Origin of the sequence: Pandoraea morbifera, from assembly GCF_902459575.1 — a bacterium.
Lineage (GTDB): Bacteria > Pseudomonadota > Gammaproteobacteria > Burkholderiales > Burkholderiaceae > Pandoraea > Pandoraea morbifera.
Genome location: NZ_CABPSD010000017.1, coordinates 1 through 57,411 on the forward strand (window position 1 = coordinate 1; position 57,411 = coordinate 57,411).

Genomic DNA, 57,411 nt, shown 5'->3' on the forward strand with positions numbered 1-57,411 from the left:
CGAGCCGGAGCCGGCCCCGCAACCGATCCGCATGAGGAGGCGTGGCGGTCACGTCGGAGCGTCTTCATGCGAATCGGTCAAACAGAACAACAAGAATCCCGGCATTCGCCACCATCCGCAGGCAATCGGAATCCCTTGGAGGAACGACATGAGTTATCAGGCCCCGATCAAGGACATGCAGTTCGTCATGAACGAACTGGCGGACCTGACGAGCATCTCGAAGCTGCCCGGTTATGAAGACGCTTCGCCCGAACTCGCGCAAGCCGTGCTCGAAGAGGCGGCGCGCTTCAATCAGGAAGTGCTCGCGCCGCTGAACGTCATCGGCGACCAGCAGCCGAGCACGTGGAAGGACGGCGTGGTCACGACCACGCCCGGCTTCAAGGACGCCTTCCGTCAGTTCTCCGAAGCGGGATGGCAAGGCGTGGCGCATCCGCAGGCATTTGGAGGCCAGGGCTTGCCCAAGCTCGTGGCCACGCCATGCACCGAGATGCTCAACGCCGCGAACCTGTCGTTCGCACTATGCCCGCTCCTGACCGACGGCGCGGTCGAAGCGCTGCTCACTGCGGGCAGCGATGCGCAGCGCGCGCTCTACGTCCCGAAGCTGCTCTCGGGCGAGTGGACCGGCACGATGAACCTCACGGAGCCGCAAGCCGGGTCCGATCTCGCGCTGGTGCGCACGCGCGCCGAACGCGAAGCCGATGGCAGCTATCGCCTCTTCGGCACGAAGATCTTCATCACGTTCGGCGAGCATGACATGGCCGAGAACATCGTCCACCTCGTGCTGGCGCGTACGCCGGATGCGCCGCCGGGCGTGAAGGGCATCTCGCTGTTCATCGTGCCGAAGTTCCATGTCGACGCCGAGGGCAAGCTCGGTGCGCGTAACGACGTTCACTGCGTGTCCATCGAACACAAGCTCGGTATCAAGGCGAGCCCGACCGCCGTCCTGCAGTTCGGCGACAACGGTGGCGCGACAGGCTACCTCGTTGGCGAAGAGAATCGCGGCCTCGAGTACATGTTCATCATGATGAACGCCGCGCGCTTCGCCGTCGGCATGCAGGGCGTGGCGGTTGCCGAGCGCGCATATCAACATGCCGTGGCCTACGCCCGCGATCGTCTGCAAAGCCGCCCGGTGGACGGCACTTCGCGCGAGGCAGTGGCGATCATTCACCACCCCGACGTCAAGCGCATGCTGATGACGATGCGCGCGCTCACTGAAGGCGCGCGCGCGCTGGCCTACGTGGCGGCCGCGCAGGCCGACATCGGGCATCACGCGGCCGACGCGCAAGCACGCCAACGCGCGCAGGCGGTCTACGAATTCCTCGTGCCGATCGTGAAGGGCTGGAGCACCGAGATGTCGCTGGAGGTCACGAGCCTTGGTGTGCAGGTGCACGGCGGCATGGGTTTCATCGAAGAGACCGGTGCGGCGCAGTATTATCGCGACGCACGCATCCTGCCGATCTACGAAGGCACGACGGCGATTCAGGCAAACGATCTCATTGGTCGCAAGACCTTGCGCGATCGTGGCGCGGTGGCGAATGCGCTGTGCGAGCAGATCATGGCGACCGAGAACGCGTTGCGTGCGGCGGGCGGTGTGGGAGCGGCGGTGGCTGAACGCCTTGCCAAGGGACGCGAAGCGCTGTCGATGGTGGTGGACTACGTACTCGCCAATACGCAGGACAACCCCAATGCGGTATTCGCCGGCAGCGTGCCGTATCTGAAACTCGCAGGGATCGTGCTGGGCGGCTGGCAGATGGGCCGTTCGTTGCTCGCCGCGCAGAAACTGCGAGATCAGGACCCGTCGTTCTACGACGCGAAGATCGGGACCTCGCGCTTCTTCGCGGATCACATTCTCACGCAGGCGCCGGGTCTGGCGCAGTCGATCACGCAAGGGGCGGATTCGGCACTGTCGCTCGACGAAGCGCAGTTCTGATGGATGGCAGGGCCGGCGCCTGGCCGGCCTGAGTGCCTCCGACGCCACGAGGATGGCCTTCGCGATGCCGAAAAAAAACGGCACTGCGTACGCAGTGCCGTGTATTGGGTCCCCGCCTCAGCCGCTAAGCCGGCATCCTGAACCGTGAGGTTCAAGGTGGTCGCGGTTAGTAGCGCTTTGGGTTCATCAGACAGAGTGACGCTCACGCCAGCACTACAAACTTCCGCAACCTGCAACAGATCATTGGTTCAAGGAATCTATGACTTTCGCGAACCAGGCAGGGAAAACTAACCTTTCGAATCGAGCGACGGTGGATGTCTTTCAGCTTTGATACTGATCGATCACTGCACTCAGTCGTTCGTTCATGCGTTGCATTCTACTCTGAATTTCTTCGGCGGGGAATGCTTGTCCGGCAGCAATACTTTTCTCCAGTGCAAGCAATTCGGATGCCAGGCTCAACGCTGCCATGACGGCAATGCGGTCGGTACCGCGCACGCTGCTTTGTGCCCGAACCTTGCTCATTTCGGCATCCACGCGCGACACCGAGGCCAGCAGATCGGCTTCGTGTTCCGGCGGGCAGGCGAGCCGGTAGGACTGTTCCAGAATATTGACTTCGAGCTGCTTGATCGTCATGCGTTTTCTCCACCGGGGGTGCCGAGCAGATCCATCTGACCTTCAGCGGGGTTTTGCGTCGGGAGCTTTTCCAGGATGGCATTCAGGCGAACCTGTGCCTCGTCGATCTTCGCGGCGAGCTGATCGCGCTGCAAACGCAGGGCGTCACGCTCGGCGCGCAATTGCTCGAGGGCCGTGCGCGTGTCCTCGCATTCGACGCGCGCGCGATCGAGTTCGGCGAGCAGTGCCTGGTTGTGTTGATGGAAACGTTGGCTGATCACAACCAACTGTTCAATTTTGTCGGTGAGATTGTCGAGATCGGTGAGCATCGGGCTGCGTCCTCTTGATTGCCCTACATTCTAACGGAATCGGCGGCCAATGCCCGACGATCGAGCATTGACGCTCGTTCGAATGGCCCCTACACTTGCGGCACTTCGGTGCTCGCGCACGCCCCCCCGGCATGCGCAGTTAAACGGGAAACAGGGAGCCGCGTCCCCACACGGGCTGGCCAACCTGTGCTGCCCCCGCAACGGTAAGTCATTCTTTCGGCCCGAAAGGTTTCCGAAAACGCGCCTCGCCTATATCGCCACTGTGAGCTACCCGCTCGCGGGAAGGCCGGTCAGGCGCCATGATGACCAGCCCGGATACCGGCCGCAGTGAGTGGGGAAAAGCGCGCCGTCCGGCCTTGCCGTGGCGGCCTTCGTCGTTTTCATGTATCGATGCCCGGCATCCGTGACGTGTCACCGGCGCTCCCCTTGCGCCGGCGGCCCGCGGGGGAACGGGTCTAGGCAATAAGAAAACTACGGAAGTCACACCCGATCATGCGCACCCACGTTCGCGCGATGGCGCCGCACGCGCCTGCACTGGCGCGTCTCGCGCCGGCACCCGCCGTCCTCTCCATGCTGTCCCGACTGACCCCGCGATCAACCCTGTGCAAGCCCTCTCGGTTTCACGCCCCGAGTCGTTTCGCCCTTGCCGCCGCCCTGCTGGCGACCGGCGCGGCGGCGCAGGCGCAATCGACCGCCTCGTCCGCCTCGTCAGACGCCACACTCAACACCACCGTCGTGACCGCGTCGCGCAGCGAGCAGAAGCTCGCGGATACACTGGCCTCCACCTCGGTCATCACGCGCGCCCAGATCGAGGCCAGCCAGGCGCAGGACCTGCCTTCGTTGCTGCGCGGTCAGGCGGGCGTCGAAATCGTCCAGAACGGCGGCTTCGGCACGTCGGCAAGCCTCTTCATGCGTGGCGCGGCCTCGAACGCCTCGCTGGTGCTCATCGATGGCGTGCCGGTGAATTCGGCCACGACCGGCACGACCAACATCGCCCAGATTCCTGTGTCGCAAATCGATCATATCGAGATCGTGCGTGGCAATGTCTCGGCGCTGTACGGTTCGCAAGCGGTGGGCGGCGTGATCCAGATCTTCACGCGCCAGGGGCATGGCGGCCCGCCCAGGATGCACGCCGAAGTCGGCTACGGCACGAATAACACCACGCAGGCCAACGCCGGCATCGCGGGGTCGTTCGAAGATGGCAAGACGCGCTTCTCGCTGGACGTCTCGCGCTTTCACACCAATGGCATTTCCGCGCAGGACCCGCGTTTCCTCCCGAAAGCCAACCCGAACCGCAACGGCGACGACAATACGAGCGTGAGTGCGTCGCTCTCGCGCAAGCTCGGCGACACGTGGGAGATCGGCGCACGACTGTTCCAGAGCGACGGCAGCAGCAGCTACGACAACGCCTTCGGCAGGCCCACCGACCTGAACGACACCGATGCCCGCGTGCGCCAGCTCTCCGCGTACGCGAAGGGCAACGTCACCGACAAGTGGAACACGCGCCTGAGCGTCACGCAGGGCGACGACTACAGCTACAACTACCTGAACGGCAAAGGCAACGGCAACTTCCACACGTCGACCCACCAGATCGACTGGGCCAACGAATATGTCTTCATGCCGGACCAGAAGCTGATCGGCGGCTACACGCGCCAGGAGCAGACGGTCGACAGCAGCACGGTCTACAACCGCAACAACCGCCACCTCGACTCCTTCTACGTGGGCTACGAAGGCGTCTTCGCGCAGAAGCACGAGGTGCAGGCCACCGTGCGTCGCGACATCTACTCCGATTTCGGCGGCGCGAACAGTTACTGGGTCGGCTACGGCTATCGCCTCACGCCGCAGTGGAAGCTGATGGCCAACGCATCGGACGGCTTCCGCGCACCGACCTTCAACGAACTGTTCTACCCCGGCTTCGGCAATCCGAACCTGCAACCCGAGCGCTCCATCTCGAAGGAACTCGCCGTGCAGTTCTACGATGAGCGTTTCGGCCTGGCCAAGCTGGCCCTGTTTCGCACCAACTACACGAACCTGATCCAGTCGCTCACCGTATCGCCCTACACGGCGGCGAACGTGGCGAACGCCCGCGTCGAGGGCCTGGAGCTGACCTATCAGGGCAAGATCCAGTGGACGGGCACGGACGTACGGGCCTCCTTCACCCGGCAGAACCCGACGGATCTCGATGCCAACAAGGTGCTCGCGCGCCGCGCGAAGCAATTCGCCTCGGTCGGTGTGACGCAGAAGTTCCTCGGCAAGTATTCGGTCGGTGGCGATGTGTTCTACAGCGGCGAGCGTTACGATACGGGCGGTCAGCATCTCGGCGCTTACACGCTCGTGAACTTGCAGGCACGCTACGATATCGACAAATCCTGGTACGTCTCGGCGCATCTGGACAACGTCTTCAACAAGAACTACCAGACGGTCTATGGCTACAACACCCTCGGACGCGCAATCTACGTCTCGCTCGGCTGGAAGCAGTTCTGACGATGCCCTGACGGGCATTGCACGGTGCGGCACGCCATGACGCTGCGCCGCGCCCTCGCCATCTGGACGGGACTGGCAGCGCTTGCACTGACCATCCTGGTGGCGTCGCTCATGCTGGGGAGCGTGCCGGTCTCACTGCGCGCGCTCGGCACGCTCGCGCTCGGGCACGACGCCGGCCTCGCGGGCGACGTGGTGTGGCGCCTGCGCCTGCCGCGTGCGCTGGCGGCCTTCGCATGCGGCGGCCTGCTCGCGGTGGCGGGCACGCTGATGCAAACCTTACTGCGCAATCCGCTGGCCGATCCTTACGTGCTGGGCATCTCCGGCGGCGCGGGCGTTGCCGCGCTGGGCGCACTCGCGCTCACGCTCCCGTTCTTCTGGGTGCAGACGAGCGCCTTCCTCGGTGCGCTCGCCGCCATCGTCCTCGTGATGGCGCTCTCCCATCGCAGCTTTCTTCGTCCCGGCGATCAGGACACCAGCACCCGGCTGCTGCTTACCGGCGTGATGATGGCCGCCGGGTTCGGTGCACTCGCCACGCTCATTCTCACGCTCGCGCCCGACGCCAGCCTGCGCGGCATGCTGTTCTGGCTTACCGGCGATCTGAACGGTGTCGATCGCGCTGCGTTGCCGCTCGTCACCCTCGGCGCGACGCTGCTCATCGTGTGCCCGGTCGCGCATCGCCTGAACGTGCTGCTGCGCGGCGAAGCCGTTGCGCAGGCCGTCGGTGTGGCGGTCGGCCCGCTGCGCGCGCGTGTGTACCTGGCGGCGTCGCTGGCCACGGCGGTTTCCGTGACGACGGGCGGCAGCATCGGCTTCGTCGGCCTGGTCGTGCCGCATATCCTGCGGCAGCGCTTCGGCAACGATCAGCGCATGCTGCTCCCGGCGGCGGCGCTCGCGGGCGGCACGCTTCTCATGCTGGCGGACCTCATCGCCCGTACGGTGCTTGCGCCGACGCAGTTGCCCGTGGGCGTCATCACCGCGATGATCGGCGTGCCGGTATTCCTCTGGCTGCTCTCGCGCAGGGTGATCCGATGAGCGCCCCGTTGCTGCAAACCCACGCCCTGACGCTGCGCGCCGGTCAGCGCCCGCTCGTCGACTGGCTCGATCTGGTGGTCGCCCCTGGCGAGTGCTGGTGTCTGGCCGGCCCCAACGGCGCGGGCAAGACGACGCTGCTTGGCACGCTCGCGGGGCTGCGCGAACTCGACGCCCGGGCCCAGCGCAACGCGTCGATCCAGGCCGGCGGCCGCGTGGAGATAGGCGGCAGGTCGCTGGCGCAATGGCGACCGGCGGCGCTGGCCAAGGTTCGGGCGCTCATGCCACAGCACACCCGGGACGCGTTCGGCGCGAGCGCGCTGGAAGTGGTCCTCGCGGGGCGTCATCCGCATCTCGTACAGGGGCGCTGGGGCGCCTGGGAGTCGGACGCCGACGTCGATGCAGCCATGGCGGCGCTCGCCCAGGTCGGCATGACGGGTTTCGCCGCGCGTGACGTGACCACGCTCTCCGGCGGGGAGCGGCAGCGCGTGTCGCTTGCGGCGGTATTGGCGCAGGCCACGCCGCTGCTGCTGCTCGATGAACCCGTCTCGCACCTCGATCTGCATCATCAGATCGATGCGCTGACGTGTCTGGCCAATCACGCCGCGCGAGACGACGCCGCGGTCGTCTTCTCGTGTCACGATCTGAACCTCGCGCGCCGCTTCGCCACGCATGCACTGCTGCTCGACGGCCGAGGCGGGTGGCGTGCCGGCGTCGTGCGCGAGGTGCTCAGCGCCGAGCATTGCAGCGATGCATTCGGGTATCCGCTGCGTCTCATTCGCGACGGCGACGACGAGGCGCTGATTCCTGTACGCCGATCATGAGCGTTGCGGCCCGAAGGTTGATCCGTATCGCTATCCGTACCTCGAAGCGCGCGGCGTTCGCTGGCGCCCGGGGCATGCTTTCACCCCGCACGCGGACGATCCGCGCCGCGTGCCCGCATTTTGAAAGGTTTCGTGCATGACGCAAGAACCGATTTCCCGTGAACCGGATTCGACGGGCCCGACCGACGACGACGGACGCAATACCCGCCATCGCGAACGCATGGTGCGAAAGAAGGCGGTGATCGACGACAAGATCGCCAAGGCACAGCGCGACTGCGGTGTGATCGTCGTCACCACCGGCAACGGCAAGGGCAAGTCGAGCTCGGGCTTTGGCATGGTGATGCGCGCCATGGGGCACGGCATGAAGACGGGCGTCGTGCAGTTCATCAAGGGCGCGATTCCCACGGGCGAAGAGAAATTCCTTCGCCGCTTTCCCGAGGCCTGCGAGTTCCACGTGATGGGCGAGGGCTACACTTGGGACACGCAGGACCGCGAACGCGACATCGCCAAGGCGCAGGCCGCCTGGGCGCAGGCGCGGCGCATGTTGCGCGACCCCGCAATCGGGCTCGTGCTGTTCGACGAGCTGAACATCGCGCTCAAGCTCGGCTATCTCGACGTGGACACCGTGATCGCCGATCTGAAGGCGCGTCCCGAAATGCAGCATGTCGTGATCACCGGTCGCGGCGCACCGCAGGCGCTCATCGACGCCGCCCACACGGTGACTGACATGACGCCGGTCAAGCACGCGTTTGCGGAAGGGATTCGCGCGCAGCCCGGCGTCGAAATGTAATCGTTGTCCTAACGTATCAGGAAGTTTCTCCGTATGACCGCTTTCAGCCCGTTGCTCTCCGAACTGTTCGACATTGCCGCGCCGTCGGCGGCGATGGACGCTCGCCTGCGGCACGCCATCGACATCAAGACCAAACCGCCCGGTAGTCTCGGCGCCCTGGAGCGGGTGGCGCTGCAGGTCGGCCGCATTCAGCAGAGCGACGCGCCCGTGCTAACGCGTCCGGCCATGCTCGTGTTCGCGGGCGACCACGGCATCGTCGCGGCGGGCGTCAGTCCTTATCCCCAGGCGGTGACCGCGCAGATGGTGCTCAACTTCCTGCGTGGCGGGGCCGCCATCAACGTGTTCTGTCGCGCGCAGGGCATCGAACTGGAAGTGGTGAACGCCGGCGTGGCTGCCGATTTTCCGGCACACGCGTCGCTCGTCGACATTCCGGTGGCGCGCGCAACGCGCAACTTCCTCGACGCGCCGGCCATGACGCGCGAACAACTCGAGACCGCGCTTGCCGCGGGAGCGGCCCGCGTCGTCGCGCACGCGTCGCGCGGTACGCGGATGATCGGCTTCGGCGAGATGGGGATCGGCAATACGTCGTCGGCGGCATGCCTGATGCAACGGCTGACCGGTCTTCCACTCGCAGCGTGCGTTGGGCGCGGCACGGGCGTGGACGAGGCGGGGCTCGTGCGCAAGACGTCCGTGCTCGAGCGCGCGCTCGCGGCGCATCCCTCGTCCGACCCGACCCCGGACCCGCTCGACACGCTCGCCACGTTCGGCGGTTTCGAGATCGCCATGATGACCGGCGCCTATCTCGCCGCGGCCAAGCTCGGGCTGGTGATCGTGGTCGACGGCTTCATCAGCACGTCGGCGTTGCTGGTCGCCGCACGCGTGTCGCCGGCCGTACTCGATTATTGCGTCTTCGCACACGCCTCGGACGAGACCGGCCACCGTGCCATGCTCGACGCGCTCGGCGCGCAGCCCCTGTTGCAACTGGGCCTGCGCCTGGGCGAGGGGACGGGCGCGGCGCTGGCCATGCCGGTCATCCAAGCCGCCGCCGCATTCCTGCGCGAGATGGCCACGTTCGAGGGCGCGGGCGTCAGCGACCGGGAGGCCGGCGCGTCATGACGCCTTTGCCGTCCGATCCGCGGCACGACCACGAGCACGGTCGGCGCAGCGACGACGGCGCCCCGCCGCCGGCCCTGACGGCTGCGGCGGCTTCGCCGCACGTGGACGTGCCTGGTAGCGGCGAAGTGTCGTTCGGCGGACTCAAGGGACAGTGCCGGCTGTTTCTCACCGCATTGGGTTTCTTCACCCGCGTGCCGATTCCACGGTGGGTCGGCTATTCGCCCGAGCAACTGAACGCCGCGACGCGCTATTTCCCGCTCGTGGGGGTGTTTGTCGGCGCGCTCGTCGCGGGGCTTACGGTGGCGATGGGGGCACTGTGGTCGCCGCATCTGGCGATCGCGATGGGACTTGCCGTGAGCGTTCTGCTCACCGGAGCCTTTCATGAAGACGGCCTCGCCGATGCCGTCGACGCCTTCGGCGGCGCCTTCACGCGCGAGCGAGTGCTGGACATCATGCACGACTCGCGCATCGGCACCTATGGCGCGGTGGCGCTCTGGCTCGCGCTGGCGATCAAATGGCAGGCGCTCGTCGACATTCAGGCGGCCGCCGGATGGGGCGGCTTCGCCGTCGTATCGATCGGTGCGCATGCCGCAAGTCGCAGCATGGCGATCAGCTTGCTGCGCTCGCTCGATTACGTGCGTGCGCAGGGCAAGGCCAAGCCGATAGCGCAGCGCCTGAGTCTTGGCGCACTGACGTTCGGCGTGATGTGCAGCGCGCCGTGGTGGATCTGGCCGGATTGGCGCGCCGGCGTGAGCGGCGCCGCAGTGCTGGTGGCACTGCGTACCGGTATTGTCCGCTATTTGCGTCGCCGCCTCGGTGGCTACACCGGCGACACGCTCGGTTTCGCGCAACAGCTCGGCGAGCTGGCCCTGTACCTGACGGTGTGCGCATGGATCTGATTCTGATGCGGCATCCGCCGCCGGATGTGCCGCCAGCGCGGTGCTATGGCCGCACCGATCTCGCGCTCGATCGCACGCGCTTCGACGCCACGCTCGCCTCGATGCGCTCGCGGCTCGCGGTGCTGCTCGGCGCTCGCATGCCCGTGGCCTTGCACAGCAGTCCGCTGCAACGCGCGCGGCACGCCGCCGATGCGCTCGCGCTGACGTTCGGATTGCCCGTGCGCGAAGACGCGCGTCTGGCCGAAATGAATTTCGGGGCCTGGGAAATGCAGCCCTGGGACGACATCTCCCGGCACGATCTCGACGCATGGGCGCGCGACGTTGCCGGATTCAGACCGCCCGGCGGCGAGTCGGCGCGCGACGTCGCCTTGCGCATGGATGCCTGGATGCGGACGCTTCGTGACGCGGCATGCGCGCACGACGATGTCCACGTGGTCGTGGCGCATGCGGGGCCGATCCGGCTGCATGCGGCCACGCTGCTGCGTTTGCCGACGACCGCATGTCTGTCGTGGACGCTCGATTTCGGCGGTCTGTGCCAGCTTCGACTGGCCGACGATGGCCAGGCGCGACTGGTGCGCTGGAACGGGTAACCCGGCGTACCCGCGTCGCACGTGCCCCTGGTCGGTGGCTACTTCGCCGATGGCGTGCGGCGTGCGCGAGCGATGTCGAGGTCTTCGCACATCGCCCGTGCGCCGTCGAGAATGCGCGGGCCCGGGCGATTGATGAGGTCGCCGTCGATGCCGAACAGATTGTCGTGGGCGACGGCGGGCAACTGCGGCCATTTGCGCCAGTTGTCGAGCGTGGCGAGGGGCTTGTCCGACGCGGTGGCGCCCGGCGTGGCGGTGAACATCGCCTCGGGCTGCTTCGCGAGCACGGCCTCGACCGACACGCGAGGGACGAGCGGCGCCTCATCGGCGAAGATGTTCACGCCGCCGCACAGCCGGATGACGTCGCTCACCATGTGCGTGCCATTGAGCGTCATGAGCGGTTGCGTCCACACCTGATAGAACACCGACACCGGCGCGCGGGACGCGTACTGCTTGCGCAGCGCCTCGTAGCGCGTGCGGAACGCATCCGCTGACGCCCGCGCCTTCGCGGGCGTTCCCATCAACGTGCCCAGCGTTTCGATGGCCGCGGGCAGATCGGTCAGATGCTTGGGTTCGGAATAGAACACCGGTAGCTTGAGTTGGCGCAGGGCTTCGACCTGGCGTTGCGAGTTGCCGTGCATCCACACCACGATCAGATCGGGCTTGAGCGCGAGGATGCGCTCGAGATCGAGCGCGCTGTTGTCGCCCACGCGCGGCAGGCGGCGGGCGGCCTCCGGAAAATCGGAATACTTCACGACGCCCACGACCTTGTCACCGGCCCCGGCCGCAAAGAGCAATTCGGTTGCGTGCGGCGAGAGACTCACCACGCGCCGGGCCGGCGCGGGCAGTGTGACCGTGGCGCCCGAGTCGTCCTTGACCGTTACGGCGGCGTGCGCGATGGAAGACGCGACAAGGAGGGCAAGACCGGTGGCCGCCACGGCGGCCCGCTTCAGGAGGGCCAACGTTGCGCGCCGAGGCGTGTGAGAGGCGAGCGGGGCAGAATGATCGAGTGACATCGGAGCAGGGGCGGACAACGGGGTGGCCGCCGCAGAGGGCAGGGAGTCCGCCGGCGCAAGTTCGCCGCGCCGGCCGGTCCGCCATTTTCAATGCGTTGGGGCGTTCCGGCAAGGGCGGCGCGCACGCGCGCGGCGATCTCCCGGCGAACCGATGCCACGCCAATGCTGTCGAACTCCGCGTGACGTATTGGGCGGGGCCGCACGCGCGAATGACGCGTTACCGGATTTGAGCGCGATGGCCCCGACAGGAACAGGAAATCGGCCTCGTCGACGACGACGGGCAATGCAATAAGGAGTGGAATTCGTGAAGCGAAATTTCGGAAGGATGGGCTGGAAGAGCGCGTTGACGCTCGTATTGGCGACGATGCTCGGTGCGTGCGCCGCGCCTGGCGGCCCGGATGGCGCCAATGCATCCGCCGGATCGAGCAAGGTGAAGGCCTACGGTGTGATCGACGGCGGGGTGACCGTGGTCAAATGAGGCGCCGCTGATGCAGGCACAGGCGTGAGTGCGAACGCAAACGACCGCGCCCCCTGTCTCCGAAGAGGACAGGGGGCGCGGTCGTCAAACCGGTTTCGAAGGATGTCAGCGCGTTACTGGAGCCAAGCGTCGAAACCGGGCGGCTCGGCGCACTGCATTACGGCACGGCGGCCGTAACAGTGACGCACCGAGCCTTGCCTGGCGTTAGTTCGACGCCGGTGCCGGTGCGGCCGCGCCTGCGTCGGACGCCGGAGCGCTCATGGCGCCGCCCGCATCGCTGGCCGGTGCAGCCGTGGCCGGTGCCGTCGCCGACGTGTCGGCGGCCGGTGCGGCCGATTGGTCTTCCTTCTTCGAGCAACCTGCCGTCACGACGGCAGCGGTCAGGAGCGTAGCAAGCAACAGAGGCAGTTTTTTCATTTGGTCGTCCTTTTATCTTGGGAAAGCCCTTGCGAAAGAACCTTCAGTCTAACGGCGCCCATGGGCGATGACTGTGTGCATTTGTTGCAGAAATGCTTCAATTTGTAACGAAACGGGCCGTTATGCACGCCGCCCAATCGCATGTAAACCACCTGAACGACGGTTGCGCGGCGAGGCGCCCGATGCAAAGCATAACGAGGAATTTGGATGCCCGCGTCCCAACGCAGTTCCCCAAATGCTTGCGCGAACCGATCAGGCGCGCGGGATCGAGGCGAGCGCCGCGCCCAGTCGCTGCCACGCGGACTCGCTGTCAGGCAGGCCAACGCGCAGGCTCGGCAAGGTGCGCGTGCCGCCGTCGCCGAGCGTGACGGTACGGGGGTCGAACAGGCGTGTCCAGATACCTTGCCCGGCCAGTTGCGCGTGCCACCGGGGCGCCAGTGCATGTGCGCTCCAGACGAACAACGGCGTGCCCAGCGCGGGCCATTCCTGCGCCCGCAACAAGCCCAGCAGCCGCTCTCCGTCGCGCAGCAAACGCTCGCGCGCCGCTGCCTGCCAGGCCGTGTCGCGCAAGGCGGTTCGGACAGCGAACCTTGCCGGTCCGCTGACCGTCCACGCGCCCAGCCGCTCGCCGAGCCGCTTCACCAGGGATTCGGGGCAGAGTGCGAACCCGGCACGAATGCCCGCCAACCCAAAGAACTTTCCCACGGAACGCAGTACCACCAGGCCGTCGCGACCCACATGCGGCGCCATCGACATGGACGGCGACACGTCGGCGAAAGCCTCGTCCACGATGAGCAGGCCGCCGCGACGCGCCAACGTACCTTGCCACCGTGAGAGGGTCTCGGGCGCCACGCACCGCGTTGTTGGATTATCGGGATTTACCCAAACCAGATAGTCGACGTCGGGCAATCCGGCTTCCGGGCCGAGCCACGGCACACAAATATGGCCGGCCATTGCAAAGGCTGGCGCGTACTCGCTGTAGGTCAGGGTGGCGATCGCCACGCGGCCTGGACGCAGCAGGGCGGGCAGCGCCCGGATCGCCGCTTGCGATCCGGCACAGGGCACGACGTTGCCGGCGGGCACCCCGTAATAGCGCGCCGCGACGTCGAGCAGATCGTCGAAGGCGTCCGGCAGGTCGCGCCAGACGCTGGGCGGCGGCATCGGGACGGGATATCCGATCGGGTTGATGCCGGTCGACAGATCGAGCCAGTCTTCACGAGGACGTCGATACCGGGCTACGGCTTCGCCGAGATTCCCGCCGTGGCGGGGGGTGTGTGAGGCAAGGCGTGTGTCGAATTCGTTGGCTGCCATGAATGCAAATGGAGTCGCCGCGCGCTCACACCAGGCTCACGGGCATGGTGTCGGCCTGCGATGCGGCGAAGAGGGCGAGTGCGCCGCTCACGAGCAGCCACATCCACATCGAGCGCGAGATGAGGCGCCAGGCGGCCTTGATATGTTGCGCGGAAGGCGCCATGCCGCAGCCCAGCGCCGGGCGCGTTTCCCATTCGCCGTGATAGCGCGCCGGGCCGCCGAGTTGCACGCCCAGGCTCCCGGCGCCGGCGGCCATCACCGGTCCGGCGTTCGGGCTCGACCAGGCGCCGGCCTGCGTGCGCCAACAGGTGATGGCGCGCGACATGTCGCCGAAGATTGCGTAGCTTGCGGCCGTCAGACGGGCGGGAATCCAGTTCAGCACATCGTCGATGCGCGCGGCGGGGCGTCCGAAGTAGACGAACTGGTCGGTGCGATAGCCCCACATGGCGTCCAGCGTGTTCGCCAACCGGAACAGCACCACGCCCGGGGCTCCCGCGATCGCGAACCAGAAGAGCGCACCGAAGATGGCGTCGTTGCCGTTCTCGAGCGTCGATTCGACAGCAGCGCGAGCGAGGTCGGACGCACTGGCGTCTTCGGTGTCGCGCGAGACGATGCGCGCCGTGAGGGCGCGCGCCTGCGCGAGGTCGCCGTCGCGTAGCGCGCGGGCGATGGGCATCACGTGCTCGCGCAGGCTGCGCGCACCCAGCGCGGCGTACAGCGCCAGCGCTTGCCACAGCACGCCGCCCCAGCCGGGCAGGAACGTGAGTGCCCAGGCGATCAGCACGGGCAGCACGAGCATGAGCGACCAGGCCCACAGTCCGCGCGTCATGGCGCTCAGGGGTTTGTCACGGGTGTCGGGGTCGTTGAGCCATGCCTGCACGCCGTTGGCAACACGGCCAAAGCCCACGAGCGGATGCCATCGGCGCGGCTCGCCAAGCCAGGCATCGAGCAACACGCCGATCAGTGCGGCGAGCCAGAGCGATTCGGGAGCGAGGCCGGTGAGCATCGTCGATCATCCTTTGACGGCCATGGGCAGGCCGGCGACGATAAAACGCACTTGCGGGGCCAGCGCGGCCACGCGTTGGTTCAGACGTCCGAGTTCGTCGACGTAGCGCCGCGTGAGCGATCCCATCGGGATCACGCCGAGTCCGATTTCGTTGCTGACGACGACGATCTTGCCGGGCAGGGACGCGAGCGTGCGCGCGAGCGAGTCGAGCGTCTCGCGCCATTGCGCGTCGCTGGCCGGACCGTCGGGATGATCGTCGGGCGGGCAGAGCCAGCCGGCAAGCCACAATGGCAGGCAATCGACGAGTACGCATTGTCCGTCGCAGGCCACGTCGCGCAGGGCGCCCGCCAGATCGCGGCCGACTTCGCGTGTGCGCCAGTGCGAGGGACGGCTGGCGCGGTGATGGGCGATACGCGCGCGCATCTCGGGCTCGTCGCTGGCGGCGGCGGTCGCGAGATAGGTGACCGGCAGGCCGCTTTGTCCGGCCAGGCGCTCGGCATACGCGCTCTTGCCGGAGCGCGCACCGCCCAGCACGAAAGTCAGGTCGAGGGCACTCATGGGCGATATTGTACGAGCGCCCGATGCGATAATTCGCGCCATGAGTGAAATCCCTGTCAATTTCCGCGCGCCTGCCGGCGGGCGCCGGGGCACCCTGATGATTCAGGGCACGTCGTCGGACGCGGGCAAGAGCACCCTGGTGGCCGGGCTGTGCCGCCTGCTGCATCGCGAGGGCGTGCGCGTCGCGCCGTTCAAGCCGCAGAACATGGCGCTCAACAGCGCGGTGACGGCCGACGGCGGCGAGATCGGACGCGCCCAGGCGCTTCAGGCGCAGGCTGCCGGCGTGGCGCCGCACACCGACTTCAATCCCGTGCTGCTCAAGCCGAGCAGCGATCGCGGCGCGCAGGTGATCATCGGCGGCAAGGTCGTGGCCGATCTCGATGCCCGCGCCTATCAGGCGTACAAGCCACGCGCCATGGCGGCCGTGCTCGCCGCCTACGAGCGCCTGCGGCACGGCTACGACGCCGTGCTCGTCGAAGGCGCGGGAAGCCCGGCCGAAGTGAACCTGCGCGCCCGCGACATCGCCAACATGGGTTTCGCCGAAGCCGTCGACGCGCCCGTGCTGCTCGTGGCCGACATCGACCGCGGCGGCGTGTTCGCCCAACTGGTCGGCACGCTGGCCTGTCTTTCGGACAGCGAGCGCGCACGTATCCGAGGGTTCGTCATCAATCGGTTTCGCGGCGATCCGTCGCTGCTCGCGAGCGGTCTGGAATGGGTGGAAGCCCGCACGGGCATTCCGGTACTCGGCGTGCTGCCCTATCTTCACGGGCTGCATCTGGACGGGGAGGACATGCTGCCGGGCGAGCGTCACGCGGCCCCGAGCGGCGAGACGCGTCTTCGCGTGGCGGTGCCGGCCTTGCCCCGAATCAGCAATCACACCGATTTCGACGCCTTGCGGGCGCACCCGCAGGTCGACTTTCGCTACGTCGGCGCCGGCGAGCCCTGGCCGGCGAGCGATCTCGTGATCCTGCCGGGTAGCAAGCACGTGCGTGCGGATCTCGCGTGGTTGCGCGCCCAGGGCTGGGCGCCGGCGATCGCGCGTCATCTGCGCTACGGCGGCAAGGTGCTCGGCATTTGCGGCGGATTGCAAATGCTGGGCGCGTGGATTCACGATCCGCTCGGTCTCGAGGGCGAGGCAGGCTCGACGGCGGGGCTTGGCTGGCTCGAGATCGAGACGACGATGGCGGCGACCAAGCAACTGCGCGTCGTGAACGGGCGGCTGAGCGAAGGAAATGCGCCGGTCAGCGGTTACGAGATCCACATGGGCGTCACCCATGGGGCGGCGCTCGAGCGGCCCGCCCTCTGGCTCACGAGGGAAGGGGGCGACGGCACCGACGCCACGGTGGTTGCCGACGGGGCGCGCTCGGCGGACGATCAGGTCATGGGTACGTACGTGCATGGCTTGTTCGATACACCGCAGGCGCTCGCGGCGATGCTCGCGTGGGCGGGCGCGAGCGACGCGGCGACGCTGGATTACAACGCGTTGCGAGAGGCGTCCCTGGAGCGGCTGGCCGATTCGCTGGCGACGCATCTGGACCTGACGCGCGTGTGGGGCTGCCTGCGCTGAGCGCCCCGCCGGACGTCGGAGCGATCCGAGCCGAGGCGGCTGACGGGCCGCCACCGAGCCGCCATCGAACGGCCCTGGAGCCGTTGTAAGATGTGCGGAAAATCGACCTCGGGGAGCGTGTGATGCCGGTGATCGTGGTGGCGAATCCAAAGGGGGGCGTGGGCAAGAGCACGCTCGCAACGAATCTGGCCGGGTATCTGGCGGCGCAGGGCCATGCCGTGATGCTCGGCGACACCGACCGGCAGCAATCCTCCCGGGCCTGGCTGGGGTTGCGTCCGAGCGTGGTGCGTCCGATCGCCGCGTGGGAGGTCGATCACAACGACGTCGCCCGTCCGCCCAAGGGCACGACCCATGCCGTGCTCGATACGCCGGCCGGTCTGCACGGCAAGCGCCTCGACGCGATCCTCAAGCTGGCCGATCACGTGCTGGTGCCGTTGCAGCCGTCGATCTTCGACATTCTGGCCACGCGTGACTTTCTGCAGAAGCTCGCGCAAGAAAAGCGCGTGCGCGAGGGGGGCGTACGCATCGGCGTGGTGGGCATGCGCGTCGATGCGCGCACGCGCGCGGCCGATGAACTGGCGCGCTATTGCGACGAGGCCGGGCTGCCGGTGCTCGGCATGTTGCGCAACACCCAGAACTACGTGCAGCTTGCCGCACACGGGCTCACGCTGTGGGACGTGGCGCCGGGGCGCGTGGAGCGCGATCTGCCGCAGTGGGACGGCATCACGGCGTTCGTCGACCGATAACCTCGCGCGCTGGCACCAACGAAAAAGGGGCCCGAGGGCCCCTTTGGCATTGGCGCGCGTCGCCAGCCTTACTTGGCGGCGGTCTGCGCGGCGGCCTCGAATGCGCGGGTGTCTTCCCAGGCTTGCAGCGGCACGTGATCGCGCTCGCCCTTCTGCACGTTCTTCTCGTCGACGAACACCAGTTTCGGCTTGAAGCCGGCCAGCACTTCCTTCTCTTCGACCTGTGCGTACGACACGATGATCACGATGTCGCCTAGCTGCGCGCGACGCGCGGCTGCGCCGTTCAGCGAGATCATGCCGCTCCCGCGCTCGCCGCGAATGGCGTAGGTGGTGAAACGCTCGCCGTTATTGACGTTGAAGATGTCGATCTGCTCATTTTCGACGAGGCCCGAGGCTTCGAGCAGGTTTTCGTCGATCGCGCACGAGCCCTCGTAATGCAATTCGCAATGCGTCACGGTGGCGCGGTGGATCTTCGACTTGAGCATGGTGCGGTACATGGCTTGCCTCTTGTGTTGCGGTGTCGCGCACCTGGCGCGACGAATGTGATGCGCACGCGACCGCCTCCGGCGTCACGCGCGCGACTTGCGCCGGGGCGCGCAACACCGGCCGCAAGGCCATGTGCCGCGCGCTCCGGCGCTCAGATCTCGAGATTGTCGATCAGGCGCGTCGAGCCGAGCTTGGCGGCCGCGAGCACGACCAGGCTTTCGGCCGGTGCCGCGCCCGGGGCCGGCACACGCAGATTCGCGCGCTGACGGATCGACACGTAGTCCGGCTTCCAGCCGCGTGCGACGAGCGTTTGCATGGCGGCGGCCTCAAGGGCCGCGTAGTCCGTGTTGCCGCCGTTCACGTCGTCGCGAATCTGGTTGAGCAGTCGGTAGAGCTCCGGAGCTTCGGCGCGCTCGGTGTCGGAGAGATAACGGTTGCGCGAGGACAGCGCCAGGCCGTCGTCGGCGCGCACGGTCTCGGCGGCGATGATCTCGATGGGCAGCGCGAACTGACGGCACATGCTGCGCACGATCATCAGTTGCTGGTAATCCTTCTTGCCGAACACGGCCACGCGCGGCTGTACGCAGGAAAAGAGCTTGGTCACGACCGTGCATACGCCCTTGAAGAAGCCGGGGCGGAATTCGCCTTCGAGAATGTCGCCCAGATCGTGCGGCGGCTCGACCCGGTATTCCTGTGGCTCCGGGTACATCTCCTTCTCGTCCGGCGCGAACAGCACGTAGACGTTCTCGCGCGTGAGCTTCTCGACATCGTCGGCCATCGTGCGCGGATACTTGTCGAAATCCTCGTTCGGCCCGAACTGCAGGCGGTTCACGAAAATGCTGGCCACGACCGGATCGCCGTGCTGGCGCGCGAGGCGCATCAGCGACAGGTGCCCTTCATGCAGATTGCCCATGGTGGGCACGAAGGCGACGCGATTCTGCCCGCGCATCTGGTCGCGCAGTTCCTGAATCGAGGGGATGACTTTCATTGGGGTTCCGTGCGTGGCGCAAGCGAACTTACGCGTTGGGAGAATAGGTCAGGCGCACATAGATCGGCGCGAACGGCTCGGCCTGCGTGATCTCGAGCAGCGATTCGCGCGAGAGTTCGAGCATGGCGATGAAGTTGACCACGACGACGGGCACGCCGCGCGTGACGTCGAAGAGTTCGGTGAACTCCATGAAGCGCGCTCCCTGCAATCGCCGCAGAATCTGGCTCATGTGCTCGCGCACCGAGAGCTCCTCGCGCGAGATCTTGTGATGCTGCACCAGCTTGGCCCGGCGCAGCACCTCGGCCCAGGCCGCGCGCAAATCCTCGGCATCGACGTCGGGGAAGCGCGGCTGGAGGCTTTGTTCGATGTAGACCTGCGAGCGCAGAAAATCGCGTCCGAGCACCGGCAGCGTGTCGAGTTTTTGCGCGGCAAGCTTCATCTGTTCGTATTCGAGCAGGCGGCGTACCAGTTCCGCGCGCGGGTCCTCGGCTTCCTCGCCCGTGTCGGCCTTCTTGACCGGCAGTAGCATGCGCGACTTGATCTCGATGAGCATCGCCGCCATGAGCAGGTACTCCGACGCAAGCTCGAGATTGGTCCGACGAATCTGATCGACGTAGAGCAGATACTGCTTGGTGACCTGCGCCATCGGAATGTCGAGCACGTTGAAGTTCTGCTTGCGGATCAGATACAGCAACAGGTCGAGCGGACCTTCGAAGGCTTCGAGAAAGACCTCGAGGGCATCCGGCGGAATGTAGAGGTCGTTCGGCAGCGCGAAGAGCGGCTCGCCGTAAAGGCGCGCCCGAGCGACACCGTCGACGGTATCGGGTGTGGAATCGTGCCCTTCCTGAGGCGCGGGCAGCTCGGTGGCTGCCTGGCCGGGCGGGCGCAGCCGGGCGGGCGCGGCCCCGGGCGCCACGCCGACGACGCCCTCGGTGTCGCCCTCGGCGCTGCCTTCAACCACTTGCCGCGCCGACGCATCCGCCGTCGCATCTCCGGGCGCGGCGTCGGCGTGCTCCCGCACCGGCACGATCTCGGGGATCGGCTCGGCAGGATGCGACGGATCGTCGGGCGTGCTCGGATTCAATGCGGGACTCGGCCGGAATGGACAGGAAGGCGGGGCAGGGCGATTTACTCGCTCTGGTAGACGTACGGCTGCTGGGCCACGCGCGACTGCTGGGCGCGGCTACGCTCGTCCAGATCGATCGGTTGCTTGTCCCACAGCAGGGCGCGGCCCTGGCGCTGCTCCGCTTCCAGCGTCGGCTTCTCAGCCTTCAATTGCTTGATGAATTGGGTGATGTCGGACTCGTACATGGTCGAATTGCTTAAAAAATAGGCAAAAACGACGCCGTCGCAACGGCGCCAATCGACGCAGATTCTACCGCAAACGCACGGCGATTCACCGTTTAGGCTGTTTTGGGACACAAGGTGAACCGGCGCTGGGGATATGTTCAAATACGACTCACATACGCGTTGCCCGACGCGATGTCATGCCATACGGGTGCGGCATCATGGCGCAGGGCATCGGGCCATCAGGCCATCGACTGGCATTATCGACCGCACGCCGGACCACCGGTGGCGGTATTTCAGACTCCAAGGAAGGTTTTGACCGTCTCGCAGATCAAACCCGGTTACGGCGCTCGTCGTCGCTTCGGTGTGCGTCTTTTGCGCACCCGCCCCGCCACCTGGATGGCGATGGCCGCACTCGCATGCGGCCTGGCCGTGTCGGGCGCCGCACAGGCCGACTATCGCGTGCGCATCGATGCGCCCAATGGCCTGGCCAAGCTCCTCAAGGAAAACCTCGACCTGGTGCGTTTCGCCTCGCGCGACGACATCGGCGACGCCCAGTTCGAACACCTCGTGGCGACCGTGGGCGCGCAGGTGCAGGAACTGACCTCGACCGAGGGCTATTTCTCTCCGGTCACGCATGTCGACGTCACAACCGTCAACGGCAAGCGCGATGTCCACGTCACGGTAGCGTCGGGGCCGCGCACGCACATCAAGAATCTTGATGTGGAATTCACGGGGCCGATCCTGGAGCAGGCGCCGCAACGCGTCAGGCAGTTGCGCAATGCGTGGGCGTTGCCCGTGGACGCACCGTTTCGTCAGTCGGACTGGGACCAGGCCAAGAACGACACGCTGTTCCAGTTGGGGCAGAAGCGCTACCACGCGGCGAAGATGAGCTTCTCGCGCGCGGTGATCGACGCCGACAGCGACACGGCGTCGCTGGCCGCAACGTTCGACAGCGGGCCGGCGTTCACGCTGGGGCCGCTCGTCATCAGCGGTACGCGGCGCTATCCCGAGCAGATCATTCGCAACGTCAATCCGCTCGAGGAGGGCGAGCCGTTCGATGCCGATCGTCTTCAGGAGCTGCAACGCCAGATCCAGGCCACACCATATTTCTCCAACGTCATCATCGAGGTGACGGAAGACCCGTCGAAGGCTGAACGGGCGCCGGTCGAGGTCAAGGTGCGCGAGTTCCCCACGCAGCGTGTGCAAAGCGGGGTGGGTTACACGACCGACACCGGCGCGAGCGTGAACGGGCGGTATTCCTACTACAACCTCTTCGGTCGGGCGTGGACTTTCGACACCCAGGCCCGCCTCGAGCAGTATCGACAGGGCGGCTACGCCGAGATCGCGATGCCGCCGGACAGCACGGCATATACCAACAGCACCCGCGCGTCGTACGAGCGCACATACCTGAACGGTCTCGATCAGCGCTCGGCACAGATCGGCATCAAGCGCTCGCGCTCGCGCGACCGCTACGACTGGGCCTACACGCTCGACTGGTACCACACCGACGAGCGTCCCGACGGCGGCACGCGTTTCGTGAACAAGGCACTGGTACCCGCGTTCGCGTGGAACCGCCGCGACGTGGACGACCTGATCTTCCCGCGCAAGGGCAACATCATCAACACGCAGATCGGTTTTGCCGCCAAGCCGGTGCTCACCGACCAGAGCTTCGCGCGACTGTATGGCCGTATCCGCCAGTACTTCCCGGTAGGACAGCGCGACCTCGTGCTCGCGCGCCTGGAACTGGGGGCCGTGATCACGAACGGCAACAGCGATCGCATTCCGACGTCGCTGCTGTTCTTCGCGGGCGGCACCTCGTCGATCCGGGGCTATAACTTCCAGAGCATCGGTCGCCAGCAGAACGGCACGACGTTCCCGACCAAATACCTCGGCACGGCCAGCCTCGAATACCAACGCTGGGTCACGCGCGACTGGGGCGGCGCGGTCTTCTGGGACGTCGGCACGGCCACCGACGACTACCGCCATCCCACGCCGCTCTACCACGGCGTGGGTCTCGGCGTGCGCTGGCGCAGTCCGGTGGGCCCGGTCAACGTCGACCTCGGTTACGGCGTGCGCGACCGGCGCTTGCGCCCGTCGATCTCGCTGGGGGTGGCGTTCTGATGACGACGATGCCCCTGAACCCGCGGACGCCCGCCGCCATGGCGAGCGAGATTCGCGACATCGGACACGAACCCACGCTCACGCGACCCGGTGCGCAAGGGCTGCCGGGCGGCGACCCATCGACGCCACCGCCGCCCGCACCGCCGCCGGGTGACACACCGCCGCCGGCGCGCCGGCGACGCTGGGGCCGCGCGCTTCTGGCGACCCTGCTTGCCGTGCTGCTCATCGTGGTGCTTGCCATCGGCGCCCTGCTGTGGGCGATGTCGAGCGAGCGCGGCAGTCGCTGGTTATGGCAGGCGGCCGTGTCGACGCTCGGCGGCAAGCTCTCGGGCGAGTGGCGCGGCGGCAGCTTCGCGAACGGCTTCACCGTGAACGACGTGCGCTATCTCGATGGCGCGACGCGCATCACCGTCAGCCGTCTGGACAGCCGCTGGGCACTGCGCGTGCGACCGCTGCATTTCACCGTCGACAAACTGCACGTGGGCGATGTCGACCTGGCATTCGCGCCGTCGCCACCCTCGACCACTCCGGCGACCTTGCCGCAAAGCCTGCGTCTGCCACTGGGGCTGACGTTGAACGATGTGCGCGTGGCGAAGCTTACGTTGCATGCGCCGGAGCTCGTGCTGGAAGACATTCGCGTGGCGGCGCGCAGCGACGGCACGCAGCACACGATCCAGATCGAGCACCTGGGCACGCCCTATGGCGAAGCACAGGCCAGCCTGCAACTCAACGGGCGGCGTCCGTTCGCGCTTGGCGGCAACGTGGGGCTGCAGGCGAAGGCGGGCGACATTCCCGTCGCGTTGCAGGCGAACCTGACGGGATCGCTCGACGCGCTTGTCGTCGACCTGAGCGCGAGCGGCGAGAAGCTCAATGGCACGGCGCACATCGCGGCGTCGCCCTTCGGCGCCGTGCCGCTGTCGCGTGCGCAGATCGCACTCGATCACCTCAATCCGCACGATTTCGCGCCGGGGGCACCGCAGGCGGACCTCGCGGTGCGCGCCGATCTGCGACCCGAACCTGGCGCGAAGGTCTTCCGCGTGCTCGGACCGGTGTCGGTGATCAATGCGAAGCCGGGCGCCATCGACGCCGGCGCATTGCCGGTCGAAAGCCTGCGCACGCAGGTGCTGCTCGATGCTACGCGTCAGGCGCTCACCGGCATCGAACTGAAGCTTGCAGGGCGTGCCGTGCTGACAGGTAGCGGCGAACTGCGCCGCGAGAAGGTGGCCGCCGTCGTCTCGGATAGCGCCGCGACGCCGGCACCGCCGCAGGCAGCGAGCGCGTCGGGTGCATCGGGTGCATCGGGTGCATCGGCTACATCGGCTACATCGGCTACATCGGCTACATCGGGTACATCGGGTACCGGTGCGACAGCGGGAGCGGCGACCGAAGCCATGGTCGGCGGCTTCGCCTTCACCCTGCGCGATCTCGACCTGCGCGCCTTGTACGGCAAGTTGCCTGCGACGAAGCTCGGCGGCCCGCTCGATGTCAAACTCGATGCCACGGGCCAACGCATCGTGCTCGACTGGCGCGACGCCGCGCGCCGGGTGCTGGCCGATGTCGGCCTCGATGCGAAGGGCACCACGATCCACGCGCTGTCGCTGGACGCAGGCGCTGGCAAGGTCACCGCGACCGGTGTGCTCGAGAACGGAGACACCGGTGCCTATCGCGCACAGATCAAGCTCTCCCGTTTCGATCCGGCGGCCTGGTACGACCTTTACGGCCCGCCCAGGCGCGGGCAGAAAACGCCGACGGCCAGCGTCACCGGCCAGCTCGATGCGCAGGGCGCGATGCGCCCGGCGTTCGGTCTGGCGCTGAAGTTCGCGTTGCAAGACAGCGTGTACGCCGATTTGCCGATGAGCGGCGCCGGCACGGTGCGAATCGAGGGCACGCGGCTCATGCCCAGCGATGCCAACCTGCTCGTGGCCGGCAACAAGGTGGCGTTGCGCGGCAGTTTCGGCGCGGCTGGCGACCGGATGTCGGTCAACGTCGACGCCCCGTCGCTCGACAAGCTCGGTTTCGGCCTCGCGGGGCGTCTGCAACTCGACGGGCAGGTCTCGGGCACGATCGAGCGTCCGGCGGTGGTGGCGACGTTGTCGGCTGACAAGCTGGTTTTCGGCGCGCAAAAGCTCGAGCATCTGTCGGGCAAGGTGGATGTGAGCGGTGGCTTGCCCGGTGCCGCGAGCGATCGGCTCAACGTCACGCTCGACGGACGCGGATTCTCGAGCGACATCGCGCGACTGGACCGCCTGTCGCTCGCGCTGGCCGGCACGCGGGGAGCACACACGCTGCATCTCAAGGCGGCGGGCAAGCTGCGTCAGGCGCCGCTCGACATGAATGTCGACGCGGCGGGCGCCGTGACGAACACGCGCGGCAAGCCGGGGTGGCGCGGCACCATTCAGACTCTGGAGAATGCCGGCGTGCCGAAGCTCAGGCTCTCGGCACCATGGCAGGTCGAGGCGAGCGCCGATCGCGTGCGTCTGGGCGCGGCCCGCCTGGTGACCGGAGCGGGCACGCTGGCGCTCACTCACCTCGACTATGGCGACGGTCAACTGAAGACCGCGGGCGCGCTCGATACGCTCGATGTCGCACAGGTGCTGAACGTGGTGCAGTCCTTTACCGGGGAGCCGATGCCGGTGGAGAGCAATCTCGTGCTCGATGGCAAGTGGGATGTGCGAGCCGGTCAGCGCGCCGACGGTTTCGTCGAGATCGTGCGCCGCAGCGGCGACGTGACCCTGCGCCGGGGCGGCATCAACGAGCATGTCAACGTGACGGTTACCGGCATCCCCGGCCTGACGGCGGAGAAGGGCGGTGTCGGCGCTCGCGTGCCGCTCGGTATTTCCGAACTGCGCACGCGCATCGACCTGTCCGGGCAAACGGCCAACGCCAGGGTCAGGGCAGTGTCCTCGCTGGTGGGCACGCTCGACGCCGACGTGAAGTCCGGCCTGCATGTGCAGAACGGTATTCCCGCGCTTCCGGACGACGCTCCGCTGTCCGGCCGTATCGCACTCGCCATTCCCGATCTGTCCCGATTCGAAGATTTGGCAGGGGCGCAGTTCGCGTTCAAGGGGCGGGCCAACCTGCAGGTCGCGCTGGCGGGCACGGTGGCCAAGCCGCGTCCGACCGGCGAGCTGACGGCCGACGACCTGGCGGTGCAGATGTTCGACACGGGGGTGAGCGTGAAGGACGGGCGGCTGCGCGTCTCGCTCACACCGAACGAGATCGTCCTGCGCGACGTGGTGGTCACCGGCGGTGGCGGCGGTACGGCGCGGGCGAGCGGCAACATTCGGCTCGACACGCCCGAGCCGACGCTCGGCATCGCGCTCGTGGCCGACAAGCTGCAACTGTTCGCCGCGCCCGACCGACAACTGTCGCTGAGCGGAGAGGCCCGGGCGGCCGGCAGTGGCGATGCGGCGTCCGTGACCGGGAGTTTCACCGTCGATCGCGCGCGCTTTGCATTGCCACCGACGAGTGCGCCGAAACTGGGCGACGACGTCATTGTCGTGCGCGGCGGCGCGCAGGCTCGCACCAGGCCGCTCGATGCCCGCGACGAGGCCGCTCGCATCGGCGACAAGCCGGCGAGCCGCTTCTCGCCGCACGTCGATCTGGCGCTGAACCTGGGCCGGGATTTCCGCTTTGTCGGCGCTGGCGCCGACCTGTTGCTGCGCGGCAGCGTACGCCTGCAAAGCGACCCGCTCACGCCGATGCGCGCGACCGGCACGATCACCGTGGCGGAGGGGACTTACGAGGCGTTCGACCGAAAGCTCGCGATCGAGCGCGGCCAGATCAACTTCGTCGGCCCGCTCGACAATCCCAACGTCTACATTCAGGCGATGCGCCGCAATCAGGAAGTTGCGGCGGGTGTGCTGGTGACGGGCACGGTGCGGCAACTTCGCGTGTCACTGGTCTCGGAGCCGAACGTGTCCGACGAAGAAAAGCTGTCGTGGCTGATGTTCGGCCACGGCCCTGACGGTGCGGGACTCGGCCAGCGGCAGGCGATGGCGGGCGCCGCTTCGGCGCTGCTCGGCACGACCGGCGGCAAGCGCATCATCAAGGATCTCGGGATCGACGAGTTCAGCATCGGCACCAGCGATTCGGGGCTGCCCGACGACCAGCAGGTCGTGAAGGTCGGCAAGGCAATCTCCGACAGCTTCGCGCTGGGCTATGAGCAAAGCCTGACGAGCGCCGCGAGTATCGTGAAGATCACGTGGCAGCTTTCGCGCCGCTGGCAACTGGTGCTGCGCACCGGCTCGCTGTCGGGTTTCGATGTGTTGTTCAACCGTCGTTTCGACTGACGGATGTGGGAAGGAGGAATACCGATGACAACGTCGCGTAGTTTTAACCACCCGGCGCAAGGTGAGCGCCGCGGCCTTCGTTGGGGAGTCGCCATGGGATTGTTTGCCAGTCTGCTGGGGCTGTTCGGGTGCGATCAGCAGCAGATCGACAAGGTGCGCGAAAAGGCGCGCGATACGTTCAATGCCGTCAAGCCCGACGACATGCTGCTGCGCAATCTCACGCCCGGGGTAACGACCGAGGCGCAGGTGCGCGAGCAGATGGGCAAGCCCGAAATCGTTTGGGAGAACGACGATGGCTCGCGTCGGCTGGAATACCCGCGCTCGCCGGGCGGGTTGCGAACCTACATGGTGGACATCGCGCCCGACGGCAAGCTGCGCGACGTGATCCAGGCACTGACCGCGGAGAACATCCAGCAGGTGCAGCCCGGCATGACGCAGGACGACGTGCGGCGGCTGCTCGGCAAGCCGACCAGCGTGGCGCAATACCCGCTCAAAAAGGAAACGGTCTGGAGCTGGCGCTGGCTGGAGGACGGGGTGAACACGCCGGGCATGTTCAACGCCCACTTTGGTCCCGACGGCCGGGTGACCGTCACGTCGCGTTCACCCGATCCGGGCTCGGAGCGTCCGTGACCGGACGCCATCGCGCTCACCTGCGTTACGGCGTGGGATGCGTGGTCCGGTCGCGCGGTGCGGGCTGCGCGCCGCATTGCGATGCCGACTGCGACGCGGAATGCGGCCCCTGCCGATGACGATGCGTCACCATGCGCTCGTGCAGCCGCACGATTAACCGGCTGCCCGTCTTCTCGAACAGGAAGGGCAGCAGCGCGTGCACGAGACAGGCCAGGAAGGCGCCGAGCAGCGGGAGCGCGAACGACAGCGCGGAACCCATGTGCTGGAAGTAGTTTTCGCCGACAGAGGCCGGGTGCTGAGTGAAGATTTTCATGTTGCCCCCTGATTTCGGAATGTTTACGAAGTCTACGTGCCATCGAGGGGTAAAGGCTTTCAAATTTCTCTCGTATTCGGGTAGGATTTGGAAAAGTTTTCCTGTCAAAGGGGCATCGTGGACAAAACCGATCTCGCAATCCTCGAAAATCTGCAAGCCGATGCCTCGCGCTCGCTGGGCGAACTGGCCGAAGCCGTGCATCTGTCGCCCACCCCGTGCTGGCGCCGTGTGCAGCGTTTGCGTGAGAGCGGGGTGATCACCGGGCAGGTCACGCTGTGCGATCCGCAGCAACTGGATCTGCGCGTCACGGCGTTCGTGTTCATCAAGGCCGCCACGCACAGCGAGGACTGGATGGTGCGCTTCGTCTCCGGCGCGCGCGAGTTACCGGAAATCGTGGAGATCCACCGCATGGCCGGCGACATCGACTATCTGCTCAAGGTCTATTTGCCGGATATCGCAGCCTACGACCGGTTCTACAAAAAGCTCATCCGAGTCGCCGATCTGCAGGACATCAGCGCGAGCTTTTCGATGGAGACCGTGAAATTCACGACGGCATTGCCGGTGGAGCACCTGCGATAGACACACGCGCACGGATGACTTCAATGTCCGCATGCGCCGGGCGTGAAACGAAACACCCCGAGGTCGGGAATCCTGCGCTCGGGGTGTTTCGTTCGGGAAAGCGGGGCGCTCCCGGTGGATGATCGCGTGGCTTACTTGACGCGCATGCCCGGCTTCGCGCCTGCGTGCGGCTCGAGGATGTAGATGCCCGGTTCGGCCTTCTCGTCGGCCGCCGAGGCGGCCAGCACCATGCCTTCGGACAGGCCGAACTTCATCTTGCGCGGGGCGAGGTTCGCCACCATGACGGTGAGCTTGCCCACGAGCGCCTCCGGCTGCGGATAGGCCGACTTGATGCCGGAGAACACGTTGCGCGTCTGCGCTTCGCCCACGTCGAGCGTGAGCTGCAGCAGCTTGTCGGAGCCCTCGACCGCCTTGCAGTCGACGATGCGTGCGATGCGCAGGTCGATTTTCGCGAAGTCGTCGATCGTGATGACGCCGTCGTCAGCGGATTTTTCCACTTTGTCCACCGCCTTGGTCGCCTTGCCCTTCGCTGCCGCGGCATTCGCCGTGTCCGCGTTGGGCGTGGCGGCTTGCAGCGAATCGCGATTGGCAGCAAGCAGGGCTTCGACCTGCTTGCCTTCGACGCGCGTCATCAGGTGCTTGTAGGCATTGATGGCGGACCCGGCAGTGAGCGGGCGGCTCACGTCCTGCCAGGTTTGCGGGGCGATGTTCAGAAAGCGCTCCACGGCCTCGGCGGTCGTGGGCAGCACCGGCTTGAGGTAAAGCGTGAGCAGGCGGAAGGCTTCGAGGCAGACCGAGCAGGCTTCGTGCAGCGCACCGGCCTGTGCCGGGTCCTTGGCGAGATCCCACGGCTTGACCGTGTCGACGTAGCCGTTCACGGCGTCGGCCTGCTCCATCACCAGGCGCAGAGCCTTGCCGAATTCGCGCGCCTCGTAATGCGCGGCGATCTGCGGCGCGGCGGCGCGAATCTGGTCGAGCAGGGCTGTCTGCATGGCCCCGGGCGACACGCGCCCCTCGAAACGCTTGATGAGGAAACCCGCGGCGCGGCTCGCGATGTTCACGTATTTGCCGACCAGATCGCTGTTCACGCGCGCGATGAAGTCGTCGAGGTTGAGATCGAGGTCTTCCATCGTGCTGCCCAGCTTGGCGCCGATGTAGTAACGCAGCCATTCCGGGTTGAGGCCCGTGTCGATGAAGCTCTGCGCCGTGATGAACGTACCGCGCGACTTCGACATCTTCTGACCGTCGACCGTCAGGAAACCGTGCGCGAACACGTTGGTCGGCGTGCGATGGCCCGAGAACTCGAGCATCGCCGGCCAGAACAGCGTATGGAAGTACAGGATGTCCTTGCCGATGAAGTGGTACTGCTCGGTCGTGGTGCCGGGTTTGACCCATTCGTCGAAATTCAGCCCGCGCTGCTTGCACAGGTTCTTGAAGCTGGCGTAGTAGCCCACCGGCGCGTCGAGCCACACATAGAAGTACTTGCCGGGGGCGCCGGGAATTTCGAACCCGAAATAGGGGGCATCGCGCGAGATGTCCCAGTCGGCCAGCGTGGACTCGCCGTCCTCGCCGAGCCATTCCTTCATCTTGTTGGCGGCCTCGGGCTGTGCCAGGCCGGCGACCCACCGGCGCAGGAACTGCTCGCAGCGCTTGTCGGAGAGCTTGAAAAAGTAGTGCGTGGACGTCTTGCGCACGGGCGTGGCGCCCGAGACCACCGAATACGGGTTGAGCAGGTCGGTGGGTGCGTAGGTCGAGCCGCAGACCTCGCACGAGTCGCCGTACTGGTCCTTGGCGCCGCACTTCGGACATTCGCCCTTGATGAAGCGATCCGGCAGGAACATTTCCTTGACCGGGTCGTACGCCTGTTCGATATCGCGCGCTTCGATCAGGCCCTGTTCCTTGAGCGTCAGATAGATGCTCTCGGACAATTCGCGATTTTCTTCGGAATCCGTCGAATAGTAGTTGTCGAACGAAATGCCGAAGCTGTCGAAGTCGCGCTTGTGCTCCTTCCAGACGCGCTCGATGAGCTGCCTGGGCGTGAGCCCCTCCTTCTCGGCGCGCAGCATGACCGGCGTGCCGTGCGTGTCGTCGGCGCCCACGTAGTACACCTCGTGACCCTGCATCCGCATGAACCGCACCCAGATGTCGGTCTGGATGTACTCCACCAGGTGACCGATGTGAATCTGGCCATTGGCGTACGGCAGGGCGGATGTGACGAGAATGCGACGGGACATGAGGATTGACTGTGCGTTGAGGGAACCGGGAAAGGTCGATTCTAGCAGGCGGGGCGGGTTACCGCCCAACCCGACGCCGTGCTGCGGGCCCGGGCGGTGGCGATAGACGTGGGCGCCGGCCCGTCGCCAGCCGGTGGCTAGCGGCCAAAAAAAAGCCGGAACGAGGTTCCGGCATAACTAGGCACACGTAACGTCAATAACAAAGAGGAGATGGAAGCGCCCACGGTAGGCACTTCCGAAGGGTCTGAGCCGCACTCTGGGGAATAGTTCAACGGAAGCCCGGACTTTCGATGCTGCGATGCACCATCGGGCATTCCGTGCCTATTGGGCGCCGTGCTGAACCGGCAATTCGCGCCCCCGAAACGAGACATGCCCGGCGAACCGGGCATGTCTTGCGTCGCGAACGGCCCGATTGGGCGGGCGATCAGCCGCGCGGCGCCTGCTGGTTCGGCGCGTGCAGCAGGATTTCCACGCGACGGTTCTGGGCGCGGCCCTGCGCGGTGGCGTCCGAAGCGATCGGCTGGCTCGACGCGACACCGGTGGCGCTCAGGCGATTGGGGGCAACGCCGCGGCTCGTGAGGTACTGGGCCACGTTGGCGGCACGCTGTTGCGACAGCGGAACATTGATGCGATCGCCGCCGGTGCTGTCGGTGTGGCCCACGATGTTGGCGGTGATGCCCGGGTTCTGGTTGAGGGACGTGGCGACGTCGTCGAGCACGCTGCGGAAGTTCTGGTTGATGACCGCGCTGCCCGTGGCAAACGTCACGTCGCTGGGAACCGCGACCTTGAGTGAGCCGTCCGGCTGTTCGGAAATCGTGGTGCCCGTGCCGGCGGTGTGGCCGCCGAGGGTGTTCTTGATGGATTGCCAGTTGTAACCGGCGGCACCGCCCGCGGCCGCGCCGACGGCCGCGCCGATCAGCGTGCCGGTGGTGTTGCCCCCGATGAGGTTGCCGAGCCCCGCCCCGACGGCCGCACCGACGCCGGTGCCGACCGCCGTGTTGGTGCCCTGCGGCGTCTGGCAACCGGCCAGCAGGGCGGCAGAGACCAGGACGAGCGCGGAAGCGCGCAGAGTGTTCTTATTCATTTGAGGCTCCTTCTCGATTAGCTAGCAGTGATGAGACACGCGTGAGCACTTCGTCGAAGCACGTGCGCACCGCAGGGGTTTTGAACCTGAGGGCGCGCGGTCTTTTACAATAGCGCTGAGTGTCGACCGCAGGCAAGGACCGAATGCCGCGGCGGCAGGTTCCCCATGACACGCGCGCCTCGCATCCTAATCGAGAGCGTGCGCCACGGATGTTACAAGTTGTTAGCGCCATGCCGGGCTTCTCCCGGCGTGCCTCGACAGAACGAGAGACCCACATGGAAGTCGCCCAAATCAATGAAGTGCTGCGTGGCATCGTCGACCCCGACACGGGGCTCGACCTGATCGCCGGGAAGTATGTCAAGCAGGTGGCAGCCGAGCATGGCCACGTCGGTATCCAGATCGAGTTCGGTTATCCCGCGAAGAGCCAGTTCGAGGCCATGCGCGCGCGAATTACCGAGGCCGTCGGCAAGTTGCCCGGAGTCGAGCGCGTAGCCGTCGAAATCAGCCAGAAAATCGTAGCCCATGCGGTTCAGCGCGGGGTGAAGCTCCTTCCCAATGTGAAGAACATCGTGGCCGTCGCCTCGGGTAAGGGCGGCGTGGGCAAAAGCACCACGGCCGTGAACCTGGCGCTTGCACTGGCCGCCGAGGGCGCCAATGTCGGCATTCTCGACGCCGACATCTACGGCCCGTCGCTGCCCACGCTGCTCGGCATTCACGGCAAGCCGCAGTCCAGGGACGGCAAGACGCTCGAGCCGATGGTCGGCCACGGGCTGCAGGCGAGCTCGATCGGCTTTCTGATCGAGCCCGACAACCCGATGGTCTGGCGTGGTCCGATGGTCACGCAGGCGCTCGAGCAACTGCTCAACCAGACGAACTGGCACGATCTGGACTATCTGATCGTCGACATGCCGCCGGGCACCGGCGACATCCAGCTCACGCTCGCGCAAAAGGTGCCCGTCACGGGCGCGGTCATCGTGACGACACCGCAGGACCTGGCGCTGCTCGACGCCCGCAAGGGGCTCAAGATGTTCGAGAAGGTCGGCGTGCCGATCCTCGGCCTGATCGAAAACATGAGCCTGCACATCTGCTCGAACTGTGGGCACGAGGAACCGATCTTCGGCGTGGGCGGCGGCGAGCGCATGAGCCACGATTTCGACGTCGACCTGCTGGGCAAGCTGCCGCTGGAGATGAGCATCCGCGTGCACGCCGATGCCGGCATGCCGAGCGTGGTGGGCGACCCGGACGGGCGTGTGGCCGAGCTCTACAGGGCCATCGCACGCAAAGTGGCCGTCAAGATCGCATCGAAGCAGAAGGACATGACGAGCAAGTTCCCGTCGATCGTGGTGCAGAACACCTGAGGCGCCCGAAACGGCCGCCCGCCGGGGCTCGGGCGCCCCGGGCGGCGCGGCGCGGGGGAAAATCTCACCGCACCGCAACAATCGCGTAAAATACGCCCACTTTTTCACGTACCACCCGAATTCAGGCCCACACATGAGCATCAAGTCCGACAAGTGGATCCGGCGCATGGCCGAAGAGCACGGCATGATCGAGCCCTTCGAACCGTCGCAGATCCGGTATTCCCAGGACGGGCAAAAGATCGTCAGCTACGGCACGTCGAGCTACGGTTACGACATTCGTTGCGCGCCTGAATTCAAGATCTTCACGAACATCAACTCGACCATCGTCGACCCGAAGAACTTCGACGAGAAGTCGTTCGTCGACGTCTCGAGCGATGTCTGCATCATCCCGCCGAACTCGTTCGCGCTCGCACGCACCGTCGAATACTTCCGCATTCCGCGCAATGTGCTCACGGTGTGCCTGGGCAAGTCGACGTATGCCCGCTGCGGCATCATCGTGAACGTGACGCCGTTCGAACCCGAATGGGAGGGCTACGTGACGCTGGAATTCTCGAACACCACGCCGCTGCCGGCGAAGATCTACGCCAACGAAGGCGTGGCGCAGGTGCTGTTCTTCGAGTCCGACGAGGTCTGCGAGACGTCGTACAAGGATCGGGGCGGCAAGTATCAGGGACAGCGTGGCGTCACGCTGCCGAAGACCTAGCCTGACAGTTTCTCGCCACCGGTGAGCCTCCCCCGAATCGCAATACCCCAGAGCCACGGCCGTGTCGGACCGTGGCTCGTTCTTTTGTCGAAGGAACGCCAATGAAATTCCGTTTTCCGATCGTCATCATCGACGAGGACTTCCGCTCCGAGAACATTTCCGGATCCGGGATTCGCTCCTTGGCGGAGGCCATCGAAGCCGAGGGCATGGAAGTCAACGGCCTCACGAGCTACGGCGACCTGACCTCGTTCGCGCAGCAGGCAAGCCGCGCCTCGAGCTTCATCCTGTCCATCGACGACGACGAGTTCGGCACATTCTCGAGTGAAGCGGGCGGCGAAGGCGAGGGCGAACTGGCACTGGCCATCATCAACCTGCGCGCCTTCGTGCAGGAAGTGCGCCGCCGCAACCCGGATATTCCGATTTTCCTGTACGGCGAGACGCGCACCTCGCGCCACATTCCGAACGACATTCTGCGCGAGCTTCACGGCTTCATTCACATGTTCGAAGACACGCCGGAGTTCGTGGCGCGTCACATCATCCGTGAAGCCAAGTCGTACCTCGACTCGCTGCCGCCGCCGTTCTTCCGCTCGCTCACGCATTACGCCGCCGACGGTTCGTACTCGTGGCACTGCCCGGGACACTCGGGCGGCGTGGCGTTCCTGAAGAGCCCGGTGGGCCAGATGTTCCACCAGTTCTTCGGCGAGAACATGCTTCGCGCGGACGTCTGCAATGCCGTGGAAGAACTCGGCCAACTGCTCGACCACAACGGCCCGGTGGGCGCGTCGGAACGCAATGCGGCGCGAATCTTCAACGCCGACCATCTGTTCTTCGTCACGAACGGTACGTCGACTTCCAACAAGATCGTGTGGCACGCCACCGTGGCGCCCGGCGACATCGTCGTCGTCGACCGCAACTGCCACAAGTCGATCCTGCACGCGATCACCATGACCGGCGCCGTGCCGGTGTTCCTCACGCCCACGCGGAACCACCTCGGCATCATCGGACCGATTCCGAAGTCGGAGTTCGAACCGGAAGTCATTCGCGCAAAGATCGAGGCGAACCCGTTCGCGCGCGAAGTGCTCGAGCGCGATCCGAACGCCAAGCCGCGCATTTTGACGATCACGCAGAGCACGTATGACGGCGTGATCTACAACGTCGAGATGATCAAGGAATTGCTCGGCAATAACATCGACACGCTGCATTTCGACGAGGCCTGGTTGCCGCACGCGGCATTTCATGAGTTCTATCGCGACATGCATGCGATTGGCGAGGGTCGCCCGCGCTCGTCGGAAGCCACCGTCTACGCCACGCACTCGACGCACAAGCTGCTCGCCGGCATTTCGCAGGCTTCGCAGATCGTGGTGCAGGACTCGGAGGCCCGCACGTTCGATACGTATCGCTTCAACGAGGCGTACCTGATGCATACGTCGACCTCGCCGCAATACGCGATCATCGCGTCGTGCGACGTGGCTGCGGCCATGATGGAGCCGCCGGGCGGTACGGCGCTGGTCGAGGAATCGATCGTCGAGGCGCTCGACTTCCGCCGCGCCATGCGCAAGGTCGCCTCGGAGTACGGCGACTCGTGGTGGTTCTCGGTCTGGGGCCCGGAGAACCTGGGCGACGAGGGGACGATCCAGCGCGAGGACTGGGTGCTGCGCGCGAACGACCGCTGGCACGGTTTTGGCGATCTGGCCGACGGCTTCAACATGCTCGATCCGATCAAGGCGACGATCATCACGCCGGGGCTGGATGTGGACGGCGAGTTTGGCGAGAGCGGCATTCCGGCGGCCATCGTCACCAAGTACCTGGCCGAACACGGGATCATTGTCGAGAAGACCGGCCTGTACTCGTTCTTCATCATGTTCACCATCGGCATTACGAAGGGCCGCTGGAACTCGATGGTGACCGAACTCCAGCAGTTCAAGGACGATTACGATCACAACCGTCCGCTGTGGCGCGTGTTGCCTGAGTTCGTGGCGCAGTTCCCGCGTTACGAGCGTATCGGGCTGCGCGATCTGTGCGATCAGATCCACAGCGTGTACAAGGCGAACGACGTGGCCCGCGTGACGACTGAGATGTACCTCTCGGACATGCAGCCGGCAATGAAGCCGACCGACGCGTTTTCGAAGCTGGCGCATCGCCAGATCGACCGGGTGCCGATCGACGAACTCGAAGGACGCGTGACGAGCGTGCTGCTCACGCCGTACCCGCCGGGCATTCCGCTGCTGATTCCGGGCGAGCGCTTCAACGCCGCAATCATCGAATACCTGCGATTTGCGCGCGACTTCAACGAGCGTTTTCCGGGGTTCCATACCGACATCCACGGCCTGGTTGTGGAAGAGGTGGACGGACGTCCCGAGTACTTCGTGGATTGCGTGCGCCAGTAAGCGACAGGATCGTGGCGAATCGTTGACAGGAGACGCCGCCGTCGAGGCGCAGACGGCCCCGTGCGAAAGCCCGGGGCCGTTTTGCTTTGCGCGCGCCATATACGCCGGTTTTCGTGCGATGGATTGCGTGTATCGCCCATGGGGCGCGCCCCCGATTCTGCGGTAACGATGCAATGTTCGGCAACTCGCTGCGAATGTGCGCGAAATCGTCACAAATCCTCGCGGGATGGGGGCATGTCATCGATTGGTGGATTTGCTCGACTTGCTCATTTTTGGGATATTTCCCATCATTCCGAAACACTCGGATTGCTAAACTCGTCGCATTTTTCGCGCAGGAGAGGTCATGGACGTCACCGGGGAATGGGTGTTCAGCACGTACGGCACGTTGGTGTGTGCCACGCTGGTGCTGCTGCTGGGCCGCAAGCTGGTGGAGTGGATCGGGCCGTTGCGCACGTATAGCATCCCGGAGCCGGTGGCTGCGGGGCTGCTGGTGGCGCTCGGCACGCTCGGTTTGCGCGAGCTCGGGCACTTCGAGCTGAAGTTCGACACGACGCTGCAAGGGCCGCTGATGCTAGCGTTCTTCGCGACCATCGGCCTCTCGGCCAATCTGTCTAGCCTGAAGGCGGGTGGCAAGCGACTGGTACTGTTTCTCGGAATCGTGGCGGGCATGCTCGTGATGCAGAATGCGATCGGCGTGGGGCTTGCCATGGCGATGGGGTTGCCGCCGGGTGTCGGCCTGTTGGGCGGATCGATCACCCTGGCGGGCGGGCATGGCACCGGCGCAGCCTGGGGCGAGACACTGACGTCGCGATACGGCGTGCAGTCCGCGCTGGAGATCGCGATGGCGTGCGCCACGTTCGGCCTCGTGCTGGGTGGGTTGCTCGGCGGCCCGGTGGCGCGCTATCTGGTCGGACGCCTGGGCAACCGGGTGCCAGGCGCGGAGCAGGCGCAGGGCGACGTGCCGGAGGGGTTCGAGCAGCCCCACACTGTGCGGCTGATCACGGCGCAGGCGCTCATCGAGACCGTCGCCATGATTGCCATCTGCCTGCTGGGCGGCGAGGTGATCGCCCGCTGGCTGTCGGGCACGGCGCTCGAGTTGCCTACGTTCGTGTGCGTCCTGTTTACCGGCGTGGTCGTTCGCAATTTGCTGGCACTGGTCGGCTACGAGGTATTCGAGCGCTCGCTGTCGGTGTTGGGCAACGTGAGCCTGTCGCTGTTCCTGGCGATGGCCCTCATGGCATTGCGGCTTTGGGATCTCTCGACGCTGGCACTGCCGATGATCGTGATTCTGGTCGTGCAGGCGATCGCGATGGCGAGTTATGCGATTTTCGTCACGTTCCGTGTGATGGGGCGCAATTATGACGCAGCGGTGCTTGCCGCCGGCCACTGCGGCTTCGGGCTCGGTGCGACGCCCACCGCGATCGCCAACATGCAGGCCGTCACGGAGCGCTTCGGACCGTCGCATCTCGCGTTTCTGATCGTGCCGATGGTCGGCGCGTTCTTCATCGACATTCTGAATGCGCTCATCATCAAGGGATTCCTGTCACTGCCGATCTTCTGAGCGACGTCGCCGGGCGCCGGCATACGCGTCGCCCCGAAGGCCTGTCTGCTGCGTATCGGGGCGGGGGCGTGCCGGCATCCGTGTCATGCGTCAGCCAAAAAAATGCCACCTGTCCGTGAACTGACCCCAAAAAGTTAGACGGTCAAATTAGCTCAGCGGACGTCTACGGGCTGGGTTCTGTATTGCACAGAACTCAGCCCGTTTCGTTTGAGGCTGATGCGTTCCTGATTGTAGTAGCGAATGTAGCTGCATCAGGCGCTGGACCGTTTTGTGATTGACATGTTGCCCGCTTGATCGAAGCTCAGCTGTAATGCGTCTGTAGCCATAGCGTCCCTTGTGGCGGGTATAGATCGCCGAAATCTTTGCATTAATCTCAGCAAATCGGTCACCGGCATCAAGCACCTTGCATTGATAGCAGAACGTTGCCCGAGCCAATTGGGCGGCCCTAAGCAAAAGCGCCAGCGAGTATTGAGAGCGTAACTCGCGCACTATTTGTGCTTTTTCTTTTGCCCCGTCTGGTGCTGGCCCTGCTCCTTTTGCTTGAGCAGGGCATCGAGCTTTTTTAGATATGCGTTCTCCGCACGCAAATATTCGAGCTCTTCGAGCAATTCCTCGCGGGTGCGAGTGTCATTCTCTTTGGGCGCAGGTGCTGAGGGACTGATCGGGGGCATAACAGATGGCCGTCGGCCTTTAGGGCGCGGCTCCAGAGCGTGGATTCCGCCCTCATGACACTGGCGTTGCCAGCGAGAAACACTGGTGGGCTCTCGCAGATCGAAGCGCGCGCACGTCTGCTTGATCGACAATCGCTCGCTCCACATGCACTTCAACACCGAAAGCTTGAACTCAGCACTATAAACACTGTGCTTCTTGCGAATCCCCGCGACCCCATGCTTATCGTAAGCGGCAGCCCACCGACTCACTAGCCCGTGGTCAATGCCATGCCGCTTTGCCACAGCCTTGAGCCCTGCATCGCCTCGCAGATACTGCCGAACCACCCGCAGCTTGAATGCCTCGTCGTACTTCGTCATGAAAAACACCCCAAAGGTTGGATTTATGTCCAACGTTTGGGGTGCAGTTCACCGGGTGGCATTCCTGCTGACGCCGGCGAGTTGACGTCGCGAGCTTACTTCGCGAGCTTACTTCGCGAGCTTCGCGCGGGCAGCCGCAATGGCGCGCGCCACTTGCGCGGGCGCCGTGCCGCCGATGTGATTGCGGCTGGCAACGGAGCCTTCGAGCGTCAGGAAGTCGAAAACGTCGTCGCCGACCAGCGGCGAGAACTTCTGGAGTTCCGCGAGCGACAGGTCTGCCAGATCGATGTCGCGGTCCGAGCAGATCTTCACGGCATGCGCCACGATTTCATGGGCGTCGCGGAACGGCAGCCCTTTCTTCACGAGGTAGTCGGCCAGGTCGGTGGCCGTCGAGAAGCCCTGCAACGCGGCGTTGCGCATGTTGGCTTCGCGCACCTTGATGCCCGGCACCATGTCCGCGAAGATGCGCAGCGTGTCGATCACGGTGTCGACCGTATCGAACAGCGGTTCCTTGTCTTCCTGATTGTCCTTGTTGTAGGCGAGCGGCTGGCCTTTCATCAGGGTGAGCAGGCCGATCAGGTGACCGTTGACACGTCCGGTCTTGCCGCGCGCGAGTTCCGGCACGTCCGGGTTTTTCTTCTGGGGCATGATCGAGCTGCCCGTGCAGAAACGGTCCGCCAGATCGATGAAGCCCACGCGCGGGCTCATCCACAGCACCAGTTCTTCGGAGAAGCGCGAGACGTGGGTCATCACGAGCGCGGCCGCGGCGGTGAATTCGATGGCGAAGTCGCGATCCGACACCGCGTCGAGCGAGTTCGTGCAAACCTCCTCGAAGCCGAGCGTGGCGGCGACCCGTTCGCGATCGATTGGGTAGCTCGTGCCGGCCAGTGCCGCGGCGCCCAGCGGCAGGCGGTTCACACGGCGGCGCACGTCGAGCATGCGTTCGGCGTCGCGGCTGAACATCTCGAAGTAGGCCATCAGGTGGTGGCCGAACGTCACGGGCTGGGCCACCTGCAGGTGAGTGAAGCCCGGAAGGATGGTGGCGCTGTGCTGTTCGGCGAGATCGAGCAGGGCGCGGCGCAGGTCGCCGAGATGTTCGCCGATACGGTCGATTTCGCTGCGTAGCCACAGGCGGATGTCGGTCGCGACCTGGTCGTTGCGCGAACGTCCGGTGTGCAGACGCTTGCCGGCGTCGCCGATGAGCGCGGTCAGTCGCGCCTCGATGTTCAGGTGAACGTCTTCGAGATCCAGTTGCCACTCGAACTCGCCGCGCTCGATCTCTCCGCGAATCTGCGCCATGCCGCGCTGAATGTCCGCCAGATCCTGGGCACTGATGATGCCTTGCGCGGCCAGCATGTCGGCATGGGCGAGCGACCCGTCAATGTCGAACAGCGCCATGCGCTTGTCGAAGAACACCGACGCGGTATAGCGCTTGACGAGTTCGGAAACGGGTTCGGAAAAGCGGGCCGACCAGGCTTCGCCTTTCTTGTGGAGTTGGGAGGTCATTGTCGTAGCGTGGCTGATCGAGGCCCACCTGGGCGGATTGAAGCGAACTGAAGCGAACCGCGGCGATGCACGGAAAGCCGCAATTATACAACCCCGGCGGGCGCGCCACGACATGCCCGGCGCCGGGCCCTCTGTCGGGTATGGCTAAGCGGACACTACACGGACGACAGTGTCCAGACGCGCGGCGGCGCCGACAGGCACAGTCCGGAGGTGGCTTCGTCGAACGCCGCGCGTTGCAGCGCTTCGAGCCCGGCCGCCTTTGCGATTCGCTCGCGCGCCTGATGGATGCGCGCCATGCGCGTCGCATCGTCGGGGAGCGCGCACAGTCGGCCGAGATCGTGCATCAGCGAAGTGCCCAGCCGGTCAAGCGCGGGGCGCAGTCGCGTGTTCAGGTCGACCGGCTCGCCCGGCGCGCGTCCCTCGCGCGTCCAGCGCGCGAGCAGGGCCGTCTGTAACAGCTTGCCGGCTTCGATCTGCAAGCGGAAAAAGGTGCGCGCCTGTGCGGGCGTCAGCCCGAATTGCGTGGCCCGTTCGCCCACGTTATCGAGCAGCGCCTGCTCGCGCGGCGCGTCCTGCACCTGCTTGCCGGAGGCGAATTTCGTGCGAGCGACTGCCTCGCCGATCGCCAGGCGCTCGAGAATGCCGTTCATGAGCGGATCGAGTACCGGATCGATGATCTGACGCTGGCTGGCGGGGCCTTCCGACGACGACGTGGCGAGCGCTTGCGAAACCAGCCGCACGGCGAAACCGCGCACGCCGTGCGGCGCGGCATGGGCGAAGGGTGCTGCGGGCGTCGGCGTCGTCGCGGAGGACGCCGGCGGCGCCGCCAATGCCGAAGCAGCACGCGGGTCGCCCGCGTCGAGGCGCGTCGTCGTCGCGGCCCTGTCGGCCTTGTCTGTCGTGTTGGCCGCCGCAGTGACGGCACGGGTCCCGTTCATGGCCGAGGCCGTCGTGCCGAGCAGGCAGAGTGACAGGGCAACGGCGGCGGCCGCGCGTCGCGATCGCTGGGTTGGGATGCGGCGCGCCGCTGGCGCAGTCGAATCGGAATGCATGATGAAGAGGTCCCCCGGGCAGCCATCTGGTCGAATTCGTCGAAATATACCTTCCCGACGGTCGATTTGTCGTTGGGTTGATTCCCAAGGGTGGATCGGAGATGTCCGGGAATTGACCGGGAGACGACGTTTTTCGGTCGTCGTCTCCCGGCGTGGCCGTTGCGCGTCAGCCGGTGTTGCGCAGACCGGCCGCGATCCCGTTGATGGACAGGTGGATGCCGCGCCGCGCGCGTTCGTCCGACTCGCCGGCGCGGTGACGCCGCAGCAGCTCGACCTGCAGGTGATTGAGCGGATCGAGGTACGGGAAGCGATTCTTGATCGAGCGGGCGAGCAGCGGATTGTCGGCGAGGCGCTCGTCATGGCCGGTGATCAGGGCAAGCGCCTGCGTCGTGCCCTGCCACTCGGCCACGATCCGGCTGAAAACGCGCTTGCGCAGTTTTTCGTCCGGTACCAGTTCGGCGTATCGCGAGGCCACGGCCAGGTCGGTCTTGGCGAGCACCATGTCCATGTTCGAGAGCAGATTCGCGAAGAACGGCCAGCGCTTGACCATCTGACGCAGGGTGTCGAGGCGCTTGTCCCGGCCGGCGGCGTCGCCGTCGTCCAGATACGCGCTCACCGCGCTGCCGAAGCCGTACCAACCGGTGAGCAGCAAGCGGCATTGCCCCCACGAGAAGCCCCATGGAATGGCGCGAAGGTCCTCGATGCGGCGGTTCTTGGGGTCGGAGAACTTGCGCGACGCGGGGCGCGACCCGATGTTGAGCTCGGCGATTTCCGCGATCGGCGTGGCCGAGAAGAAATAGTCGGTGAAGCCCGGCGTTTCATAGACGAGGTTGCGATACGCGGCAAACGCCGTGTCGGACAGTGCCTGCATGACCTGTTCGTATGCGGCCAGGCGCGGCGGCTGGTTGCGACTGGGCAGCAGCGTGGCTTCGAGCGTGGCGGCCACGATCGTCTCGAGATTGCGCCGTCCGATTTCCGGATTGGCGAACTTGCTCGCGATGATCTCGCCCTGCTCGGTCAGGCGAATCTGTCCGTTCACGGTACCCGGCGGTTGCGAGAGGATGGCCTGATAGGTCGGGCCGCCGCCGCGTCCGACGGTGCCGCCCCGGCCGTGGAACAGGCGCAGGCGAATGCCTTTCTCCTCGAACAGGCGCACCAGCGCGAGTTCGGCCTTGTACAACTCCCAGTTCGAAGTGAGGAAGCCGCCGTCCTTGTTGCTGTCGGAATAGCCGAGCATGACTTCCTGCTCGCCCCCTTGCTGCACCACGACCTCGGACATGCCGGGAATGTCAAAGAACTCTCGCATGATGACCGGCGCATTGCGCAAGTCGGCGATCGTCTCGAACAGCGGAATGACCATGGCGCCGACCTTCGGCTCGACGGCCTTCGCGCCCTTGCCGCCCAGGGCGCCTTGAAACAGGCCCGTCTCCTTTTGCAGCAGCATGACTTCGACCAGATCGCTCACGGTTTCCGTGTGCGAAATGATGTAGTTGCGCACTGCGCGCGCGCCGAAGCGGGCGCGAATCTCGCGCGCGGCGGCGAATACGGCCAGCTCGTCGCGCGTGCGTTGCGAGTAATCGAGATACGGCGAGAAGAGCGCACGCGGCTCCCGCAGTTCCCGCAACAGCAGCGCAAGCTTGGCCGCTTCGTCGAGTTTCGCGTAGTTCGCTTCGACGCCGGCCTTGGCGAAGAGCTCGGCAATGACGGCTTCGTGCACGTCGGAGCTTTGGCGCAGGTCGATGCTCGCGAGGTGGAAGCCGAACACCTCGGCGGCGCGCACGAGCGGGCCGAGGCGTTGCGAAATCAGCGCGCTGCCGTGATGCGCCATGAGCGACGCCACGACCGTGTTCAGATCGGAGATGAATTCGCTGGCGTCGAGATATGGGCTTGCGTCGCCGACCGCGCCGCGATGCGGCACGTGGCCGACCCACTCGCGCGCGGTCGCGGCCAGGCGCGCATACACGCCGATCAGCGCACGGCGATAGGGCTCGTCGGTCCGGTGCGGCGAGTCGTCGGGCGAGCGGCGCGCCAGGGTGAGCAGCGCGTCGCTGGCACCGGCGAGCAGTTGCGAGACGGAGAGCTCCGCGCCCAGCAAGTGCACTTCCTCGAGGTAGTGCGCGAAGATTTCCGTGGCCTGCCGCGTGATGGCCAGTTGCAGCGTCTGGGCGGTCACGTTCGGGTTGCCGTCACGATCGCCGCCGATCCAGCTTCCCATTTGCAGGAAACGTCCGAGACCTTCGGCGCGCACGCTGGGCACGGCGTCGTGCAGCTCGGCGGCCACATCGTCGTAGAGCGCCGGAATTTCGGACAGGAACGTGCTGCGGTAATACGACAGCGCGTTCTCGATCTCGTCGGCCACCGTCAGGCGCGAGCTGCGCAGCATGCGCGTTTGCCAGAGCGTGGTCACGTAGGCACGCATCGAATCGGTGTTGCGCGAGGATTCGCGCTCGGTGAGTGCGTCGTCGCGATGTTCGAGCAGGCGGGCGATCTCGCGCTCGGCGTCGAGAATGCTCTTGCGCTGGACTTCGGTCGGGTGAGCGGTCAGCACCGGCACGATGAGCGCACTGGCAAAGAAGGCCTGGAGCGTGGCGGGATCGGCGCGATCGGCGTCCTTCAGGCTTTGCAGCGCGGCGCGAATCGTGCCAGGCTGGGCGCGGCTGCCGGCGAGCGCGTGCACGCGGCGTCGGCGGTTGTGGTGCCGATCCTCTGCAATGTTCGCCAGATGCGAAAAGTAGCTGAACGCACGCACCACCTGGATGGCCTGTTCATTGGTCAGGCCGTTGAGCAGCGTGTCGAGTGCCTTCGCGGCGCTGCGGTCACCCTCGCGGTGAAAGCGCACGGCATTCTGGCGGATGGTCTCGACGAGATCGAACGCATCGCTGCCCTGCTGCTCGCGCAGGACGTCGCCGAGCAGGCGGCCGAGGAAGCGAATGTCCTCGCGTAGCGGGGCGTCCTTGTCTTCGCGCGAACGGCGGGCCTTGGGTGCCGCGGCGGCGTCCGCCCCGCGTTTCGCCGGGCGGGGAGTGGATGGGGCCGCGGCTGCTGCCTTCGCGGGGGGAGTGTTGCCGACCGACTTGGCGAGGCCCTCTCGCGGGGCTTTTGCCTTTGCGCTGCTCTTCATGTCGCTCCTCTCGAGACCGGCCGTTGGGGCCGGTCAAGCGTGTTACCATTTTTTCTTTTGGTATTCACGCGGTTGCTGAATGAACTTCGCTGCTCCTGAAACCCTGGTGATCGCGTCGCGCGAGAGCCGCCTCGCCATGTGGCAAGCCGAACACGTGCGTGACGCGCTGCACAAATTATATCCGCAGTGCCGCGTCAGTATTCTCGGAATGACGACCCGAGGCGATCAGATTCTCGACCGCTCGCTGGCGAAGGTCGGCGGCAAGGGGCTGTTCGTGAAGGAACTCGAACTCGCCCTGGCCGACGGCCGTGCCGATCTCGCGGTGCATTCCCTCAAGGACGTGCCGATGCAGTTGCCCGAAGGCTTCGCTCTTGCTGCGGTGCTCGATCGCGAGGATCCGTGCGACGCCTTCGTGAGCAACGACTACGACAGCCTCGACGCATTGCCCGCCGGGGCGGTGGTCGGCACCTCCAGCCTGCGCCGCGAAGTGAGTCTGCGCACCCGTTATCCGCACCTCAAGGTCGCACCGTTGCGGGGCAACCTCGACACGCGCCTGGGGAAGCTCGACCGCGGCGATTTCGCAGCGATCATCCTTGCGGCGGCGGGCCTCAAGCGGCTCGGCCTCGGGGCGCGCATCCGCGCGGTCATTCCCACCACGGCGAGCCTGCCTGCCGCCGGGCAGGGTGCGCTCGGCATCGAGGTTCGGGCCGGACGCCAGGACATCCTGCAATGGCTTGCGCCGCTGCATCACGCCCGCACCACGCTGGCCGTGAGCGCGGAGCGTGCCGTGTCGCGGGCCCTGGGCGGCTCGTGTCAGGTGCCGCTGGGCGCATTCGCCGAATTCACCGCGCAGGGCGAACTGGCGTTGCGCGCTTTCATCGCGTCGACCGACGGCGCCACGGTGCTGAGCGCACAAGGCGCCGCGAACGTTGCCGAAGGCGACGTGGCCGGTGCTGAAGCACTCGGCCGGCGAGTGGCGCAGGAACTGATCGATGCGGGCGGACTGGCGTTGGTGCCGCCGTCCGACCTCAAGGACCCACCCGTTTGAGCTCGCGCGCACCGGCAATGCCTCCCGTCGCGGCCGGGGTCCGCGTGTCCGGCGCGTCCGGCGCGCTTTGCGCGATTCTCACGCGTCCCGACGGCCAGGCGGACGGCTTCGCCAGGGCGTTGAACGTCGAAGGGATCGACACGCTGGCGTTTCCGTTGCTGCACATCGCTGCGCAGACGGACGCTGCCTCGCTCTCGGCGCTCGATCGCGCGCTGCGTTCGCTCCCGGCTTACGCGCTCACCGTGTTTGTATCACCCAATGCCGTGGCGCATGCCCTGGCACGATTCGTCCATCTGCATTCTCGCGATAATCGAGACGCGGCCGACGCCCATGCCGGCGATCTGTGGCCGCAGGCGCTGCCGGTGGCGGTGGTCGGGCCGGGCAGTGCGCAGGCGCTCGCCGAGGCGGGCATTGCGCCGCCCCGGCACCGGGTGATCGTGCCGCCGGGCGGGCCCGCGGCGCGTTTCGATTCGGAGGCGTTGCTCGAACAACTCGACCTCGCCGCACTGGCGGGGCGCCGGGTGCTGCTGGTGCGTGGCGACGGCGGGCGGGAATTGCTCGCGGACACGTTGCGCGCGCACGGTGCGCAGGTCGATATCGTGAGCGCCTACACGCGGCGCGCGCCACAACCCGACGCGCTCGCCTGGGCGGCGCTCGAAGCGCGGCTGGCATTGCCGGGGCGGTGCGTGTGGGTGCTTACGAGCTCAGAAGCGGTGCGGCATCTGGCCACGCTGCTCGCGGCGCGGTACGGTACGCGTGACGGCGTGCACACGCCGGGCACCCCGCAGGTGCTTGCCCAAATCCTTGCGACACCGTGTTTGACGTCGCATGCGCGCATCGCCGATGCCGCGCGGGCAGCGGGGTTTGATAGGATTACGCAGTGCGCGCCCGGCGACGAGAACTTGCTGGCGGCACTCAAAACATGGGCGGATCCCATTCAAGTCAAGCATGACGACAGATAATCGCGTTCCCGAGTCTTCCCAAAACCCGTCGGCGCCGAGCGGCGCGGCGGCGTCAAACAGCACCGCGAGTACCGCGTCGGGCGGTGCCACCTACGGCACGGCGGGCGCCGTGCCGGCCTGGCAACCGCCCGAGCCTCCGCAGAAGCGTCGGGGCACGGGGGCGGCGCTACCGTGGCTGCTCTTCGTGCTAGTGTCTGCCGGGGCCGGCATTGGCGGCTGGTCGCTCAACCAGAAGCTCGACCGCGTGCAGCAGGAAATGGCACGCCGGCAGCAGGCGGGCGACGCACAGGTGATGCAGGCGCAAGTGCGCACGGCGCAGGCGCTCGACAACCAGCGTGATTTGCAGAACCGGCTCACGGCCCTCGAAGGGCGTGTGGCCGATTCGCGCAGCCAGCAGGCCGCGCTCGAGCAGCTCTATCAGGAACTTGCGCACAACCGTGACGAATGGGTGCTTGCCGAAACCGAGCAGATCGTCACGAGCGCCAATCAGCAATTGCAGCTCACCGGCAACGTGCGTGGTGCGCTCATCGCGCTGGAAGGGGCGGACGCGCGTCTGGCCCGCACCGGCGCGCCGCAACTCGCCGGCGTGCGCGACGCGCTGAAGAAGGACATCGACCGCCTCAAGGCCGTGCCGGCTGCCGATCTGCCGCAACTGACCGGCAAACTCGATCAGGCCATCGCCATGATCGACACGCTACCGTTGCAGGCCGAAGAGCAGCGCGTCGCACCAAAGACGGACGCCAGCGGCCCCGCCGGGGCGGGGGAGACGGGCTGGGTCGCCACGTGGCACCGCCTGTCATCCGAAATGCTCGGCAGCCTGAAGCAACTGGTGCAGGTTCGCCGTCTGGACGACCCTGACGTGATGCTCGTGGCGCCGGAGCAAGGCGCCTTCCTGCGGGCCAACCTCAAACTGCGGCTGCTCAATGCGCGCCTGGCGCTGCTCGCGCGCAATGCGTCGGCCGTGCATGGTGACGTGGTGGTGGCGCAGGCCGCGCTCGACAAGTACTTCGACGGCAAGTCGCGGCGCATTGCCGCGGTCAAGACGCTGCTCGACCAGATCGATGCGGGCGCCCGCACGATCGAACTGCCGACCCTTGACGCCAGCCTGACCGCCATCGGTCAGGTCAAGGACGTCAAGGACAAGCCGTAAGGAGCCGGGCATGCGAGGACTGATCTGGTTGACGCTCCTGTTCGCGGTGGCGGCCGGTTTTGCCGTGCTGGCCACGTTCAATCACGGCCAGGTGGTGATGTTGGTGCCGCCTTACCGGGTGGACGTATCGCTGAACCTGTTCGTGCTGGCGATGCTGGCGTTGTTCGTGGCGCTGTACGTCATCATTCGCGTGCTGCGCAACATCTACAAGATGCCGGAGCGAGTGGCGGCGTATCGCAATCGCCAGCGTAGCCGCCGCGCCAACATTGCGTTGCGCGACGCCGTCGCAAACCTCTTCGCCGGACGCTACACCCGTGCCGAGAAGGCCGCGCGCGAGGCTGCCGAGCAGGACGACAATCGTGGCGTGGCCGCGATCATCGGCGCTCGCGCGGCGCATCGCATGCGCGAGTTCGCGCGTCGCGACGCCTGGCTGGAAGAGGCGCAGGGCGCCAATCTGGAAGAAGCGCGTCTGCTGCAAACGGCGGAACTGCGCGTGGACGCCCGCGATGCGCAGGGCGCCCTTGACGCCCTCACGGAAATGCGTGCGCAGGGCGCTCGTCGCATGCAGGCGCAACTCGTGGCGCTGCGTGCGCATCAGCATCTGAAACACTGGCCCGAAGTGCTGGGACTGCTCAAGATGCTGGAAAAGCGCGAGGCGTTGCATCCGGCGCTCGCTGCCAAGCTCAAGCAAACGGCCAGCGAAGGCATTTTGCGCGATCACCGTCACGATGCCGACGCGCTGCTCAAGTGCTGGCAAGCGCTGCCGGCCGATGCACGGACGTCATCGCGCATTGCCGACGTGGCGGCCGAATTGCTCGTCGCGCTCGATCGTCCGCGCGAGGCGCGCGACATCGTCGAGGCCGCGCTCGCCGAGCACTGGGATGCGCGTCTGCTGCGCCGCTACGCCGAGTGCGCGGGTGGCGATGCGTTGCCGCTGATCCAGAAGGCGGAAGCCTGGCAGCAACGTCACCCGAACGATCCCGACCTGCTCTACGTGCTGGGCAAGCTGTGTCAGCACCAGCGTCTGTGGGGCAAGGCACAGACTTTCCTGGAAGGGGCGCTGCGTCACACCGACGACCGTCATTTGCAGCAACGCGTGCATCTGGCGCTTGCGCAGCTCTTCGAAGGGCTGGGCCAGATGGAGCAAGCTAACCGTCACTACCGCGCTTGCGCGACTGCCTGAGCGGAAAGCCCGGTGGCAAACGCGCCATCCCGATCGAGACACCCGCGCAATGCGGGTGTTTTTTTGCGCGTGAGGCAGCGTCGCGTCGAATTAGCCGGGCTCAGACAACGCGGGCGACGCCGGCAGCATCGGCAGTGCGCCCGAGGCGCCACCGCCGAAGGTGAACTGATAGTACATGGCGAAGGTGGCGGCGAGCAGGTCGTCGAGCGGCGGTCGCGCGTAGACGCGAGGGTCGCCCTCACTCGCCCGGCGCAATCCACTCAGCAACGCGATGCAATCCGCATAGGCGAGATCGAGGTCGTCATAGCTGTCCTGCAATGCCGCGATGTCCGCCATGCGCTTCATCAGCGCCGACGCATCGACCGCATGCAGCATTTGCAGGTTCTCGTGGATCGTCGTGAGCGCAGAAATGAGGGTGCCGGCGTTGTCCGACTCGAGCGCACCGTCGATGACAGCGTTCGTCACCTCGTGGCGGGCGCTCGCGGGCGCGTGGCGCAGGAGCGCGCTCACCAGTTCGCGACTGTCGCAGAGCCCGGCGAGATGCGAGATATCGTTGGCGATCCTCAGGCAGGCATCGGCGCGGTCCTGCTCGGGCAGACTCTCGATCGCATGGGCGAGCGCGGTCACTGAAGGCGGGCCGGCGAGTTCGCCGCACCGCCCCACGCCATCATGAATATGCCGCCACTCGCGGGACCTTGCCGTGTGCGGCATTTGCCGCAGGAAGGCAAGCCGTGTGGCCAGCAGTCCGAGAAACCGCTCGTTCACACTCGCCATCGCCAGGTCGGTCGCAAGCGCGACGCTGTCTCCGCTTTGCCTCAGCAGGCCGTCGCTCGCCGCGGTAATCATGCGCGGTTCGAAGTCCAGCGCCAGCGCATACAGCGATTCGAAGCCTTGCAACCAGCCATGCGTTGTCTGTTGCTCGGCATGCCGGCGGATCAGGCCTTCGAGCACGTCGCGTGCTGCCGGGTAGTCCGCGGTGCGCAGGAAGTGGGAGACGGCTGCACGCGCCTCGGGGGACGCCTCCGTGTCGGACAACTTGCCGAGTGTGAGTTCGAGCGACGGGTTGCCGTGGAGCGAGGTGGTACCTGGCGTGCTGTGTGTCGCATGTGGCACATGGCGGGCGTGGGGCGCTTGGGGTGACGGCAGTCCTCGCTTCAATGTCGGCGCGTACCCGGACGCGAAGTCGCCCAGGTCGATGGCGTTGCGACGTTTGATGACGCGCACCGCCTTCGGCGGGAGCATCAGTCCTGGCGCAGCACTCTCGGGCGCCGCCATGGGCCCGTCGTTCGCGCACGCGCCGTGCGCGAGCGCATGGAAGTCCTTAACGAACGGCGACCGGGGCGTGGTGCGCGCGCGGCGGTCGGCTTCGGGCGGCGCCGACGCGGGGCTGGCTGCTGCGGGGCCGGACGAGCCGGACGTGCTGGAACGGGGCGTGGAGGCGGGCGACAGGAACATCGTGAGCGTCTCTTCCTGGAGGCTGAGGGAGCGCTCACTGTGCGACGCAATCGAGCCGTGCGACTTTCACATTGCGTCCGACCGATCCGCGGACAAGTCACATATGCCGGAGCGGGCTCGCCATGGCCGCCACGAGAACTTGCGCCGCTGCCATGTCGCGCGCGCGTCCGTCGCCGTGCGCCTTACGCCTTATGCAATACGCCGGGCGCAATTGGCGCCGTTGTCGCTACTCGATAGCCGTGGCTTCGTTGCCCGAGCTCTGTCGCAGCGGCAATTCCGGCAGGCGGCTCAAGGCGACGATGGCCAGTGCCGCGATGAATGCGCTGCCGGCGAAGAAGGCGCCGAATGCGAGCCGCAGATGACTTTCCATGCCCGCCGGCGCGCCGCCCGGACGCAGAAAATCGGTCAGCTCGCGTGGTGCGCCACCGTCTCCCGAGACCAGCAAGCCGACGATCAGGGCGCCGAACATGGCGACGCCGATCATGCCGCCCAGGGCGCGGAAGAACGCATGCGCGGCCGTGGCGATACCGATATCGCGCGGCGCGACGGCGTTCTGGGTCGCCACCGTCATGACCGGCATGGCCGAACCGAAGCCGATGCCCACGAGCGCGAGACAGAGCGCAATGACCACCAGTGGCAGCGACTGCACGCCCAGGGCGATGACCGCCAGGCCCAGAAACGCCACCGGCAGCCCGATCTGGGGCGGACGCTTGTAGTGCCCCGTGGCGCGCATGTAATGCCCGGCACTGAGCGCGCCGACCACGATGCCCAGCAGCGGCAGAATCAGCATCAGCCCGGAGCGGCTCGCGGACTCGCCACGTTGCAACTGGAGGTAGAGCGGCACATAAATGCCGATACTGATGTTGACCATCATGACGAGCACCGCCATGGTCGAGGTCATGCGAAACACCGGGTTGGCGAGCAGTGCCAAGGGCAGCAACGGCTCACGCACGGAGCGTTGGTGGCGCAGAAATACGCCGGCCACGACCACCGACGCGGCGACCAGGCCCCCGATCTCCAGCGACAGCCAGTCGTAGCGATGCCCGCCCCACGTGAGCGCCAGCAGCAGACACACGGTGGCGACGATCAGCAACACGGAGCCGAGGTAATCGATGCTCGGACGGCCCTCGCGGCGCGGCAGGCGGCGCAGCGCGCGATCGCTCAGGTAGATGGCGAGCAGCCCGAGCGGGAGGTTGATCCAGAAGATGAGCGTCCAGTTCAGGTACTGCGCGAACACCCCGCCCGTGACCGGACCGGCAACGCCGGAGACGGCGAACATGCCCGAGATATAGCCCTGGTACCGCCCCCGCTCGCGAGGCGAGACGATGTCCGCGATCACGGTGTTCGACAACGCGATGAGCCCGCCGCCGCCGAGCCCCTGCACGCCGCGCGCGACGATCAGTATGAGCATGTTCGGCGCCAGCGCGCACAGCACCGATCCCACGAGAAAGACCGCCACGCTCACGGCGATGACGACGCGTCGCCCGAACAGATCCGAGAGTTTGCCAACGATGGGCGTGATCGCGGTCGACGAGAGCAGATAGGCGGTCACCACCCAAGACACCGCGTCGAAGCTCCCCAGATCCCGCGCAATGGTGGGCAGCGCGGGCGCGACGATGGTCTGGTCGAGCGAGCCGAGGAACATGATGAGCAGCAGTCCCGAGAGGATCTGCTTGACCTCGGCAGGCGTGAGGGAGACGCCGGCCGGCGTCGTCTGGGAGTCGTTGGCGGGCATGCGGAGTCGGGGGGCAAAAAACAGGCCGTCCCGGAGAGGACGGCCTCAGACATGTTACTCCGATGGTGGCAGCGCGGCCAGCCACCCCGTGGCACCTCGGTCTCGGCGGTCGAGACGAGGTTTCGTCAGTCGATCCGGTGCGGCGTCATCGGTTGACGAGGCGCGCCGGGACCGAGAGCGTGAGGAGTCCGCCGAGCACCATGAAGGCGGTGAGCAGGAACATGCCGCTATTGGTGCTTTGCGTGGCGTCCTTGAGAAAGCCGATCAGGTACGGGCCGACGAAGCCCGCGAGGTTCCCCAGCGAGTTGATCATCGCGATGCCGGCTGCCGCGGCAGTGCCGCCGAGAAACGCCGTGGGCAGGCTCCAGAACAGGGGCAGCACGACCATGATGCCCATTGTGGCGAGGGTGAGCGCGACCATGGCGAGTTGCGTGTTGTGGCTCCAGGTGGTCGACAGGAACAGGCCGACGGCGCCGAGGAAGGCGGGAATCGCAATGTGCCAGCGGCGTTCGCCGCGCAGGTCCGAGCGACGCCCGACCACGACCATGGCGATGACCGCGAAGAAGTAGGGAATCGCAGTGAGCAGGCCGATCTGCAGCGGGTCCGTCACGCCGGTGCCCTTGATGATCGTCGGCAGCCAGAAGCCCACACCGTACAGGCCGATTACGAACGAGAAGTAGATCAGGCTCATCATCCACACGCGCCCGCTGGAGAACACCTGGCTGAGCGGCAGGTCTTCCTTGGTCAGCACGTCGCTGGCAATGTTGCGCTCGAGCATGGTCTTCTCGGCGTCGTCGAGCCACTTCGCGTCGCGGATGCGGTCGTCGAGCACGAACAGCACGGCAATGCCGATCACCACCGACGGGATGGCCTCGAGCAGGAACATCCATTGCCAGCCGGCGAGCCCGTTCACGCCGCTCATGTCCTTGAGAATCCAGCCCGAGAGCGGCCCGCCCACGAGTCCCGAGATCGCCACGGCCGTCATGAACCACGCGGTCATGCGCCCGCGGCGCGACGCGGGGTACCAGTACGTGATGTACAGAATGATGCCGGGGAAGAAGCCCGCTTCGGCCACACCGAGCAGGAATCGCATGACGTAGAACATCGACGGGGTGGTGACGAACATCGTCGCGCCCGAGATGATGCCCCACGAAATCATGATGCGCGCAATCCACACGCGCGCGCCCACGCGGTGCAGGATCACATTGCTCGGCACCTCGAAGATGAAGTAGCCGATGAAGAAGATGCCCGCGCCGAGGCCGAACACGGTCTCGGAGAACTTCAGGTCGCCGACCATCTGCAACTTGGCGAAGCCCACGTTCACACGGTCGAGGTAAGCAACCACATAGCAAAGCAGCAGAAACGGAATCAGCCGCCAGCCGACCTTGCGGTAGGTGGCCGCTTCGAAATCCGCCGATGGCGCATCGGTCATCGGCGACGGGGGCGTCGGAACGCTGTTCATACGAATCTCCTCCGGTTTGACGTGGTGTGTCTCTTTATGGTGTGAATCCGGTAACGAGTACGACGACTGCGGGTACGACGACTGCGAGTGTGACGACTGCGGGTACGACGACTGCGGGGTGACAGACCAGTTAAGGCATGCGGTAACGGGCGGCGGCTCAGATGCAGCGCCCGCCGTCGACTTCCAGGCAAACGCCGGTGATGAAGGCGGCGTCGTCGCTCGCGAGGTAGAGGCAAGCGTTGGCGATGTCCTGCGGAGTGGAAAAGCGCCCGAGCGGAATGCCGGCGAGGAATTTGGCGCGATTCTCGGGGGTGTTGGGCACGCCCATGAACTCCGCGGTCAGGCCGGTATCGCCGATGACCGGATTGACGCAGTTCACCCGGATATTGCGCGGGCCGAACTCGGCGGCCATGGCCTTGCTGGCGGTAATGACGGCACCCTTGCTGCCGTTGTACCAGACGAGTCCCGGGCGCGGGCGCACACCGGCCGTCGACGCGATGTTGATCATCACCCCGCCCCCGCGCTGCTGGAAGTAGGGCATGACCGCGCGTGCGCTCCAGAAAATGCTTTTGACGTTGACCGCATAGACTCGGTCGAATTCGGCCTCTGTCACTTCGAGCATCGGCTTGTTGCGATGCGTGGTGCCCGCGTTGTTGACTACGACGTCGAGCTGACCGAAGCGGGTGACGGCTTCGTCGAGCAGGGTGACATGATCCTCCTCGCGCGACACGTCGCCGTATACGAAGGCGGCGCGCCCCCCGGCGTGGGTAATTTCGTTCGCGACACGCTCTCCGGCCTCCCGGTTCAGATCGTTCACGATGACGGCCGCGCCTTCGCGTGCGAAGGTCTTGGCGATACCCTCGCCGAAGCCGGAGCCCGCGCCGGTGACGATGGCGACTTTGTCTTGCAAACGCATGCCTTGTCTCCTGAGTTGCCTGTGATGAACGCGGCGCCCGCGTGCATGACCCCGGCCGGATCGGCCCAGACAGGGCAGGCACGGGGCGCCGGATGTCGAGCCGCGCGCTTTTTCGAGGTTTCGAGGGGCGCGGGCCGCGAATCACCCGTGCCGGATGGCGACCGTCTTGAGCGTGGTGAAGCCATACAGCGCTTCAAACCCTTTTTCGCGCCCGTGCCCGGAGTGTTTCATGCCGCCGAACGGCAGCTCCACGCCGCCGCCCGCGCCGTAGTTGTTGATGAAGACCTGCCCCGCGCGGATTGCCCGGGCGAGTCGCAACTGTCGGCCGCCGTCGCGCGTCCAGACGCCGGCCGCCAGCCCGTAGGGGGTGCCGTTGGCGAGTCGCACGGCGTCGGCTTCGTCGGTAAACGGCATGGCGGCGAGCACCGGTCCGAACACCTCCTCGCGAGCGAGGCGGTGAGTGGGCGGCACGTCGCGCAACAGCATCGGAGCCTGATAGAACCCCGCCTGCGGCGCACTGCCGATCACCTCGCCCTGCGACATGACGGCGATGCCGTCATGCTGTGCTTCGGACAGGAAGTCCCACACGCGTTGCTGTTGTCGTGCGTTGATGAGCGGCCCCAGATCGAGATCGTCATGCGACGGCCCGACGCGAAGATGGGCGAACGCCTCGGCCAGATGCGCGAGCACGGTTTCGTAGGCATCGCGCTCGACCAGCAGGCGGCTGCCGGCCGAGCAGGTCTGTCCCGCGTTCTGCACGATGGCGTTCACCACCACCGGCAGTACGGCGTCCATGTCGGCGTCGGCGAAGATGATCTGCGGCGACTTGCCGCCCAGCTCCAGCGTGACCGGCGTGTGGTGCTCGGCCGCCATCTGCGATATGAGCGTTCCGGTCGCGGGCGAGCCGGTAAACGAGATGTGGTCGATGCCGGGATGCCGGGCAAGTGCGGCACCCGCTTCCGCGCCGTACCCCGTGACGATGTTGAGCGCTCCCGGCGGCAGGCCGGCCTCTAGCGAGAGCTCCGCCACGCGCAGCAGCGAGAGGCAGGCGTCCTCGGCCGGCTTGACCACGCACGCGTTGCCGGTCGCGAGCGCGGCGGCCACGCTGCGCCCGAAGATCTGCAGAGGGTAGTTCCACGGAATGATGTGCCCCGTCACACCATGCGGCTCGCGCACGGTGAAGACGGTGAAGCCCTGCTGGTATGGAATCGTCTCGCCGTGCAGTTTGTCGGCGGCACCGGCGTAGAACTCGAAGTAGCGAACGATCGCCGCCGCATCGGCGCGCGCCTGCTTCAGCGGTTTGCCGGTGTCGCGCGCTTCGCGTTGCGCGAGGTCTTCCTGATGCCTGGCGAGCAGGCTGGCGAAGCTTTGAAGCATGCGCCCCCGCTCGGCGGCGGACGTGCGTCCCCAATCGCCCTCGAACGCGGCGCGCGCGGCTTGCACGGCGCGGTCGATGTCTTCGGCGTCGCCTCGGGCGATTTCGGCAAAGGGCTGGCCGTCGGAAGGATCGATGACGGGGATGACGGCATTGGCCGCACTGGCGGAAGTGGCAGAACCGGCGGCCCGTCTTGCGGGCGCGACCCATTGATTGCCGATGAAGTGTGTAGCTTCGGGCATGTCGACGGCACCTCGTGTAAAGGGTGGAGCCATTATCACTTAACTCGCGACAGCGTTGACGGTCGTATCAGGTGCATCCGCATAAACACCTAAAACAATTGCATTGCAATTAAAGCTATTTTATTGCAATTTTTTCTCGCCTATCCTTGATCACATCAAATCGCCAGACGGGCGCTCGGTTGAGTACGACAGGCCGAGGACCAGGGTCGTGGAGACCGTGGCAACCCCCGACGGCCAAGGCGTTTCAGGGCAATCGTGTTCCTTCGGAGTAGGCAGCAATGAACAATGCAGTAACGCGCGGCACGTTGGTCTCTCGATTGCAGGACGCGCTCGGCGCCACCGCCGTGCTCGGTGAGGCTTCCGACACTGCCGGATACACCGAAGACTGGCGCGGGCGTTATCGTGGCGAGGCATTGTGTGTCGTGCTGCCGTCGTCGACCGCGCAGGTGAGCGACGTCGTGAAGCTGTGCGCGGCGGCGGGGGTGCCGATCCTGCCGCAGGGCGGGAATACGAGTCTTTGCGGCGGCGCGGTGCCGCCTGCGGTCGGCGCGGCGCCGGTCATTCTCAACCTCGCGCGCATGCGTCAGATTCGCGACGTCGATGCCGCCAACGGGTCCATGGTCGTCGAAGCCGGGTGCATTCTGAAAACCGTGCAGGACACTGCCGCCGCGGCGGGGCGTCTGTACCCGGTCAGTCTCGGCGCGGAGGGATCGTGTCAGATCGGGGGCACGCTTTCGACGAATGCGGGTGGCACGAGCGTGCTGCGTTACGGCAACACGCGCGAAAACGTTCTCGGCCTCGAAGTCGTGCTGGCCGACGGGACGATCTGGAACGGCCTGCGCGCGCTGCGCAAGGACAATACCGGCATCGATCTCAAGCAACTGTTCATCGGTGCCGAGGGCACGCTGGGCATCATCACGGCGGCCGCTCTCAAACTGCATCCGTTGCCCACGCATCACGCGCTCGCCTGGTTCGCGCCACGCGATCCCGCCGCTGCCGGACAGATTCTGGGCATGTTCCAGAACGCCTGCGGCTCGCGTCTGTCGGCGTTCGAAATCATGAATCGCCATCAGCTTGAACTGGTGCTCGCCAATGTACCGAATCGTCGCAATCCGCTCGGCGGGGCGCATGACTGGCATGTGCTCGTGGAACTGGGCGACACGCGCGACGCCGAAGGGCTCGAGGCCGTGCTGACCGAAACGCTGGGCGAGGCCATCGAGCGGGGACTGGTGGAAGACGCGGTCATCGCGGCGAACGAGACGCAGCGCGCCGACCTGTGGGAAGTGCGCCACAGCGTGAGCGAAGCCAACAAGAAGGCCGCGGTCGGCCTGACGACCGATTGCGCCGTGCCGGTGTCGAGCGTGCCGGCGTTCATCGACGCGGCAACCCGCGCCGTGCAAGCGATCGTGCCGGGCCTCGACATTGCCGTGGTCGGCCACATGGGCGACGGC

At 66.1% G+C, this 57,411-nt stretch carries 48 protein-coding genes, 1 other RNA gene, 1 pseudogene and 1 riboswitch (1 of these 51 only partly in view); of the genes and pseudogenes, 24 read left to right on the top strand and 26 right to left on the bottom strand.

Going from position 1 to position 57,411, the window contains the following annotated elements; all coding sequences use genetic code 11:
- Window positions 1-148: 148 nt before the first annotated feature.
- A complete protein-coding gene (locus tag PMO31116_RS20820; RefSeq protein ID WP_150568368.1) occupies window positions 149-1,930 on the top strand; it encodes an acyl-CoA dehydrogenase in 1,782 nt (593 codons plus the stop codon).
- Between the two features lie 105 nt (window positions 1,931-2,035).
- Here the strand turns inward: PMO31116_RS20820 and ssrS are convergent.
- The 3 genes from ssrS to PMO31116_RS20835 all read right to left on the bottom strand — a co-directional run bounded on the left by ssrS (window position 2,036) and on the right by PMO31116_RS20835 (window position 2,871).
- Window positions 2,036-2,217: non-coding RNA, 6S RNA (gene ssrS, locus PMO31116_RS20825), on the bottom strand.
- Window positions 2,218-2,251: 34 nt separating this feature from the next.
- Complete coding sequence (locus PMO31116_RS20830; RefSeq protein WP_023597133.1) at window positions 2,252-2,563, bottom strand: cell division protein ZapA; 312 nt, start codon at window positions 2,561-2,563, stop codon at window positions 2,252-2,254.
- Window positions 2,560-2,871 carry a hypothetical protein gene (locus PMO31116_RS20835; RefSeq protein WP_023597132.1) on the bottom strand — a complete coding sequence of 104 codons (312 nt, stop codon included), beginning with the start codon at window positions 2,869-2,871 and terminating at the stop codon, window positions 2,560-2,562. The genes PMO31116_RS20830 and PMO31116_RS20835 overlap by 4 nt, the downstream gene beginning before the upstream one ends.
- Before the next feature lie 89 nt (window positions 2,872-2,960).
- Window positions 2,961-3,212, top strand: a riboswitch (cobalamin riboswitch).
- A 151-nt stretch (window positions 3,213-3,363) separates the two neighbouring features.
- On the opposite strand from PMO31116_RS20835, the gene PMO31116_RS20840 reads away from it, so the two are divergent.
- The 7 genes from PMO31116_RS20840 (at window position 3,364) to cobC (ending at window position 10,603) form a co-directional block, all read left to right on the top strand.
- Window positions 3,364-5,355 (top strand): TonB-dependent receptor plug domain-containing protein, encoded by a 1,992-nt coding sequence (locus PMO31116_RS20840; RefSeq protein WP_150568369.1) that lies wholly within the window; start codon window positions 3,364-3,366, stop codon window positions 5,353-5,355.
- Window positions 5,356-5,391: 36 nt separating this feature from the next.
- Entirely contained in the window at window positions 5,392-6,387 is a 996-nt protein-coding gene (locus PMO31116_RS20845) for a FecCD family ABC transporter permease (RefSeq protein WP_150568370.1), read from the top strand.
- Entirely contained in the window at window positions 6,384-7,208 is an 825-nt protein-coding gene (locus PMO31116_RS20850) for an ABC transporter ATP-binding protein (protein ID WP_150568371.1), read from the top strand. Before PMO31116_RS20845 ends, PMO31116_RS20850 begins: the two co-directional genes overlap by 4 nt.
- 136 nt (window positions 7,209-7,344) lie before the next feature.
- A complete protein-coding gene (gene cobO / locus PMO31116_RS20855) occupies window positions 7,345-7,998 on the top strand; it encodes a cob(I)yrinic acid a,c-diamide adenosyltransferase (protein ID WP_150568372.1) in 654 nt (217 codons plus the stop codon).
- Window positions 7,999-8,031: 33 nt separating this feature from the next.
- Window positions 8,032-9,114: a nicotinate-nucleotide--dimethylbenzimidazole phosphoribosyltransferase gene (gene cobT / locus PMO31116_RS20860; RefSeq protein ID WP_150568373.1), complete on the top strand. Its 1,083-nt coding sequence runs from the start codon at window positions 8,032-8,034 to the stop codon at window positions 9,112-9,114.
- Complete coding sequence (locus tag PMO31116_RS20865) at window positions 9,111-10,013, top strand: adenosylcobinamide-GDP ribazoletransferase (protein ID WP_150568374.1); 903 nt, start codon at window positions 9,111-9,113, stop codon at window positions 10,011-10,013. The genes cobT and PMO31116_RS20865 overlap by 4 nt, the downstream gene beginning before the upstream one ends.
- Window positions 10,004-10,603, top strand: coding sequence for an alpha-ribazole phosphatase family protein (gene cobC, locus PMO31116_RS20870; protein WP_150568375.1), 600 nt, complete (start codon window positions 10,004-10,006; stop codon window positions 10,601-10,603). The genes PMO31116_RS20865 and cobC overlap by 10 nt, the downstream gene beginning before the upstream one ends.
- A gap of 38 nt (window positions 10,604-10,641) precedes the next feature.
- On the opposite strand, the gene PMO31116_RS20875 is transcribed toward cobC, so the two are convergent.
- A complete protein-coding gene (locus PMO31116_RS20875) occupies window positions 10,642-11,553 on the bottom strand; it encodes a cobalamin-binding protein (protein WP_246185417.1) in 912 nt (303 codons plus the stop codon).
- A gap of 367 nt (window positions 11,554-11,920) precedes the next feature.
- Between PMO31116_RS20875 and PMO31116_RS23820 the strand changes: the two genes are divergently transcribed.
- Window positions 11,921-12,094: a hypothetical protein gene (locus tag PMO31116_RS23820; protein WP_155252880.1), complete on the top strand. Its 174-nt coding sequence runs from the start codon at window positions 11,921-11,923 to the stop codon at window positions 12,092-12,094.
- A gap of 204 nt (window positions 12,095-12,298) precedes the next feature.
- On the opposite strand, the gene PMO31116_RS20880 is transcribed toward PMO31116_RS23820, so the two are convergent.
- The 4 genes from PMO31116_RS20880 to cobU form a co-directional block, all read right to left on the bottom strand.
- Complete coding sequence (locus PMO31116_RS20880; protein WP_023597123.1) at window positions 12,299-12,511, bottom strand: hypothetical protein; 213 nt, start codon at window positions 12,509-12,511, stop codon at window positions 12,299-12,301.
- Between the two features lie 252 nt (window positions 12,512-12,763).
- Complete coding sequence (gene cobD / locus PMO31116_RS20885) at window positions 12,764-13,822, bottom strand: threonine-phosphate decarboxylase CobD (RefSeq protein WP_150568377.1); 1,059 nt, start codon at window positions 13,820-13,822, stop codon at window positions 12,764-12,766.
- Window positions 13,823-13,847: 25 nt separating this feature from the next.
- Window positions 13,848-14,828, bottom strand: coding sequence for an adenosylcobinamide-phosphate synthase CbiB (gene cbiB, locus PMO31116_RS20890; protein WP_150568378.1), 981 nt, complete (start codon window positions 14,826-14,828; stop codon window positions 13,848-13,850).
- 6 nt (window positions 14,829-14,834) lie between these two features.
- Complete coding sequence (gene cobU / locus PMO31116_RS20895; protein ID WP_150568379.1) at window positions 14,835-15,386, bottom strand: bifunctional adenosylcobinamide kinase/adenosylcobinamide-phosphate guanylyltransferase; 552 nt, start codon at window positions 15,384-15,386, stop codon at window positions 14,835-14,837.
- A gap of 40 nt (window positions 15,387-15,426) precedes the next feature.
- On the opposite strand from cobU, the gene PMO31116_RS20900 reads away from it, so the two are divergent.
- Both PMO31116_RS20900 and PMO31116_RS20905 read left to right on the top strand, forming a co-directional pair.
- Window positions 15,427-16,953, top strand: coding sequence for a cobyric acid synthase (locus PMO31116_RS20900; RefSeq protein ID WP_246185411.1), 1,527 nt, complete (start codon window positions 15,427-15,429; stop codon window positions 16,951-16,953).
- Between the two features lie 122 nt (window positions 16,954-17,075).
- Complete coding sequence (locus PMO31116_RS20905) at window positions 17,076-17,699, top strand: ParA family protein (protein ID WP_150568412.1); 624 nt, start codon at window positions 17,076-17,078, stop codon at window positions 17,697-17,699.
- Between the two features lie 68 nt (window positions 17,700-17,767).
- Here the strand turns inward: PMO31116_RS20905 and panD are convergent, their stop codons facing one another.
- From panD to PMO31116_RS20925, 4 genes are all read right to left on the bottom strand, one after another.
- A complete protein-coding gene (gene panD / locus PMO31116_RS20910; protein WP_023597118.1) occupies window positions 17,768-18,196 on the bottom strand; it encodes an aspartate 1-decarboxylase in 429 nt (142 codons plus the stop codon).
- A 140-nt stretch (window positions 18,197-18,336) separates the two neighbouring features.
- Window positions 18,337-19,173: a pantoate--beta-alanine ligase gene (gene panC, locus PMO31116_RS20915; RefSeq protein ID WP_150568381.1), complete on the bottom strand. Its 837-nt coding sequence runs from the start codon at window positions 19,171-19,173 to the stop codon at window positions 18,337-18,339.
- Window positions 19,174-19,201: 28 nt separating this feature from the next.
- Entirely contained in the window at window positions 19,202-20,062 is an 861-nt protein-coding gene (locus tag PMO31116_RS20920; RefSeq protein WP_150568413.1) for a segregation and condensation protein A, read from the bottom strand.
- A gap of 239 nt (window positions 20,063-20,301) precedes the next feature.
- Window positions 20,302-20,484, bottom strand: coding sequence for a DUF3460 family protein (locus PMO31116_RS20925; RefSeq protein ID WP_023597115.1), 183 nt, complete (start codon window positions 20,482-20,484; stop codon window positions 20,302-20,304).
- A gap of 375 nt (window positions 20,485-20,859) precedes the next feature.
- Between PMO31116_RS20925 and PMO31116_RS20930 the strand changes: the two genes are divergently transcribed.
- The 3 genes from PMO31116_RS20930 (at window position 20,860) to bamE (ending at window position 27,506) form a co-directional block, all read left to right on the top strand.
- On the top strand, window positions 20,860-22,584 hold the full coding sequence (locus PMO31116_RS20930) for an autotransporter assembly complex protein TamA (RefSeq protein WP_150568414.1): 1,725 nt from the start codon (window positions 20,860-20,862) through the stop codon (window positions 22,582-22,584).
- Window positions 22,584-26,876, top strand: coding sequence for a translocation/assembly module TamB domain-containing protein (locus tag PMO31116_RS20935; protein ID WP_150568382.1), 4,293 nt, complete (start codon window positions 22,584-22,586; stop codon window positions 26,874-26,876). Before PMO31116_RS20930 ends, PMO31116_RS20935 begins: the two co-directional genes overlap by 1 nt.
- Before the next feature lie 93 nt (window positions 26,877-26,969).
- Window positions 26,970-27,506 carry an outer membrane protein assembly factor BamE domain-containing protein gene (gene bamE, locus PMO31116_RS20940; protein WP_150568383.1) on the top strand — a complete coding sequence of 179 codons (537 nt, stop codon included), beginning with the start codon at window positions 26,970-26,972 and terminating at the stop codon, window positions 27,504-27,506.
- Between the two features lie 25 nt (window positions 27,507-27,531).
- Here the strand turns inward: bamE and PMO31116_RS20945 are convergent, their stop codons facing one another.
- Window positions 27,532-27,819 carry a DUF6356 family protein gene (locus PMO31116_RS20945; RefSeq protein WP_246185413.1) on the bottom strand — a complete coding sequence of 96 codons (288 nt, stop codon included), beginning with the start codon at window positions 27,817-27,819 and terminating at the stop codon, window positions 27,532-27,534.
- A gap of 117 nt (window positions 27,820-27,936) precedes the next feature.
- Between PMO31116_RS20945 and PMO31116_RS20950 the strand changes: the two genes are divergently transcribed.
- On the top strand, window positions 27,937-28,398 hold the full coding sequence (locus PMO31116_RS20950; protein WP_174971608.1) for an Lrp/AsnC family transcriptional regulator: 462 nt from the start codon (window positions 27,937-27,939) through the stop codon (window positions 28,396-28,398).
- A 131-nt stretch (window positions 28,399-28,529) separates the two neighbouring features.
- Here PMO31116_RS20950 and metG read toward each other — a convergent pair whose 3' ends face one another.
- On the bottom strand, window positions 28,530-30,632 hold the full coding sequence (gene metG, locus PMO31116_RS20955) for a methionine--tRNA ligase (protein WP_150568385.1): 2,103 nt from the start codon (window positions 30,630-30,632) through the stop codon (window positions 28,530-28,532).
- A 424-nt stretch (window positions 30,633-31,056) separates the two neighbouring features.
- Window positions 31,057-31,716 carry a YiaD family glycine zipper/OmpA-like lipoprotein gene (locus tag PMO31116_RS20960; RefSeq protein WP_023597108.1) on the bottom strand — a complete coding sequence of 220 codons (660 nt, stop codon included), beginning with the start codon at window positions 31,714-31,716 and terminating at the stop codon, window positions 31,057-31,059.
- 230 nt (window positions 31,717-31,946) lie between these two features.
- On the opposite strand from PMO31116_RS20960, the gene apbC reads away from it, so the two are divergent.
- From apbC to gltS, 4 genes are all read left to right on the top strand, one after another.
- Complete coding sequence (gene apbC / locus PMO31116_RS20965; protein ID WP_150568386.1) at window positions 31,947-33,074, top strand: iron-sulfur cluster carrier protein ApbC; 1,128 nt, start codon at window positions 31,947-31,949, stop codon at window positions 33,072-33,074.
- 133 nt (window positions 33,075-33,207) lie between these two features.
- On the top strand, window positions 33,208-33,777 hold the full coding sequence (gene dcd / locus PMO31116_RS20970; protein WP_023597106.1) for a dCTP deaminase: 570 nt from the start codon (window positions 33,208-33,210) through the stop codon (window positions 33,775-33,777).
- A gap of 101 nt (window positions 33,778-33,878) precedes the next feature.
- Window positions 33,879-36,164: an arginine/lysine/ornithine decarboxylase gene (locus PMO31116_RS20975; RefSeq protein WP_150568387.1), complete on the top strand. Its 2,286-nt coding sequence runs from the start codon at window positions 33,879-33,881 to the stop codon at window positions 36,162-36,164.
- Window positions 36,165-36,507: 343 nt separating this feature from the next.
- Window positions 36,508-37,725 (top strand): sodium/glutamate symporter, encoded by a 1,218-nt coding sequence (gltS, locus tag PMO31116_RS20980; RefSeq protein WP_150568388.1) that lies wholly within the window; start codon window positions 36,508-36,510, stop codon window positions 37,723-37,725.
- A 152-nt stretch (window positions 37,726-37,877) separates the two neighbouring features.
- Here gltS and PMO31116_RS24475 read toward each other — a convergent pair whose 3' ends face one another.
- The 6 genes and pseudogenes from PMO31116_RS24475 to ppc form a co-directional block, all read right to left on the bottom strand.
- Window positions 37,878-37,967 carry an IS3 family transposase gene (locus PMO31116_RS24475; protein WP_150568415.1) on the bottom strand — a complete coding sequence of 30 codons (90 nt, stop codon included), beginning with the start codon at window positions 37,965-37,967 and terminating at the stop codon, window positions 37,878-37,880.
- 1 nt (window position 37,968) lies between these two features.
- Window positions 37,969-38,214, bottom strand: a pseudogene (locus tag PMO31116_RS24480) (IS3 family transposase); the annotation flags it as partial.
- Window positions 38,214-38,753, bottom strand: coding sequence for a helix-turn-helix domain-containing protein (locus tag PMO31116_RS20990; protein ID WP_150568389.1), 540 nt, complete (start codon window positions 38,751-38,753; stop codon window positions 38,214-38,216). The pseudogene PMO31116_RS24480 and the gene PMO31116_RS20990, both read right to left, overlap by 1 nt.
- Window positions 38,754-38,861: 108 nt before the next feature.
- Window positions 38,862-40,259, bottom strand: a complete 1,398-nt coding sequence (gene argH / locus PMO31116_RS20995) for an argininosuccinate lyase (RefSeq protein WP_150568390.1) — start codon at window positions 40,257-40,259, stop codon at window positions 38,862-38,864.
- A 155-nt stretch (window positions 40,260-40,414) separates the two neighbouring features.
- The gene (gene aroQ / locus PMO31116_RS21000) at window positions 40,415-41,197 is read right to left on the bottom strand and encodes a gamma subclass chorismate mutase AroQ (protein ID WP_174971628.1); all 783 of its coding nucleotides are present in this window, start codon (window positions 41,195-41,197) and stop codon (window positions 40,415-40,417) included.
- Window positions 41,198-41,477: 280 nt separating this feature from the next.
- Window positions 41,478-44,432, bottom strand: coding sequence for a phosphoenolpyruvate carboxylase (gene ppc / locus PMO31116_RS21005; RefSeq protein ID WP_150568392.1), 2,955 nt, complete (start codon window positions 44,430-44,432; stop codon window positions 41,478-41,480).
- 79 nt (window positions 44,433-44,511) lie between these two features.
- On the opposite strand from ppc, the gene hemC reads away from it, so the two are divergent.
- The 4 genes from hemC to PMO31116_RS21025 are packed head-to-tail and all read left to right on the top strand — an operon-like array spanning window position 44,512 to window position 48,775.
- Complete coding sequence (gene hemC / locus PMO31116_RS21010; protein ID WP_150568393.1) at window positions 44,512-45,480, top strand: hydroxymethylbilane synthase; 969 nt, start codon at window positions 44,512-44,514, stop codon at window positions 45,478-45,480.
- A 44-nt stretch (window positions 45,481-45,524) separates the two neighbouring features.
- The gene (locus PMO31116_RS21015; RefSeq protein ID WP_174971645.1) at window positions 45,525-46,442 is read left to right on the top strand and encodes a uroporphyrinogen-III synthase; all 918 of its coding nucleotides are present in this window, start codon (window positions 45,525-45,527) and stop codon (window positions 46,440-46,442) included.
- Entirely contained in the window at window positions 46,429-47,592 is a 1,164-nt protein-coding gene (locus tag PMO31116_RS21020; RefSeq protein WP_174971665.1) for a uroporphyrinogen-III C-methyltransferase, read from the top strand. Before PMO31116_RS21015 ends, PMO31116_RS21020 begins: the two co-directional genes overlap by 14 nt.
- A gap of 10 nt (window positions 47,593-47,602) precedes the next feature.
- A complete protein-coding gene (locus PMO31116_RS21025; protein WP_150568396.1) occupies window positions 47,603-48,775 on the top strand; it encodes a heme biosynthesis protein HemY in 1,173 nt (390 codons plus the stop codon).
- Window positions 48,776-48,865: 90 nt separating this feature from the next.
- Here the strand turns inward: PMO31116_RS21025 and PMO31116_RS21030 are convergent, their stop codons facing one another.
- The 5 genes from PMO31116_RS21030 to PMO31116_RS21050 all read right to left on the bottom strand — a co-directional run bounded on the left by PMO31116_RS21030 (window position 48,866) and on the right by PMO31116_RS21050 (window position 55,960).
- Entirely contained in the window at window positions 48,866-50,230 is a 1,365-nt protein-coding gene (locus PMO31116_RS21030) for a hypothetical protein (protein ID WP_150568397.1), read from the bottom strand.
- A gap of 226 nt (window positions 50,231-50,456) precedes the next feature.
- Window positions 50,457-51,965: an MDR family MFS transporter gene (locus PMO31116_RS21035; RefSeq protein WP_150568398.1), complete on the bottom strand. Its 1,509-nt coding sequence runs from the start codon at window positions 51,963-51,965 to the stop codon at window positions 50,457-50,459.
- A 145-nt stretch (window positions 51,966-52,110) separates the two neighbouring features.
- The gene (locus PMO31116_RS21040; protein ID WP_246185415.1) at window positions 52,111-53,427 is read right to left on the bottom strand and encodes an MFS transporter; all 1,317 of its coding nucleotides are present in this window, start codon (window positions 53,425-53,427) and stop codon (window positions 52,111-52,113) included.
- A gap of 157 nt (window positions 53,428-53,584) precedes the next feature.
- Window positions 53,585-54,343, bottom strand: coding sequence for an SDR family oxidoreductase (locus tag PMO31116_RS21045; protein ID WP_150568399.1), 759 nt, complete (start codon window positions 54,341-54,343; stop codon window positions 53,585-53,587).
- 141 nt (window positions 54,344-54,484) lie between these two features.
- Entirely contained in the window at window positions 54,485-55,960 is a 1,476-nt protein-coding gene (locus PMO31116_RS21050; RefSeq protein WP_150568400.1) for an aldehyde dehydrogenase family protein, read from the bottom strand.
- A gap of 278 nt (window positions 55,961-56,238) precedes the next feature.
- Between PMO31116_RS21050 and PMO31116_RS21055 the strand changes: the two genes are divergently transcribed.
- Window positions 56,239-57,411: the 5' portion of an FAD-binding oxidoreductase gene (locus tag PMO31116_RS21055; RefSeq protein WP_150568401.1), read on the top strand. Its footprint extends 264 nt past the window's final position; only the first 1,173 of its 1,437 coding nucleotides appear in the window; the start codon lies at window positions 56,239-56,241; the stop codon falls past the right edge of the window.

Coding starts and splice junctions, on each gene's coding strand:
- PMO31116_RS20820 (WP_150568368.1), top strand. CDS start 149: ATGAGTTATCAGGCCCCGATCAAGGACATGCAGTTCGTCATGAACGAA.
- PMO31116_RS20830 (WP_023597133.1), bottom strand. CDS start 2,563: ATGACGATCAAGCAGCTCGAAGTCAATATTCTGGAACAGTCCTACCGG.
- PMO31116_RS20835 (WP_023597132.1), bottom strand. CDS start 2,871: ATGCTCACCGATCTCGACAATCTCACCGACAAAATTGAACAGTTGGTT.
- PMO31116_RS20840 (WP_150568369.1), top strand. CDS start 3,364: ATGCGCACCCACGTTCGCGCGATGGCGCCGCACGCGCCTGCACTGGCG.
- PMO31116_RS20845 (WP_150568370.1), top strand. CDS start 5,392: ATGACGCTGCGCCGCGCCCTCGCCATCTGGACGGGACTGGCAGCGCTT.
- PMO31116_RS20850 (WP_150568371.1), top strand. CDS start 6,384: ATGAGCGCCCCGTTGCTGCAAACCCACGCCCTGACGCTGCGCGCCGGT.
- cobO (WP_150568372.1), top strand. CDS start 7,345: ATGACGCAAGAACCGATTTCCCGTGAACCGGATTCGACGGGCCCGACC.
- cobT (WP_150568373.1), top strand. CDS start 8,032: ATGACCGCTTTCAGCCCGTTGCTCTCCGAACTGTTCGACATTGCCGCG.
- PMO31116_RS20865 (WP_150568374.1), top strand. CDS start 9,111: ATGACGCCTTTGCCGTCCGATCCGCGGCACGACCACGAGCACGGTCGG.
- cobC (WP_150568375.1), top strand. CDS start 10,004: ATGGATCTGATTCTGATGCGGCATCCGCCGCCGGATGTGCCGCCAGCG.
- PMO31116_RS20880 (WP_023597123.1), bottom strand. CDS start 12,511: ATGAAAAAACTGCCTCTGTTGCTTGCTACGCTCCTGACCGCTGCCGTC.
- cobD (WP_150568377.1), bottom strand. CDS start 13,822: ATGGCAGCCAACGAATTCGACACACGCCTTGCCTCACACACCCCCCGC.
- cbiB (WP_150568378.1), bottom strand. CDS start 14,828: ATGCTCACCGGCCTCGCTCCCGAATCGCTCTGGCTCGCCGCACTGATC.
- cobU (WP_150568379.1), bottom strand. CDS start 15,386: ATGAGTGCCCTCGACCTGACTTTCGTGCTGGGCGGTGCGCGCTCCGGC.
- PMO31116_RS20900 (WP_246185411.1), top strand. CDS start 15,427: ATGAGTGAAATCCCTGTCAATTTCCGCGCGCCTGCCGGCGGGCGCCGG.
- PMO31116_RS20905 (WP_150568412.1), top strand. CDS start 17,076: ATGCCGGTGATCGTGGTGGCGAATCCAAAGGGGGGCGTGGGCAAGAGC.
- panD (WP_023597118.1), bottom strand. CDS start 18,196: ATGTACCGCACCATGCTCAAGTCGAAGATCCACCGCGCCACCGTGACG.
- panC (WP_150568381.1), bottom strand. CDS start 19,173: ATGAAAGTCATCCCCTCGATTCAGGAACTGCGCGACCAGATGCGCGGG.
- PMO31116_RS20925 (WP_023597115.1), bottom strand. CDS start 20,484: ATGTACGAGTCCGACATCACCCAATTCATCAAGCAATTGAAGGCTGAG.
- PMO31116_RS20930 (WP_150568414.1), top strand. CDS start 20,860: ATGGCGATGGCCGCACTCGCATGCGGCCTGGCCGTGTCGGGCGCCGCA.
- PMO31116_RS20935 (WP_150568382.1), top strand. CDS start 22,584: ATGACGACGATGCCCCTGAACCCGCGGACGCCCGCCGCCATGGCGAGC.
- bamE (WP_150568383.1), top strand. CDS start 26,970: ATGGGATTGTTTGCCAGTCTGCTGGGGCTGTTCGGGTGCGATCAGCAG.
- PMO31116_RS20945 (WP_246185413.1), bottom strand. CDS start 27,819: ATGAAAATCTTCACTCAGCACCCGGCCTCTGTCGGCGAAAACTACTTC.
- metG (WP_150568385.1), bottom strand. CDS start 30,632: ATGTCCCGTCGCATTCTCGTCACATCCGCCCTGCCGTACGCCAATGGC.
- PMO31116_RS20960 (WP_023597108.1), bottom strand. CDS start 31,716: ATGAATAAGAACACTCTGCGCGCTTCCGCGCTCGTCCTGGTCTCTGCC.
- apbC (WP_150568386.1), top strand. CDS start 31,947: ATGCCGGGCTTCTCCCGGCGTGCCTCGACAGAACGAGAGACCCACATG.
- dcd (WP_023597106.1), top strand. CDS start 33,208: ATGAGCATCAAGTCCGACAAGTGGATCCGGCGCATGGCCGAAGAGCAC.
- PMO31116_RS20975 (WP_150568387.1), top strand. CDS start 33,879: ATGAAATTCCGTTTTCCGATCGTCATCATCGACGAGGACTTCCGCTCC.
- gltS (WP_150568388.1), top strand. CDS start 36,508: ATGGACGTCACCGGGGAATGGGTGTTCAGCACGTACGGCACGTTGGTG.
- PMO31116_RS20990 (WP_150568389.1), bottom strand. CDS start 38,753: ATGACGAAGTACGACGAGGCATTCAAGCTGCGGGTGGTTCGGCAGTAT.
- argH (WP_150568390.1), bottom strand. CDS start 40,259: ATGACCTCCCAACTCCACAAGAAAGGCGAAGCCTGGTCGGCCCGCTTT.
- aroQ (WP_174971628.1), bottom strand. CDS start 41,197: ATGAACGGGACCCGTGCCGTCACTGCGGCGGCCAACACGACAGACAAG.
- ppc (WP_150568392.1), bottom strand. CDS start 44,432: ATGAAGAGCAGCGCAAAGGCAAAAGCCCCGCGAGAGGGCCTCGCCAAG.
- hemC (WP_150568393.1), top strand. CDS start 44,512: ATGAACTTCGCTGCTCCTGAAACCCTGGTGATCGCGTCGCGCGAGAGC.
- PMO31116_RS21020 (WP_174971665.1), top strand. CDS start 46,429: ATGACGACAGATAATCGCGTTCCCGAGTCTTCCCAAAACCCGTCGGCG.
- PMO31116_RS21025 (WP_150568396.1), top strand. CDS start 47,603: ATGCGAGGACTGATCTGGTTGACGCTCCTGTTCGCGGTGGCGGCCGGT.
- PMO31116_RS21030 (WP_150568397.1), bottom strand. CDS start 50,230: ATGTTCCTGTCGCCCGCCTCCACGCCCCGTTCCAGCACGTCCGGCTCG.
- PMO31116_RS21035 (WP_150568398.1), bottom strand. CDS start 51,965: ATGCCCGCCAACGACTCCCAGACGACGCCGGCCGGCGTCTCCCTCACG.
- PMO31116_RS21040 (WP_246185415.1), bottom strand. CDS start 53,427: ATGAACAGCGTTCCGACGCCCCCGTCGCCGATGACCGATGCGCCATCG.
- PMO31116_RS21045 (WP_150568399.1), bottom strand. CDS start 54,343: ATGCGTTTGCAAGACAAAGTCGCCATCGTCACCGGCGCGGGCTCCGGC.
- PMO31116_RS21050 (WP_150568400.1), bottom strand. CDS start 55,960: ATGCCCGAAGCTACACACTTCATCGGCAATCAATGGGTCGCGCCCGCA.